General features: G+C 28.0%; 31 protein-coding genes, 1 other RNA gene, 1 pseudogene, 1 riboswitch and 1 other annotated feature (1 of these 35 cut by a window edge). Of the genes and pseudogenes, 4 read left to right on the top strand and 29 right to left on the bottom strand.

What is annotated here, in order from left to right; translation table 11 throughout:
* Positions 1–6850: hypothetical protein (locus M4I33_RS03890; RefSeq protein ID WP_257915569.1), on the bottom strand; the 6850-nt coding region annotated here is incomplete at its 3' end.
* Positions 6851–7015: 165 nt separating this feature from the next.
* Here M4I33_RS03890 and M4I33_RS03885 point away from each other — a divergent pair.
* Both M4I33_RS03885 and M4I33_RS03880 read left to right on the top strand, forming a co-directional pair.
* Positions 7016–7420 carry a hypothetical protein gene (locus tag M4I33_RS03885; protein ID WP_257915568.1) on the top strand — a complete coding sequence of 135 codons (405 nt, stop codon included), beginning with the start codon at positions 7016–7018 and terminating at the stop codon, positions 7418–7420.
* A 21-nt stretch (positions 7421–7441) separates the two neighbouring features.
* Positions 7442–10453, top strand: coding sequence for an isopeptide-forming domain-containing fimbrial protein (locus M4I33_RS03880; protein ID WP_257915567.1), 3012 nt, complete (start codon positions 7442–7444; stop codon positions 10451–10453).
* Between the two features lie 39 nt (positions 10454–10492).
* On the opposite strand, the gene M4I33_RS03875 is transcribed toward M4I33_RS03880, so the two are convergent.
* The 14 genes from M4I33_RS03875 to ade all read right to left on the bottom strand — a co-directional run bounded on the left by M4I33_RS03875 (position 10493) and on the right by ade (position 26124).
* On the bottom strand, positions 10493–11353 hold the full coding sequence (locus M4I33_RS03875; protein ID WP_257915566.1) for a DUF11 domain-containing protein: 861 nt from the start codon (positions 11351–11353) through the stop codon (positions 10493–10495).
* A 23-nt stretch (positions 11354–11376) separates the two neighbouring features.
* Positions 11377–11868 carry a hypothetical protein gene (locus M4I33_RS03870; RefSeq protein WP_257915565.1) on the bottom strand — a complete coding sequence of 164 codons (492 nt, stop codon included), beginning with the start codon at positions 11866–11868 and terminating at the stop codon, positions 11377–11379.
* 485 nt (positions 11869–12353) lie between these two features.
* Complete coding sequence (locus M4I33_RS03865; protein ID WP_257915564.1) at positions 12354–13835, bottom strand: helix-turn-helix domain-containing protein; 1482 nt, start codon at positions 13833–13835, stop codon at positions 12354–12356.
* Positions 13819–14658, bottom strand: coding sequence for an MBL fold metallo-hydrolase (locus tag M4I33_RS03860; RefSeq protein WP_257915562.1), 840 nt, complete (start codon positions 14656–14658; stop codon positions 13819–13821). The genes M4I33_RS03865 and M4I33_RS03860 overlap by 17 nt, the downstream gene beginning before the upstream one ends.
* Positions 14659–14780: 122 nt before the next feature.
* The gene (gene abc-f, locus M4I33_RS03855) at positions 14781–16373 is read right to left on the bottom strand and encodes a ribosomal protection-like ABC-F family protein (protein ID WP_257915561.1); all 1593 of its coding nucleotides are present in this window, start codon (positions 16371–16373) and stop codon (positions 14781–14783) included.
* A 290-nt stretch (positions 16374–16663) separates the two neighbouring features.
* Positions 16664–17005 (bottom strand): PqqD family peptide modification chaperone, encoded by a 342-nt coding sequence (locus tag M4I33_RS03850; protein ID WP_257915560.1) that lies wholly within the window; start codon positions 17003–17005, stop codon positions 16664–16666.
* The gene (locus M4I33_RS03845) at positions 16998–18920 is read right to left on the bottom strand and encodes an OPT family oligopeptide transporter (RefSeq protein ID WP_194191219.1); all 1923 of its coding nucleotides are present in this window, start codon (positions 18918–18920) and stop codon (positions 16998–17000) included. The genes M4I33_RS03850 and M4I33_RS03845 overlap by 8 nt, the downstream gene beginning before the upstream one ends.
* Before the next feature lie 556 nt (positions 18921–19476).
* A complete protein-coding gene (locus tag M4I33_RS03840) occupies positions 19477–19860 on the bottom strand; it encodes a VOC family protein (RefSeq protein ID WP_257915559.1) in 384 nt (127 codons plus the stop codon).
* Between the two features lie 40 nt (positions 19861–19900).
* Positions 19901–20230 (bottom strand): hypothetical protein, encoded by a 330-nt coding sequence (locus tag M4I33_RS03835; RefSeq protein ID WP_257915557.1) that lies wholly within the window; start codon positions 20228–20230, stop codon positions 19901–19903.
* Positions 20231–20250: 20 nt separating this feature from the next.
* Entirely contained in the window at positions 20251–20928 is a 678-nt protein-coding gene (locus M4I33_RS03830; RefSeq protein WP_257915556.1) for an ABC transporter ATP-binding protein, read from the bottom strand.
* A gap of 4 nt (positions 20929–20932) precedes the next feature.
* Positions 20933–22339 (bottom strand): ABC transporter permease, encoded by a 1407-nt coding sequence (locus M4I33_RS03825; protein WP_257915555.1) that lies wholly within the window; start codon positions 22337–22339, stop codon positions 20933–20935.
* A 69-nt stretch (positions 22340–22408) separates the two neighbouring features.
* Positions 22409–23548: a HAMP domain-containing sensor histidine kinase gene (locus tag M4I33_RS03820; RefSeq protein WP_257915554.1), complete on the bottom strand. Its 1140-nt coding sequence runs from the start codon at positions 23546–23548 to the stop codon at positions 22409–22411.
* Positions 23536–24207: a response regulator transcription factor gene (locus M4I33_RS03815; RefSeq protein ID WP_257915553.1), complete on the bottom strand. Its 672-nt coding sequence runs from the start codon at positions 24205–24207 to the stop codon at positions 23536–23538. The genes M4I33_RS03820 and M4I33_RS03815 overlap by 13 nt, the downstream gene beginning before the upstream one ends.
* A gap of 171 nt (positions 24208–24378) precedes the next feature.
* Positions 24379–26124 (bottom strand): adenine deaminase, encoded by a 1746-nt coding sequence (gene ade / locus M4I33_RS03810; protein ID WP_257915552.1) that lies wholly within the window; start codon positions 26122–26124, stop codon positions 24379–24381.
* A gap of 76 nt (positions 26125–26200) precedes the next feature.
* Positions 26201–26300: riboswitch (purine riboswitch) on the bottom strand.
* A 236-nt stretch (positions 26301–26536) separates the two neighbouring features.
* Between ade and M4I33_RS03805 the strand changes: the two genes are divergently transcribed.
* The gene (locus M4I33_RS03805) at positions 26537–26701 is read left to right on the top strand and encodes a hypothetical protein (RefSeq protein ID WP_257915551.1); all 165 of its coding nucleotides are present in this window, start codon (positions 26537–26539) and stop codon (positions 26699–26701) included.
* Positions 26702–26732: 31 nt separating this feature from the next.
* On the opposite strand, the gene M4I33_RS03800 is transcribed toward M4I33_RS03805, so the two are convergent.
* The 3 genes from M4I33_RS03800 to M4I33_RS03790 all read right to left on the bottom strand — a co-directional run bounded on the left by M4I33_RS03800 (position 26733) and on the right by M4I33_RS03790 (position 31339).
* Entirely contained in the window at positions 26733–28754 is a 2022-nt protein-coding gene (locus tag M4I33_RS03800) for a methyl-accepting chemotaxis protein (protein ID WP_257915550.1), read from the bottom strand.
* A 198-nt stretch (positions 28755–28952) separates the two neighbouring features.
* Entirely contained in the window at positions 28953–31052 is a 2100-nt protein-coding gene (locus M4I33_RS03795) for a peptidoglycan-binding protein (RefSeq protein ID WP_257915549.1), read from the bottom strand.
* 146 nt (positions 31053–31198) lie between these two features.
* The gene (locus M4I33_RS03790; RefSeq protein WP_257915548.1) at positions 31199–31339 is read right to left on the bottom strand and encodes a hypothetical protein; all 141 of its coding nucleotides are present in this window, start codon (positions 31337–31339) and stop codon (positions 31199–31201) included.
* 131 nt (positions 31340–31470) lie between these two features.
* Here M4I33_RS03790 and M4I33_RS03785 point away from each other — a divergent pair, with 131 nt between their 5' ends.
* On the top strand, positions 31471–31881 hold the full coding sequence (locus M4I33_RS03785) for an LAGLIDADG family homing endonuclease (protein WP_257915547.1): 411 nt from the start codon (positions 31471–31473) through the stop codon (positions 31879–31881).
* A gap of 553 nt (positions 31882–32434) precedes the next feature.
* Here M4I33_RS03785 and M4I33_RS03780 read toward each other — a convergent pair.
* The 11 genes and pseudogenes from M4I33_RS03780 to M4I33_RS03730 all read right to left on the bottom strand — a co-directional run.
* Positions 32435–33151 carry a hypothetical protein gene (locus tag M4I33_RS03780; protein WP_257915546.1) on the bottom strand — a complete coding sequence of 239 codons (717 nt, stop codon included), beginning with the start codon at positions 33149–33151 and terminating at the stop codon, positions 32435–32437.
* 281 nt (positions 33152–33432) lie between these two features.
* Positions 33433–35175 (bottom strand): hypothetical protein, encoded by a 1743-nt coding sequence (locus tag M4I33_RS03775; protein ID WP_257915545.1) that lies wholly within the window; start codon positions 35173–35175, stop codon positions 33433–33435.
* 355 nt (positions 35176–35530) lie between these two features.
* Positions 35531–37042, bottom strand: coding sequence for a hypothetical protein (locus M4I33_RS03770; protein WP_257915544.1), 1512 nt, complete (start codon positions 37040–37042; stop codon positions 35531–35533).
* A gap of 6 nt (positions 37043–37048) precedes the next feature.
* Positions 37049–38422 carry a hypothetical protein gene (locus M4I33_RS03765; protein WP_257915542.1) on the bottom strand — a complete coding sequence of 458 codons (1374 nt, stop codon included), beginning with the start codon at positions 38420–38422 and terminating at the stop codon, positions 37049–37051.
* A gap of 500 nt (positions 38423–38922) precedes the next feature.
* Positions 38923–39258: a transfer-messenger RNA gene (gene ssrA, locus M4I33_RS03760) on the bottom strand.
* A gap of 145 nt (positions 39259–39403) precedes the next feature.
* The gene (locus tag M4I33_RS03755; RefSeq protein ID WP_257915541.1) at positions 39404–40144 is read right to left on the bottom strand and encodes a hypothetical protein; all 741 of its coding nucleotides are present in this window, start codon (positions 40142–40144) and stop codon (positions 39404–39406) included.
* Positions 40137–40676 carry a sigma-70 family RNA polymerase sigma factor gene (locus tag M4I33_RS03750; RefSeq protein WP_257915540.1) on the bottom strand — a complete coding sequence of 180 codons (540 nt, stop codon included), beginning with the start codon at positions 40674–40676 and terminating at the stop codon, positions 40137–40139. The genes M4I33_RS03755 and M4I33_RS03750 overlap by 8 nt, the downstream gene beginning before the upstream one ends.
* Before the next feature lie 153 nt (positions 40677–40829).
* Positions 40830–41822 carry an FUSC family protein gene (locus M4I33_RS03745; RefSeq protein ID WP_257915539.1) on the bottom strand — a complete coding sequence of 331 codons (993 nt, stop codon included), beginning with the start codon at positions 41820–41822 and terminating at the stop codon, positions 40830–40832.
* 162 nt (positions 41823–41984) lie between these two features.
* The gene (locus M4I33_RS03740) at positions 41985–42533 is read right to left on the bottom strand and encodes a tryptophan transporter (RefSeq protein ID WP_257915538.1); all 549 of its coding nucleotides are present in this window, start codon (positions 42531–42533) and stop codon (positions 41985–41987) included.
* A gap of 124 nt (positions 42534–42657) precedes the next feature.
* Positions 42658–42906, bottom strand: a binding site (T-box leader).
* Between the two features lie 69 nt (positions 42907–42975).
* Positions 42976–44847: pseudogene (locus M4I33_RS03735) on the bottom strand (glycerophosphodiester phosphodiesterase family protein).
* 157 nt (positions 44848–45004) lie between these two features.
* Positions 45005–45264, bottom strand: the 3' portion of a protein-coding gene (locus M4I33_RS03730; protein WP_257915537.1) for a hypothetical protein. 133 nt of this gene lie beyond the right edge of the window; the window shows 260 of its 393 coding nt (coding positions 134–393); its start codon lies beyond the right edge, outside the window — the gene reads right to left on this strand; its stop codon occupies positions 45005–45007.

Here is a 45264-nt window from a genome sequence, read left to right as displayed (position 1 = left end):
AAGTATTTCCTGATAATAAAGGATTCGGCATATTAAATCCTGCTATAGGATCAAATGCTGGATAACTTATTCCATCAATTACTACAGTGCCTGTTTTAAATGTTCCTCCATTTGAAAGGAAATCTGCAAATTCCATCTCTGAAATAGTAGTATTTCCTGTATTTTTAATTAAAATACTATAATTTAAAATTTCCTGTATTGTAGCATATGCTTTATTTACTACCTTTGTTGCAGTTATACTCGGTATTATTATTATAGTTGAAACTGTGTTTGATTGAATAGATTTACTATAATCTTGTCCGTTTGGATCTACTTTATAGAAGAAACTTCCTAAAGCATAGTTAATAACTGAACTACGAGACGGAGATTGAATAACTGTTACTTTAAATACGACAGTTACTGAATCAAGCGGCGCTAAATTTCCTAGACTAAATCCTACATTTGGATCATAATCTGGATGGCTCACTCCATTTACAGTTACTGAACCTGGATTAAAAGTCACATCTGATTGAAGGGCATCTGTAAATAGTACATTACTAGCATCTACATTTCCATTATTCGTAACTGTTACAGTGTAGGTTATTATTGTTCCCATAGTTGAATAAGCTTTATCTACTGCCTTTGTTAAATATAATGAACCTAAATTAATTTGAGTTTGAACAGTGTTTGAATTAGTTTGGATAGTAATATCTTGTCCGTTTGGATCTATTTTGTAAGCAAAAGTAATATTTGCAGTATTACTAATTAAGCTTGGGGCTGGAAGTGATGTTACACTTGCATTAAACCTTACTACTACAGTGCTTCCAGCATTTAAATTAGATAAACTAAAACTAGTATAAGGATTATAACTTGGATAACTAGTTCCATCGATTGTAACTGACCCTTCTACAAATGTTAAACCTTGAGGTATAACATCTCTAAAGTTAATATTTTTAGCTAAAGTATTTCCTGTATTTATTATAGTTACAGTATAAGTTAATACATCATCTATAGTTGCATACGCCTTACTTACAGCCTTAGTTACACTTAATGAACCTACATTAATTATAGTCGTTACCGTATTACTTGTTCCTTGTGATATAACTTTTGGATTACTTGGATTTATATAATAGCTATAATCATAAGTTGCTTTATTGTAAATAGTATAGTCTTCTGGTAAAGTTTGGACTACTACTGCAAATTTAACTATTACACTTCCATAACCTACAATATCACTTAAATTAAATCCAGTGCTTGGATTTAAACTTGGATAAGTTGTTCCGTTAATTTTAACTGTTCCACTTACAAATGCTGCATTTGTATCTAATATATCTTTAAAGAAAATATCAGAGCAAGTTGCATTTCCTAAATTATTAATAGTTATAGTGTAATTTAAAGTATCTCCTATAGTTGCGTAAGCCTTATCTACTGTTTTAGTTGCCTGTAAATTACCAATTTTAATATACGTTATAACCGTATTTGAATTCGTAGTTGTTGTAACTGGTGTATCTGTAGGAGTTAGCTTATACGTGAATCTAATATTTGCAGTATTTTGAATTTCTCCACTTAAAGGTAATGAATCTACTTTAATAGTAAAAGTAACTGTATGATATTGATTTGGAATTAAATCAGTTAAACTAAATCCAACGTTTGGATCGTATCCGCTTTGACTTATACCATCAACTACGACTGATCCAGTGACAAATGACGCATCACTTTGAATTATATCTTTGAAATTAATATTTGTTGCATTTACTGAACCTGTATTTTGCACCTTTACTGTATATGCTATATTATCGGAAACAGTTGCATAGGATAGGTTTTCTGATTTTGTTACTGTAAGTTCCCCGTATGCTACATAAGTCTCCGTTGTATTAGTATTTATAGTTCCATCTATAACATCTATCCCTACAGTATATTTGTACGTTGTAGTTGCATAGTTATAAATAATATTTCCAGTAGGTCTACTTATAACAGTAGCTTGGAACCTAACAGTTGTAGTTCCTCCACCTGTTATATCATCTAAACTAAATCCAGTACTTGGATTATAACCTGTCTTTTGAACATTATTTACATAAACTGAATCTGTAACAAAGGATATATTAGAATCTAAAATATCTTTAAATAAAATATTTTGTGCTACCGTATTTCCTTCATTATTTAAAGTTACAGTAAAGTTTAAAGTATCTCCTATCTTAGCTAATGCTTTATCGACAGTCTTATCAGAAGATATAATAGTATCATAAACCATAACTGTAGTTTCGTTTGATGATTTAGTTTTAGTAGTAGGGCTACCATTTGGATCTACAAAATATGAATAAGTTATATCAGCTTTATTTAATAACTCATTGTTTATTGGAATAGAATTTGCAGTAACTGCAAAAGTTACAATAGTTTGTCCTCCTACAGGTATATCACTTAAACTAAATCCTATATTTGGATTAAATAATGGTTTATTTTCACCATTTACATATACCGAACCGATATTAAAAGAAGACTCACTTTGAATAATATCTTTAAAGTTTAAATTCTTAAGAATTGTATTTCCAGTATTACTTATAACTACAGTATAATTAATTATATTAGTTAATCTTACGACTGTTCTATCAGCTGATTTTAACGCTGTTAAATCCCCATAATTTATATAAGTTACTACACTATTACTTGATACGTTTGATGTGAAATATTGCCCGTTTGGATCAATTTTATATTGATATTCTATATTAGAAGTGTTACTTACAAATCCACTAGAAGGCATACTACTTACAGTTGTATCAAAGGTAATTGTTACACTGTTTCCTTGAAGTATAGTTCCTAACGTAAATCCTACGTGAGGATCATATGATGGATAGCTTGTTCCATTTATTTTAACAGTACCAGATACAAAGGATAAGCCGCTTGGAATATTATCTACAAACATAGTATTTTCTGCATTTACCGTACCGGTATTTACAATAACAGAAGTATAAGTTATAGTATCCCCTAAAGTTCCATAACTCTTACTTACACTTTTAGTATTTGTTAGTGACATAGTTTTTATATTAGTTGTAGTAGTATTACTTGTTAAACTTCCATTTATATAAAGTCCAGTTGGATTTAGTTTGTAGTTAAATGAAAGACTCGCCGTATTTTTAATTTGCGGTGGATTTGGAACACTTGTAACAGTAGCCTTAAACTGAATTACAGATGCTCCTCCTGGTAAAATATTTGTAATAGAGAATCCGGAATTTGGGTTAGAACTTGGACTACTTACTCCATTTATAATTACTGAACCTTGAAGGAATGTAGCTCCAACAGGAACTAAATCTGAAAAAACAACATTTTCTAAATTTACAGTTCCAGTATTTGTTGCAGTTACAGTGTAATTTAAAACATCTCCTACTGCAGCATAAGATTTATCAACTGCCTTTGTTAAAGTAGCTGAATAAGAATTTATTATAGTTGTTACAGTATTACTTGTAGCTGTTTTAGATATAGGTTGTCCGTTTGGATCCACATAATAATTATAAGTTGTAATTGCATTATTTTTTATAGTGTTTGGTGAAGGTAAGCTGTTTACGGCTACTTTAAACTCTACTGTAATTACCCTACCTCTAACTATATCTCCTAAAGTAAATCCAACTTCTGGATTAAATAACGGTTTGCTTATTCCATTTATTAAAACTGATCCTTGTACAAATGATGCTTCAGATTGAAGTGTATCTGAGAAGAAAGTGTTTAAAGCTGTTGATATTCCTGTATTTGATACCACAAAAGAATAAGTTAAGGTATCTGATACTCCAGCATAAGCTTTATCAACACTCTTAGTAATACTTAAATTTGCAAATGGATCATAAGTTTTTACAACATTTGAATAAACAGTTTTTGTAACTACAGGGCTATCTGGATTTTCTTTGTAAGTTAAAGTAACTTCTGACATGTTAGGAATATATCCAACATCAGGATTTGATATTATTGTAGCTGCAAAAACAATAGTTGCAGTATCTTGTGGGTGCAAATCATCTATAGGGAAAGAATCACTAGGGTTAAGATTTGGATAATTCACTCCATTAATATAAACTGTACCTTCGTAAAAATCTAAGAATGAATTTATAAAGTCAGCAAAAATGATATTAGTTAAAGGTACTGTTCCTGTATTAGTTATAGTTGTTGTATAAACTAATGGATCACCGACTTGAGCATAGGTTTTATTAACAGATTTAACTATAGAATACTGTGCCTTATTAATAATAGTTTGAACTTGATTACTAAAAATAGTATTATTTAAAACACTTCCGTTTGGATCTGGAAGATAGCCGTAAACTAAACTTGAAGTATTGTAAATAATATTAGGGTTTGGAAGAGACATAACTTTAGCACTAAAAGTTATTTCAAATTCATCCCCAGGGCAAATAGTTCCTAAAGTAAAGCCTATATTAGGATTATAGCTTGAGTAATATATTCCATTAATCGCTACTGTTCCTGCTATAAAGCTTGCTTCTGATTGGATACTATCTAAAAAAACTGTACTTATTGCATTTATATTTCCATTATTAGTTACGTTAACTTTGTAGTATAAAGTATCCCCTACTGATGCATATGCTTTATCTACAGCTTTAACTATATTCATGCAAACATAATTTGCTACAGTATCAACTATATTTGAATCAATCTCAGAACTTATAATGCTAGACCCTTGTGATATCTGGTATTTAAAAGGAACATTCGCAATATTTTCTATAAGATTTGAACTATCTAAACTATTGACTAAAACGCCGTATTGAATGTTAGTTGTAGTTCCAACTACTATAGGATTTGGTAGAGTAAAGCCTGTAAAAGGATTAAGATTTACATAACTAGTTCCATTTATTTTGACACTTCCGCTAACAAAAGAAGCCCCTATAACTTGTGGCTCTAAAACTTGTACGTTACTAGAATCTAAATTACCTATATTAGTTAAACTCAAATTATAAGTTACTGTATCTCCAATATTTGGGTAATTGTTATTATTACACCTTTCTCCTATAATCTCTGAAAATAGTATTTGAATAGACGTTGAATTACTGAATATAGTTTTCTTGTTTGAAAATACATATTGGTTTAAATAATATTTAAACGAAACGCAAGCTATATTTGTTATCTTAGTTGAAGGTGGTAATGAGTTTAGTTTTGCTCTAAACTTAATTTCAGTACTATCATTTTTAATTAAATCATTTAAATTAAATCCATCAACGGGATTTAAATCTCCAAAAGTTACTCCGTCTATAGTTACACTTCCACTTACAAAAGAACTATAAGAATCTAACTTATCTTGAAATAAAATACTTTGAGCTGTTTCTGTTCCTGTGTTTTGTATATCTATAGTATAAGTTACTATATCGTTTATATGGCCATTTGCTTCTGACACTGACTTTACTACAGATAAATTACCCTCTTGAACTATTACTTCTATTGTATTTGTTTTTCCTGAATTAGTTATAGTATCTATCCCTGAAAGGAATTGATAACTATAATTTGCATCTTGGTGAAGTAACCCACCCTCTGGAACGCTTTTTATAACTACTTCAAACATTAAAGTAACTATTCCTTTAGCTTCTACAGTTCCAAGGTTTACTCCATTTGCTATATTGTAGTTTGGATAAGATACGCCATTTATAGTAACAGAACCTGGTATAAAAGAAGTAGCTGCATTTATAACAGCCGATACTATAACGTTATTTGCATCGACATCCCCCTCATTTTTAACTTGAATCGAATAAGCTAAAGGTTCTCCTACCTCTGTGTTATATTCTGAATCACCATCTATATCGTAAGATAAAAGTGTAGCTGTTATATTTGGAGCTTTTGCTAAAACTTGTGCTCCGAGCGCTACTAATTGTATTCCGTCTGTTTCACTTCCAGCTGTGATTTGTCCTGCTAAAAGAGTTTGATTTGGAATTAAAGTATTTGATATATCAACGCTAGTTATATCCCATTTATTTCTGTTTCCTATAGTTTGACTTGGAATAAATCCGTCGTTATTTAGAGTTCCTCTAGTTCCATTAATATTTATAAGCCCATTACTAGAATCTAATTGGTTAGCTACATTAATAACCCCTGAAAAGAAATTATTTCCTGGGTTATTTGGAGCTGTACCTGGATTAGAACTTGGACTGTTTACTGCATTACCGATATTACTTAATGCTGCAAAGGATGGCCCTGCATAAACCATTTCTGTTCCGCTTAACGGTCCCCCATTTGCAGAAACTAAAGTTGCATACCCTTTTAAAAGATCAGTATCTGTTGATGTTGTAAATCCTGTGATAGTTGTTTGCAAGGGAGTACTAGAAGTTGCTACAGAAACACCTGAGCTATAGACAACCTTTTGAGGTTTTAATAAATTATTTCTATAAATTACATTTAAAGACCACCCTGCTCTACTGTTACTTAAGCCTGTAGATGGTACACTTGTCGGAACATTTGATACTGAATAAGTTCCTGACAATGAATCTTTAATATAACTTGTAACATCTGCAGCCCTATACCTATCTACTGTTCCTGATGTGCCGTTATAACTTTCCTTATATAAAGGTGTCACTTGGTAACTTCCCTTTGGCGTAGTAAAAGTTATAGGTTTATCTTGAATGCTTCTTAAATCTGTAGCACCAGGTACATTACTAAATACTGAAGAATACCAAACAAGTTCAGCATATAAAATTGTACTGTTTGATAAGATATTTAATAAAGCTGAGCTTCCAGATAAGGTATAATCTCTTGTTGTAGTACCATCAATTTTCATTAGATCAGATGTACTAATTATAGGTGCAGTATTGCTGCCACAAATAACAAGACTATTTCCAACCGTTACTAAAACTGCTTTATCTACTATTGAAATTCTTGGAATTAAAGACATCTTTTCCTCCTTAAAGTTTAATAACTTATTAGGACTTAAAGTCCCACTTATATTTTATTAATATATAGTTTCATAGGTTACTTTTTCTTATAAAAATCTATCAACGTAACCTTACTTTTTGAATAAAATATATAGATTAAACTTTAAAATAAAAAGGAGTACAAAATGCCTTCAAGTATTTTTAATATGACTATAAGTCAAACTCAAAACATTCCGATTTTAATAGGTGGCACATCACCTTTTAATGTAAACATTCAAAATACAAGTTCTACAAAGAGGTTATATAACTTAGGAATAGCTCTAACTCTTCCTGATGGTTTAACATTATCTTCATCTACTACACCTCAAACTTCTAGTACTACAAACGCTGATAATAGCACTACCTATTCTTTTGTAAATATAAAGGACTTAGCACCTCTTGAAACTCCGTATATATTTACTATAACTATAAAATGTAATGCTAAATTCAAAAACGGAAACGCTATCCCTTTTGGTTATAATTTTTCTGGAATAACTATATATAGCTATGTTGATACTATGCCAAGAGGAATTTATGATATAGGAAATTAAGTCCTAACTAGCACTATTTCTATGACTTATATAACAACTAGATTTAATAGCACTATAGTAACTTCTGGAAAGGTATTAAAGGGTGCTGGAACTTCTATTAATTTAAACGACTATTCTCAAGTTACAACTGCAACTTGTAAGTTTTTTAATAACTCTCTTTCTGCATCCTTTGTAAATATAACTATACTTTTAGATGATGGGATAAGATATATTGGAAATATATCTGTTTCTGGCACTGATTCTTCTCAGTTTAACTCTCCAACTATAAGCTATGTTAATAAAGACGGGAAACTTTATACCCAATTATATTTTGGAAATATAAATCTTTCTATAAATAGTAATACTACATTTATATTTAGCTATGCAGTTTGGAATAGATATAATAACAACACTTCAAATCTTATAAATCATGGAACTGTTTTAAATATGAATATATCTATGGTTTCAAATGACCCTCTCATAATTGCATCTTCAACTAGTTCAACTAACTTTTCAGCTATGGATTTAATAATAACGACATCTATAAATAAATCTACAGTTGACGTTCAAACAAATGTAACGTACACCTACGTATACAAAGTAGGAGGTTATTATAACATTCAAAATATTATAGTTCATTATTTCTTGCCAGATGGAATTTATTATTTATCCTCTTCTATTATTCCAAATAGCGTAGTAGATAATCCTACTTTAAAAGGTTTTTATTTAACTTACAATTTTCCTCTAGCTTCTATAAACTCAATTAAAACTGTAACAATTTCTGCAAGGGTTGATAGTTATTACAGGTATAAATTTGACTCTTTAACATTAAATTTACCTGTCGTGGCTTTTGATCTATTCTCAGCAAATACTGATATAACAGGAGTTTTAGATACACTTTTAGTAAATGTATCTGATAATTCAAGCGTAAATTCAAGTATTGCTATAGGAAATATAACTAAACAATTCATAAAAGGGTATTATAAAGACGGTTCCCCTAAAACAATAACAGCTTTAGCACCTGGAGATTTAGCTGAATACCTTTTAACTTATAATGCATCTACTTTAAAAGCTATCCAAAAGTCAGTTTTTATAGATGACTTTTTCCCACTTTCAGCTGATCCTATAGATAATTTGAACTACTCTTTTACAGGTGTAATGCCAGTAAACACTACTCCTAATTTAATTTCTCCTCACGGTGTTGATTTTAATTATGGTGATATTTTAGGGTTGTCTACAGGAACTATAAATGTCAAAGTCCCAATAGCTACTTTAGGTTCCTCTACTCAAAATGCTAATCTTTTAAAACTAAAAGGAATAAACACTTATGGAGTAGCTTATAGCAATAGATCTCAAGTTAATGTAAATATCGGAACTCCAAACCTTACTTTAACTAAAACAGTTTCAGGTCCAAACAAAAGTGCTATAAAAGCTAATGAAGTTTACACTTATACTGTAACTATAAGTAACTCTAATTCTTCAAGTGAAACTGATGCCTTTGATTTCACTTTAAATGACACTTTATCACCATCTTGGTTTACTTTAAATGTCGGAAGTATGTCTGTTACAGGTACTGGAACATTTACCCCTCCTATAGTTCAAGGAAACAATATAGTACTCTATATTAAGAAGCTTAGTCCAGGTAAATCATTGACTTTAACTTATACAGTAACTATAAGCAGCGTAATAGCACCAAACGTAAGTATACTAACTACAGCTACTACTACAAACCCTTACTCTCAAGTGTATAACGAGAGTACTACTAATTTTCAATATTCTAATTTAAATAAAAGTGCTTCTACTACAATTTCATCTGCAGCTATATCATTAACTAAAACTAATTATAGCGATACTTTTAAAGTAGGATCTAATATAACTTATACCTTAACTGTAGCGGTTCCCCTTGGAACAATAGCTTACAACCTGTATTTAAAAGACACTCTTCCAAGCGGAGGACAAAGTTATATTGGTCCTTCTTACAAAAACGGAATTTTAGTAAATCCAACCCTTAGTTCAAATAACGTTACTTTTCAAACTGAACCAATTATAGATTCAAGGACTTCTATACAAACTTTAACTTATATATTTACCTCAAAAATAACTAACGCAACTAAAGCTTTAAACTCTATTTCATCAACTCAAACAAACACTCTAACTTGTTATTACGGGCAGGTAGCTAGTGGCCCTTATTATTCTTTAAGCAAAAATTTAATAATAACAGTAAATCATCCAAATTTAGTTATGAGTTTAAGTGCTACAGATTTAACTACTCAAACCCAATATACTTCTACTGCAAATATTAATTTAAATTCAATTATGCAGTTTAAATTAATAATGAAAAACAATAGTTTAATAAACCTAGTAAACGGAACTATAGAAATCCCTATAAATGATAATTTTGTATTTTCTTCAATAGATAATTCAATTCTTTGTAGCGGAGTTTATAGTATCACCTTAAAAAAATTAATAGTTAATATAAGCTCCCTTCCGCCATCTTCTCTAGCTTATATAATATTTACTATTATTCCTAAACCAAACTCAAAATCTGGAACAAGCATGATAACTCAAGCTACTGCAACTTCTTACTATAATGATGTAACAGCTTCAAAAGTGTATGGAGGAGAAACTAGTAATCCTATAACTTGTACACTTGGACCTTCAGTTTCACTTCTTCCAGACCCAATCTATCAAATAAACCCTACAACATCATTTATAGTAACTCCTCCAGGAAACACTGCCCTAATATTAGATTACTTTAAGAATACTGGTGGGGGGTATGATGATTTCACTTTAATAATACAAAAGGTATCTATCCCTTATTCCCTTTATATAGATGATGTTAAAATTTCTGATGTTTTAGCAAATACCTTATACCAAGCAGACTTACAAGCTATGGCAAATTTAGCCCCTAATACTTCTAAAGTCATAAAAATAACTGCACTTATCCCTATAAATTCTTTAGGGGTAAGATATGATTTCACAGTTACAGCCAAGTCTAAAACTAGCCCTTACCCAGAAAGCACAGTATTAAATATAGACCCTAATCCATTTTAAAATATAAAAGAAGCTGCATTAATTAATTTTTTGCAGCTTCTAATAATATAAAACTAAATTATTACTTATAAATATTTTTTTATTTTCTTTTATATTTAAAACTAAATCTTTAGATTTTATCTTGATTTGAATCTTATCTAGATAACTAGCCTCTATAGGCAATAACATACTCTCAGAAAAACCTATAGTCTTTTCTAAGTATCTCATATTATTGTAGCTTTTATAAAATATTTTATATTTTATCTTACCTAAAACTAAGACCTTCACTTTATTTTTTATAAATGAATTTATAAATTTACTTTGTAGTACATCAATTTCAAATTTGACCTCTGAAATATTACTTATACTGCAAATAGTTTCTATTTTACTAAATAATAAGAAATCTTTTGATAAATTATTTTTATTATTAGTTAAAACTGAGTTACTATTTAAATCTATTCTTATAGGATACTTTTCTACATTATAAATATAATCATAAATAGCTGTTGAAATATTTTTTAGCTTTCCTTTGCACCTATCTATTATTAAAACTTTAAAACTTATTATAACCTTTTTATTTTTCTTAATATCATTTATAAAAAAACCTAAAATGGGATTCAAACATCTTTCTTTTTTATTATTTATCTTTACTGAGTTTTCAATAAACCTAGTTTCTTTTGGTATATTATCTATAAAAAAAATATTTTTTATATTCATGCTACTTATATTTTCTATCTCTGTAGTATAAGTCAATTCCTCTAAGGAATAAGAACATTTTTTATCTACAAATTTAGTTATTAGTAATCTATCTTGAATTACTAAGGTTTTTACAATATTACTGCTTGAAGTATTTGAAATTATAGGAGTTAAATCTGAATACCTATATTTATATTCTACCCTGCAGCTATTTATTATTTCCATTTAATCACCTTTAAAGTTTAATCTTAAATATATAAATCTCTGTATTTAATTAAAGAAGTAACACTAACTAAAGCTTTATTCTCACATAATTTAACTAAACTTAAATCTGTTATATCATATTCTAAATTAATAGTACTTAACTTACATGTATCTTTTGGTATATTTATTTTTTCAGTAAACGGCATAGATATTTTTTTAATTACAAATCTTTTATTATTTGAAAACTTATATTCAGCTACAACCATTAGCTTTATTTCGCCTATCAAAAGAAGTTCTTCTATTTCTTCTTTTAAACAATCTATTACTTTAAAACTATTTATAGAAAAATTTTCTACAATTCCTTCTAATTTATTTAAATTCATTTTAACCTTTTCTTTTACTCTACAACTATTATTAGAAATGTTTAAATATTTATCTTTAAACTTTATATTTTTATATATATTAAAATGAATACAGTATTTTTCATCTTCAAAATCTTCTTTATTAAAGATAAATTTTCTAAGCTTAACTTTCATCTTTTTACCTTTGATATTTTTATTCATTTATATAATATGCAAAGTCTTTTATCTATGTACAAAAAAAAACTAAACCGCACAAAATCTGTGCGGTTTAGTTCTAACTTAATCGGAGTTAACTTAAACGTAAATATATTTTATTTAACTAGCCCTTTAAAAACTAAATCCCTAACTTTTCTTTAATAGCATTTGTTTTTCGATAAAACACTATATTAAAACATACCACTATCCAAAACATGTTTTAATTAATTCTAGGATTTTATATTATGATAACTAAAGCCCTAAATAGTTATCTATAAAATAATGAAATTATAAATACTAAGATGGATTTATTTTTATAGTTAAAAACATATTTACATATGTACCGTTCTTTATTTCTTTTATCATATGCGAATTATTATATTTAACATACCTTTTGTAAGAACGTTCCTTACATTAATATTTTACAAAAGAATTAGAGTTATGTGGGCTCAATTAATAACTCTTTAAAGGTTAAAAATTGATTTTTTATATTTGATTTTTTGAATTTTTCTTTGAAGAGATTCCATATCTCTTTCGTTTAAAAAGGATCTTATATATAATATTTTATCTATATCTATATCTTCTTTTATTATATTTGTTACTAATATATCGTAATCTTTACTGTCGTCTACAAACTCTAAAAGGTACTTTTCTTTAAGATGATCGTTTATTTTATTTTCTATTATTTTGTTATACATTATGCTACTATCCATAACTACTGATATTTTGATAGTTTCTTCGTATTTTCTAACATCTAAGTATCTGTTGCACAAAAGTGCATATCTTCTAGTTAAAAAATCTTTACTATCAAAGATATAATTAAATTCTCCCTCACTTAGTTCCTTTAAAAACTCTAAAAACACCTTATTGAATCTTGGAAATCTTTCTTTTAATTCATCTTTATAAGAATAAAATTCTAATAGTTTAAAGTTATCTTTATAAAACAAAGCACTAGAATGATATATTATTAAATACTTATATAATTCCTTTAGGTCATCTCTAGTAAAGGTGTAATTAAACTTATCTTGAAAAGTTTCTATCCAAAACTCTGTTGCTTTAAAGATTCTAGTTTTATTTTCCTTGTGGAACTTTTCTATGTTTTCCCACTCTTTAAAATCTTCTTTTATCCCCGGAATAAGTAAAAGATTTATAGATAACATTATAATTTCATCTTCGTTAAAATCGTCGTTATTTTTCTTGCAAACTTCTTTTATATCATCAGTATAGACTTCAAAATTTTCATAGTTTTTAAGAGTATTTTTTAAATCATCTTCTAATTTTAAGGTATGACCTTTACTTATTCTAGTAGATGCAATGACATAAAGATAGATAAACTGCTCCTTTGTTATATGAGTAAAATTTATATCTAATCTTTCTTTTAGTAATTCTACTGACTCTAAAAGTTTTTCTTTATTGAAGTTTTTAAAAGGCCAAAAGCTACCTCTAAATATACTCCAATAAAAGCTAAAGAAAAAATATCTTACGTTTATTTCTTCCCCTACTAAAATTCTACTATGAGGTTTGTATTTTATTTTGCATTTCCCATATATTTTTTTAAGCTTAGTTATCTTTCTTTTAGTAGATGAAACACTTATAAAATTATCTTCTGAAAATTTTTCTATCCTAGGCAAATCTTCAAAAAACAAACCATCTATCATTTTAAATGCTGAAGACTCAGTAATTATTTGTTTGTAGATAATTTGAAGATTAAAAGAGTCACTTTTAAAATATTCTATCTTTTTCTTATTGATTTTTATATAAATATCTTCTTTAGAATAATTACTTTCTAGTCTATTAATTAAACTAAATAAATATTTTTTTATAGTATTTTTTGATTTTCCAGTTTTCAAACAAATATCAGACAAAGATAATAGTTCTAATGTATTATCTAATATTTCTAATATCTCTATTTCTGTATTTTCCCCATTATCAAACCAAATCGTCATTTATATCTCCTGTTTTATTATATTTAAATATATCTTTAAATTCTCTTTTAAGTTCACTACAGGCTTTATCTCCCGTGCAGTGAGATAATCTTAATACTTTTATATTTTGCTTTTTTAAGTATTTTATAGTTTCTAAAATTCTAATTTTAGAAGCCTTTACTAAATGGCTTCCTCCAAAGACTGCAAAAATCTCTTTATTAGTTATTCTTTTTACAGATTCAATTATGTTTGTAATTCCAATATGCGCGCAACCTAAAACTAAGATAATCCCCTTATCTGTATCTATTCCAAGTGCTACTTCATCTTTAAAATCATCTTTTATAAAATCATTATCTTTTTTTAAATAAAAGCAATCTTCAATCTTCTCAAAGTCATTAAAGACTTTAAAGTTTTTAAACAAATAAATTTTATCACTTATCTTTTTAAAATCTTCTTTTATAAATTCTATATTTATATTATTCTCAAAAACAAAATCTCTATCAAAAGAATTACCATTAAACTTAAAGCCGTCATCTAACTTTTTATATTTTTTTAAAAAGAATTCTTCTGAAACTAATAACTTAGTTTTAGAGTTTAAGCTTTTAACTAATCTTTTAAAGCCTCCGCTATGGTCGTAATGCCCGTGGCTTAATATAACATAATCCAAATTTTTAAGGTCTATATTTAAATCTTTAGAGTTATCTAAGAAGTCTCCTGACTTTCCTGTATCAAATAATATTTTTTCTCCGTAAGCCTCAATAAGAATTGATAATCCATGCTCATTTTTTAATTTGTTATAATTATCTTCTTTGTTTTCTATTAAAGTAGTTATTTTTATCTTCAAAAACAAACACTTCCTTAATCTTTATTATTTTTTAATTATAACATCAAAATATTATATTTTCTAAAAACTAAGCCTTAAAAATAGTTAAAAGGACTTAAGTTAAATTCTTAAGTCCTTTCTTATTACATTTTTAATTTTTTAAGTTCTTTTAAGAGCGCTTCGTATTCTCTTTCGTATTGAATCTTTTTATTTATATCTTTTTCTACTGATATAAAAGATATAGTTTTTGAAATATTATTTTCTAAAAGCATTATTTTTTCTTTTAATTTTATATCTTCTTTAGGTTTCTTATTTTTACTTTCTAAAAATTCTTCTAAGTTTCCATTAAAAGATATAATCTTTTTATCTTTAATCTCTAAAAAATAATCACATAAATTATTTATAAAAGTTCTATCGTGAGAAACTATAAGCATAGTTTTATTTGAACTTTTTAAAGCTTTTTCAAGAGCGCTAAGTGTTTTTATATCTAAGTAGTTTGTAGGTTCATCTAAAACTAAAAAGTTATTATCTTCTAGTATTATTTTTAAAAGTGCTACCTTTACCTTTTCTCCTCCACTTAAAACTTTAATAGGCTTTATTATATCATCTCTTCTAAAGCCAAAAAGACTTAAGTTTATCCTTATAAAGGTTTCGTCAAAAGAAGATGTTTCTTTTATATTTTCTAAAATAGTTTTATCTTCTTTTAAGATTTTTCTATCTTGATCAAAGTAACCTATTTTAACTTTAGGATTGACTTTAATATTTTGATTTCTTCCTTTTAATATTTCTTTTATTAAAGTTGTCTTACCCTCTCCGTTTTCTCCAAGTAATGCTATCTTTTTAGATTTTTTTATTTTAAAGGAAGCATCTTTTAAAATCACCTTATCTTTAAATTCTATATTTAAATTATTTATATCTATTAAGTTTTTACTAATTATCTCTAAGCCTTCTCTTATATTAATTTTAATTTCTTTATCCTCTTTTGGCTTTTCTACTTTTTCTAGCTTTTCTATTCTACTTTGGATAGCTTTAGCATTTTGATCTAAGTTCTTTTTACCTCTTTGGCCTCCCATCTTATGAAGCCTTGCTTCTGAGTTTCCCATTCTTTTAGGAGTTTTTCTTATTCTATCACTTTTTTCTGCCTTTTTAATCTTAACTTTTTCTAATCTGTTTTTTTCTTTTATAAAAGAATCGTATTTTCTTTCTTTATTTTTATTTTCCTCATCTTTTAATCTTAAATAAGTGTTGTAGTTTCCATCATACACTTTAAGTTTTGAAGAATTAATTTCTATTATTTTAGTGCAAACTGAATTTAAAAACTCCCTATCGTGGGAAACTAAAAGTATAGCACCTTTAAATTCTTTAAATCGCCTTTCTAAAGATTCAATACTTTTTCTATCAAGGTTTGCTGTAGGTTCGTCTGCAATTATTAATTTCTTTTTATCTCTTAAAGCTTCTCTTGTTCTTAGTTTAACCTTTTCTCCTCCTGATAGATTTTTATTTAAATCATTAAAGTTTTCATCTTGAGTTATATATGAATAGCTATCAGTTAAAAAGACTTTACCAAAGTCTTTTTCTACTTCACCTATTAAAATTTTTAAAAGAGTAGTCTTTCCTGCACCGTTTTCTCCCACTAACCCGATTTTTTCCTCTTCAAACATAGAAAACTTTTCTATATCTAAAACTAATCTGTCTTTATAATATTTTTTTAATTTATCTATATTAATTAATTCCATAAAAAATAGTCCCTCCTTAGATGCACTTAGACAAATGGAGAGACTTATTTTAGGCAAGCTAAATAAAAGTAAAGAAATAATTTACTCTCCGAAGTCTAAGCATTACAAATAAACCTATAAATATAGGCTTTAAAAAATTTATAATACTAAAATCTAAAAAGTAAATTATATTCTCATCGCTTTCTCTTCTAAACCTGCCCTTTCTTTCTTACTCTTATATATTCTCATTATAGCAGAAGAAATAAAAAAAGTGTAAAAGAACAAATTTTGTCCTTTTACACTTTAGTTTCTTAACTTAATTTTTCGATATAGTTAAGATTTAGATATATGTGATTTATGAAAACTAATAACCTTTCGTATAGAGGATGAACCTTTTCTCCAAATTTAAGTTCTAAAGCTTCTCCGACTTCTCTTACAGTTTTGTTTTTGTTAAGTTCTAAAAACACTGTACTTCCAAAGTCATCTAGCTTTGTTTTTTTGTATTTAGGAATCTTAAATTTTAATTTCCTAAAGAATTTTTGGATCTTGTGGTCTTGAATCTCTAAAATAGTTACTATCCCGCTTTCATCAACTTCAAATTCTATTTTAGGTGAAATTTTAAATCGCATATCTAAAAGTTCATCATTATCCATTATTCTTCACCTTAGATTTAATAATAGGTACTATTGTTGCTACAAATAATACTACTAATAGTATCGCAGCCATACCGTTACTTGCTAAGAATCCTGTAGGATTTCCTGGAGTGATTATTCCTGTAACTTGTAGAACTATTCCGATAAGTCCTATGATAGAACCTCCAGCAACAAGTCCTGATGATAAACTGATTCCGTTTGAAACTTTAACTTCTTTTTCTTTTTCATCTTTGCACATTTTTTCAACGATAACACGGATTAATGCACCAACTAAGATTATAGAAGTTGTTGATATTGGTAAGTAGAAACCTATAGCTATTGTCATTATTGGTAAGTTTAATAAGAATAAAACTAAAGCCATAACAACACCTACGATAATCATAGGCCAAGGTAAGTTTCCTTCCATAATACCAGAAGTTAAAGTAGCCATTAAGTTAGCTTGAGGTAATGCAAATTGTGCATCAGCACCAGTAACTGCAAGTTGGCTTGAAAGAACCATTATAGTTCCTGTAACTACAACTACACCTACGATACTAGCTAACATAAATGAGTTTTGCATATCTCTTTTACTTCCACCTATGATGTAAGTAACTTTTTGAGATTGGCTGTAACCTCCAGCTACAGAGATTGCAACTACCATAAATGCTGCAAATAAAAGTAAAGATTTATTATCAGCTTTTCCAGTCCATCCCATAACAACGAATACTAAAGTTAAAATAACTAGTGAAGCTATAGTCATACCTGAAACAGGAAGATTTGAAGTACCGATAGTACCTGTTAAACGTCCTGCAACTATAACAAATAGTAATGATAATATTAGTGTAACTACTGTACCTGTGATTGCCATAGCTATGCTATTTGAAATCATAAATCCAGCTACGAATGCTATAACAGCACCTAATAAAAGTATTATCATTGAACCGCTATTTTTTTCAGCGCCTTCTTCAGTTATGTTTTTAGCATTTAAAGTTTCTCTAATTGAAACGATGATAGTTGGTATAAGTTTTATAGCTCCGATTATACCTCCGCAAAGCATCATTCCAGCACCTATGTATTTAACATAACTTCCTGAAATAGTGTTTACATCCATTTGGTTTATGAATACTGATGCATCATTCCAAGAGTGAGCAGTTTTTTCTGCCATATCAGTAAAATATCCGATTAATGGTGCTATACCAAAGTTTGATAATAAAGAACCTGCAAACATTGTAAGAGATACTTCAAGTCCTACTATAAATCCAATTCCTAGTAAAAGTGGGTTAACTTCTGTTGAAAACTTCCACTTATAAAACTTGCTTCCTACGAAGTTTATAGTGTTATTTATTACGTTTAAGAATGATCCTGTTAAAACGTTAATTATTCCACTTATAGCAAATCCGATTCCCATAAATTTAATAGAATCTTCGCTTCCCTCTGATGCTACTAATGTTTCTGAAATCGCCATTGATTCTGGATACATTAAAACACCGTGCTCTTCTACTATTAAGTAGTTATAAACTAGTGATAAACATCCTATACCAAATAAAACTCCTCCGACACCTACAACTAATCCTTCTACGAAAGTTATGTCACTTCCAATAAGGATAATAGCTGGTAGTACGAAAATCATTCCACTTGCTATTGATTCTCCTCCACTTGCCATACCTTGTGTAATATTTTTTCCAAGGATACCCTTGCTCTTTGCAAAAATCCCAACAAATACCGAACCTATTATTGCCCCTGGTATACCAGCTGCAACAGTTAACCCTGATTTCATTCCAGAATACGCTGTTGATGCTGCAAATACAGCAGCTAAAATTATACCGATAATTAATACAGGTGCATTTACCCCTTTCTTTGACTTACCAGTAAAGTAAGGAACGTACTCTTTTCCGTGTACTCCACCGTAAGCTTCCTTAGATAACTTCTTTTTCATACACCTACCCTCTCCTTTCGTTCTAAAGTGATGAATAATATTCACACCACTAAACATTTAATGTATTATTATAAAACACCAAAAAATCACACAAAACATTTACTTAAGAGAATTTTTTAGTATTTAATAAACTGTTCAAAATAACGATTTATTAATATTTTTATCGAATTTTGTCGATTAATTAGTAGCAGTCCGCCACAGGTTAACGAATTATTTATTATGTGTTTATTTTTTGCTAAACTCTTTTTTCTAATAACTAATATATTACCATTTAAATTACAAAAAATCTATAATAATTTTTTATAATAATCTGTATAAATATAATTTAATGTTATCTTATCGAAGTTTTAACATCTACTTAATAATTTTTATGCTTAATATTATACCAAAAGTTTGTTATAGGATAAACAATCTTACTTTTTATAAATTAACCCTCTAGATACTATAATTCCACATAAAATTAGCTATATTCATATTTTTTAATATATTTTTAGATAAAATAATAAAAAAATAATAGGACTTTTACCGTCCTATTATCAATTTGATATATTTATTATTATTTGATTCTTATAACCTCTACCTTATAACCATCAGGGTCTGTAACAAAATAATAATCCTTTGGTTTTCCAGGTAAGCCTTTTAATTCTGTAACTTCGTAGCCTAAGTTTTTATGTCTTTCATGCGTAAGTTCTACGTCTTCAACACCTATAGCTATGTGACTAAATCCATTACCTAATTCGTAAGGCTTTTCTACGTCGTAATTGTAAGTTAATTCGATTTCGTAGCCTCCCTCTTCGTTTGAAAGATAAACTAAAGAAAATTTATAATCTTCGTAATCCACTCTCTTAGTTTCGACTAATCCTAAAGCATCCTTATAAAACTTAAGTGAATCTTCTAAATCCTTAACTCTAATACAAGTGTGTAACATTTTAATGCTCATACATTCAGCTCCCTTTTAAATAAAATTTTTGTTTCTTTAATTATAATTCATTTAGTAGTTCATCGACTACATTTGAATTATTAATTTCTTCTTTTACTTCAAGTGCTTTATTAATAATTAAAGGTTTAGGTGCACTTATTCCTTTAATTATAACGCCTAGTGCAAATAAGCTTATAGTAAAGAAAATAAAAGGTCCTACAGCTGTTATAAAGTAATTTATAACGTCTATTATATTTTTACTTACGTCATAACCTTGAAGAGTTAGACCTTTTATATATTTATAGGAAGAATATAAATTAAATACTGTAAAGACACCCATTAAAAACGAAGAAAGGTTCATAAAAATCACTATTTTTTTATTATTTTTCATATTATTAAATCCTCCAAAACTTAAGCTTTTTTATTTTTAATAAATAATAGTTTTCCTGATTTTAAGCCCCAAATCTCGTCTATATAAGTGCATACTCTCTTTGAGTGGGTTACTATTATTACGCATTTATTTTTTTCGTGTGCTAAAGAAACTAAGATATCCATAATCTTTTCTTCAGTTTCGCTATCTAAGTTTCCTGTAGGTTCGTCTGCAATTATTATATCGGGGTTATGAGATAGCGCTCTTGCTATACCGACTCTTTGCTGCTCTCCACCTGAAAGATTTAAAATTTTTCTGTTTGCTTTAACTATATCTATTCCTACATCATCTAATAACTTATAAGCTAAATCTTCTTTATTTTTCTCTTTTACAGAACTTATATTCATAGATAAAAGAATATTTTCTTTTGCAGTTAAATTTAATAAAAGATTAAACCCTTGAAATATAACTCCTATATCTTTTGCTCTATATAAATCTCTATCTCTATCTTTTAAATTTATTCCTTTATATAAAACCTCTCCACTTTTACAAACATCTAATCCAGAAATTAGAGATAGAAGTGTACTCTTCCCAGCCCCTGAACTTCCGATTATTCCATAAACTTTTCCTTTTTCAAAATTAACATTCACATTATTAAATACGTCTTTATTCGATCCTTCATATCTATAACTTACATCTTTTAAACTCAATAAACTCATAATCTTAATTCCTTTCTGTTAATATCTTTCTTGGTTCGTATCTATTAATATATAAAATCCCTATAATAACTGATATAAGCCCTAGAAGAATTGCAATCCCTCCTATAGCTAATATAGAATTTAAGCTTAAGCTTGCATTTATTGATTCTATAGGTTTTACAGGATCTACAGAACCTACACTTACCATCATTCCAGATAAGCTATCATTTTGTGCTTCTAGCTGACCTTTTAAAAGCATATTTGAAACTGGTCCTGATGCAAAGCTTCCTATGCTTACTCCTATAACTAAAGATATTAGTATTAAAGATATCGTTTCAAAAACTAACCCTAAAGCTACTTTATTTTTCTTCATTCCCATAGCTCTTAACACTCCGATTTCGTACTTTCTTTCACGTATGCTAAGAATTGAAATTAAAATAAGTATGCTTCCTCCGAAAGCTAAAACTAAAATCATAAATATATTAGATATTTTTTTAAGTCCTTCTATAGGTTTTACTATATTGTTGTAACTTTGAACATCTGTAGATACATCATATAAGTTACTTAATCCTTTTTCGTGAGCTTCCTTATTAAAAGCTTCTAAATCGTCTGGATTATTTAAAAAGTATTTAGCTTCTATATTTACAGGTTCCATTTTAGATTTTGATTCTTTGTTATAATTTTTAAGTGTATCGAAAGTTGTTATAATCTCATTTTTTCTATTTAACATAGGGTGTTTAAAACCTAAGTTTTGCGGAGTATTTGAATCAAAATAAATCCCTGATATAGTTAATTCAAGAGGCTTATATTTATTTGGGTCTTCAGGGTTTTGAATCTTTATTTTATCCCCAACTTTTAATTTGTTTAGTTTTGCAAAATCTTCACTAACTATAGCTTCTCCTGACTTTTCTGGCATTTTACCTTCTGTTAATTTTCTTTTTCCGTTATTAAACTCTTCAGCCCCTTCTTTACTTAAACCACCTAAAACGTTAAGGTTTGGAGTCTTTGCATTTTTTAACTCTTCTCCACCAGCTATCATACTTGCAGCTGTCATACCGTTACTTTGTTTTTTGCTTTCCTCTTCATCTAAAGCTTTAAATTTACTGCTATAACCTCCAAAGTTTGAAGTAAATATAGTCTCTTTAAGATATTTTGATTTAGAAATATCTGTTTTTATATCAGTTTTAATTCCTTTGTAAAGTTCTTCCATATCACCTTTTTCAGATAATTCTTTTACCTTTTCTTGGTTTGGCTGAATAAATACTTCAGAGCCATAACTGTTTTTATATCCTTTTATTATTTCGTTTGAGGTAGTATTTATAATAATAGATACAGCTGTACAAGATAATGTAGCTATCATTATTATTAAAAGAAGTACATTCCTTCCTTTATTTCTTATTAAATTTTTAAGCGAATTTTTTAAGATATACATTTAGACACTCTCCTTTTCCTCTTAGTATAGGGTCATTATATTAAATAAACTGTTTACTGAGTGTTAACCCTAACCTTGAAATTCAGAAAAAGATAAGTAAAAACAAGAACCCTTATCTATTTCGCTATCAACAACTACTATTCCGTTACACAAATCACAGACGTGAGAAACTAAACTAAGCCCTATCCCGTACCCGTCTTTATTTAAACTATTTATCCTATATTTATCATTAAAAATTTTTTCAATAGATTTTTTATCCATCCCAATACCTTTATCTTTTACTTCGATTATTACGCTTTTATTTATATTTTTAACTGAAACATTTATTAAGCTTCCTCTTCCGTATTTAATAGAATTAGTTACAAGATTCGTAACTGCGCGATATATCCACCTTTCTTTTCCGAGGATTGTTGTGCTTTTTTCAAAATCAAAATCAAATTCTATATTTTTATAAGTTTTTCTATAGGTGTCACAAACATTTGCGCAAACTAAAGAAACATCAACTTCTGTCATTTTTTCGTCCTCTTTTGAATCGCTTAAAGTTAAAATATCATCTATACTGTCTGTAATATCATCTAAAAGTTTAATATATTCGTCGCTTCCATCAATCTCTAAATTAGTCCTAAGAACAGAAATCGCGTTTTTTTGTTCGTGAGACAAATAAGAATTTAACCTCTTATAATCTTCTAAGTTCTCTTTAAATTGTTCCTTTATGTTTTCGTAGGCTAAGCCAAAGGATTTACTAACTGAATAAGGGTCAAACCCCTCCTCTAAAGTATTTAAATTTTCTACGATTTCTTTTATTTCACTGTTATGTAATCTAATTAAAAATACCCAAAGTAAAAAAGATGATAAAATAAGTATTAAAAAAAATATTGAAACTACCAAAAGGATATCTTTAAACCCACTTGATAAATAAGCCTTCCCTATATCTTTAAGTTCAACCATATTACTACTATAGATAGTTCCGCTTGGAATAGTTTGAATCTTTGCAGTAATAACAGATTCTTTACTAAAAGTAACAGCAGGTTCAGTTTCACTTCCTACTACATTATTTACAATAAAAGCTTTTCTGTTGTTTCCTAAATAATTATCAGAAGCATTTTTAAAAGAACCTTTAACAAAGAATACTCCCATTCCGAGGATTAGCGCTAAAACTAAAGAATATATAATTATGATAATTCCACTTTTTAAATTTATTCTAGGCATAGATAATACCCCTTTCCTCTAATATTTATTAAAATATCTTTTCCGTGTGCTTTTTTAAGTTTATTTTTAAGCCTTGATAAGTGAACTCTAAGAACAGATGAAAAAGGGTCAAAACTTTCATCATAAACGTGTTCTACTATTTCTTCACTTGAAACTACAGCAGGGTGTTTAAGGCAAATATACTCTAAAATATCAAATTCCTTTATCGCTAAATTAACTTCCCTTTCCCCTATAGTTACAGTTCTATTTATAGGATTAACTTTTAAATCACCTATTTTTATAATAGGGTTTGTTCTTCCGTGAAATCTTCTAATAACTGCGTGAATCCTAGCTCTAACTTCTAATAATTCAAAAGGTTTAGTTATATAATCGTCTGCACCGTTATCAAGTCCTATAGCTAAATCTGCTATTTTATCTCTAGCTGTAATTATTATTATTGGAATATTTAATGATTTTTCGCGAAGTCTTCTTAAAACTTCAATCCCGTCTATATCAGGAAGATTCAAATCTAAAAGTATAGCATCATATTCGTTTATTGTTGCCTTTTCTTCTCCATCGATTCCAAGGTTTGAAACATCTACTTTAAAGTTTTCTGATTCTAATCCTTTTTTCATAGACTCTGCAAGGCTTATATTATCTTCTATAATTAATAATCTCATATAAAATTCTCCTTAAAATCCTTAAATAATTTTTTTAGTATACCATATTTAATGTTTATCTAAAGTTAACTACTTCCATATTAATATAATTCCCATAATCTTTTATTAGTAAAATATTAATTAAAAATAAAAATGCCCTACTACTTTAAAGGTAGTAAGACATTTATAATCTTAAGCTTCTATAGAAATATGAGAGAATGTTTTAAAATCAAACAGCCCTGTATCTGTTAATTTTATTTCTGGAATAACAGGAAGAGTTAAAAATGATAAAGTTAAAAACGGGTCAAACTCCTCCTTAAAACCTATATCTTTTAAAGCTTCGTTTAAAGAATCTAACTCTTTTAAAACTTCTTTGTATTCTTTATTTGAAAGAAGCCCTCCTATAGGAAGTGGCAGTTTAGAGATTACTTTTCCGCGATTTACTATAGCTATCCCGCCATTCATCTTTTCTAGTTCTAAGGCTGCAAGAATCATATCTTTATCGTTAGTTCCAACTGTTACTATATTATGAGAATCGTGAGCTACAGAAGTTGCTATAGCACCTTTACTAAACTTAAAGCCTTTAACTATTCCAAGCCCTATATTACCAGTTTTATGATGCCTTTCTATTACTGCCATCTTTAGTTGATCTTTTAAAACAGAAGTAATAAATTCTAAATCCTTTAAATCTACTTTTTCTTTTCTCTTATAAGTTATTAGACTGTTTGGCTCAATCTCTATAATATTACAGATATCTGATTTTAGGTTTATCTTTAAAGAATCATCATTTAATTTTTCCATATTGATTTTAGGAAGATTTTCTTCTAAAACTTTTATATTATCTCTTTCTTTTAAAGATTCTTCTTTGAATTTTCCATCAGATACAAAGCACTTTCCGTCTTTAATTACTGTATCTATTTTAACCTTTTCTAAATCATCTAAAATAACAAGATTTGCTTTATATCCTGGCGCTATCGCTCCATACCCTTTAAGATTAAAAAACTCAGCTGCATTTAAAGTTACCATTTGAATTGCAGTTATTGGATTTAATCCACATTCTATTGCAAGTTTTACGTTATAATCCACACTTCCTTCACGGATTAGATCATCTGGAAGTTTATCGTCAGTAACTAAAACGCATCTTCTAGAATTAAACTCATCTACAACCCCTATAAGTTTTTTAAGTTCCTTAGCTGCAGTCCCTTCTCTTATCATAAGATACATCCCAAGGTCTAATCTTTCTTTTGCTTCTTTTTCGTTTGCACACTCGTGGTCTGCATAAATTCCAGCTGTAATATAAACATTTAATTCTTCTTTAGTTAGTCCTGTTGCGTGTCCGTCTATTATTTTGTTATTGCTTTTAGCGTCTAATATTTTTTGAAGCATGTCTTCTTTTAAGCCATATATAGCTGAAAAGTCCATAAATTCAGCAAGTCCAAGAACTTTATCATTTTTATAAAACTCTCTTAAATCTTCTGAGTAAAGCTTAAATCCGCTATTTTCAAACTCAGTTGAAGGAACACAAGAAGGTAACATAACAAAAACATCTACAGTTAAATCTTTAGACGCTTCAAGGATGTATTCAATCCCTTTTTTCCCTGAAACATTAGAAATTTCGTGAGGGTCTGCCATAACTGTAGTTACCCCGTGAGAAATTAAAACTTTAGATAACTCTTTTGGAGTAAGCATAGTACTTTCAATATGCATATGTGCATCTATAAACCCAGGGGCTATAACCTTCCCCTTTGCATCTATTACATTTTCACCATCATACTCTCCAATCCCAGCTATAATTCCATCAGAAATCGCTATATCTCCTTTTTTTATCTCCCCTGTAAATACGTTTAAAACCTTACCATTTTTAATTACAGTGTCTGCCTTTCTAGCCTTTTTAGCTACCTCTATTCTTTTTTTTAATAAACTCATATCATTTTTCATAAAGCAAAGCTCCTTTTATAATTATTCTAATAATTTATAAAAAAATATAACAAAAAATCCTGATTACAAAGAAAAGAGACGCACCAATTTTCTTTGTAATCAGGATTTTACGGTTCCTGGTAGAAACCCTCAAACCATATTCTTGAGGTTATACAAATAATTTTTTTATTAAATTTTTACTAATTATAACTTACTATTTGATATATTGTCAATAAATCTTCTTAATAGATACCCTCTTTTTTTATTATATGAATAAAAAAATATAAATTTCCATCTTTAAATATAATTTAATTATTACCTCGGAAATGCTCCGTTATTTATATAAATCCACCTTCCATTTTAATTCTAATGGATAAATATCAGCTATTTGTACATACTAATCTTGTACAAATTTTAATAAGGAGGGATATTTATGGCAAAAGATAGTCAAGTAGATAAAAAAGATTCTAGAATGGCAAAATGTAATTTTCAAACTCCTTTAACAGAAGAAGGACATAACCATAACCCTAACAGAAAACATAAATCAATAAAATCTGAAGGGGTTTCAAGCGAACATTTTAATAGATTCGGAAACTAAAAAAATGTTGCACATTTCTGTGCAACATTTTTTAAATTTCAAAATCTTTTAGATTATCATCCATCTCACGAGTTAAAGTATTAAGCACTTCTGAAGAAGTAAATACTTGTTCGCTTGCAGAACTTAACTCTTCTGCTGAAGCTGATATTTCTTCTGTAGTTGCTGATATCTCTTCTGATATTGCAGAAATACTATCAACATCTTCAACTATTTCATTCTTACTCTCGTTTATAAGTCTAAACTCGTTTGTTATACTTTCTATTAAAGGCATAATATTATCAACTGAATTTAATATATCCTCAAATGACTTAATAGCTTCATCTACCACTTTGCTTTGATTTTCTAAATCAGAAGTCATAGAGTCTGATTCATTTACTAAATTATCAGTATTAGAAATTATCATCGCTACAGTTCCAAAAATTTCTTCTGTTGAGTTTTTACTCATTTCTGCAAGTTTTCTTATCTCTTCTGCTACAACTGCAAATCCTTTTCCAGCTTCCCCAGCTCTTGCAGCCTCTATAGCTGCGTTTAGTGCTAAAAGGTTCGTTTGTTCTGAAATGCTTGTAATTAAATTTGTCATATCATTAACTTTTTTAATCATCATAGTAGTATTATTTAAAGAATCACTAAAGACTTCAAAATTATTATTAAATGCTTTTATGTTTACAGTTAATTTTTCTATTTCTGAATTACCAATTTGTGCTTTAGATTTTATCTCTACGCTCTTTTGATTTACATTTTTAAAATCAACTGAAATCTTATCTATATCAGTACCAAAATCAGATACCTTAGATGCTATATTAGTAAGAGTTTCGGCTTGACTACTAGTTCCTTCTGCAACATCTGAAATAGCTTGCGCTATCCCTCCTGTTATATCGGATAAATCTCCTGAAACTTTTTCAAGGTCTCTTGACCTGTTTCCTATAACGTTAGAATTATCTTGTATTGTCATTATCATATTTGATATATCTTCTGAAGTTTTTGAAAGGGCGTTTGCCATTTCTCCGATTTCTGAATTATCTTTTATGATTTTATCGCTTAAATCTACTTTAAATATTCCTTTTGAGAATTTTAATAAATTATCATTAACTTCTCTTATAGATGTAGAAATTTTAGATGCGATATAAATTATTAAAATGATTAATGCAACTAAAATAACTAAACTTATAGAAATAACACTTATTTTTAAGCCGTTTAACTCCCCAAGTACTCTATCACTACTAACAAATACGCAGCTAACCCAATCAGTTCCTTCTATAGGTTTATAAGCAACACTTCTATTTGTTCCTTCATATTCATAGTTTAGTAACCCTTCTTTTTTAGAGACTATTTCTTTATGTGCATTTATAGTAGAAGTTTCGTCACCTTTTATATTTTCCCCTGTAACAAAATTAGCTTTATTTTTTACTAAATTTTCATCAGGGTGTGCAATTATAGTTCCATTTCCATTTAGAATAAACATTCCGCCATCTTCTAATACTTTAATCTTAGTTACAATATTTGAAAAATGACTAACTTCATAAGAGCCTATAAGAACTCCAGTTACTTTTTTATTTCCATCATATATCGGAACTGATACATAAATTACTTCTGCACCATCAGTTCTACTAACTAAAGGATCTGTTATAGAATTTTTCCCGCTAAGTGATTCTTTATAGTAGTCTCTATCCTTTACTGATACTTTTACATTATCCATAGTAAGAGCATCACCTTTAGTATCTGCTATAGTTACTCTTTTTAAGCCGTTTACTTTTGCATAATTCCTTAAAGTTTCTAATATAAGTTTTGTATCTTTTCCTCTTAAAACTGGATTCGATGCTAAAGATTCTAATGATCTTTGACTATCACTTATAACACTTTCTATTTCACCAGTTGCTAAAATTGATATCTCTTTTAGTAGTGAATCTGTAGTATTTACTAATCCATTTTTAGCAAATAAGAAATTTAATATACCTCCAACAATTAATGAAACTATTAAAACAGGTATAACTATAATTAACATATGTTTTTTTATACTCGATTTTCTCTTTGCATTAGTTTTTCTCAAATTCATATTTTTCTCCTCATTTTAAAATTTATTTGTTAATTATCGAGTACATTTTTGATTTTATTAATAAAATATTAGAATTACCGGCTTCTTTTTATTGGATTTTGTATTTTTTTGTATATTTATAATTTATTTAATTTTTAAATAAAATCCTCACTTCTTTTTTAAAGTGAGGATAATAAATATATATTTTTTAAATAAATTTTATATATTTCTTCCAGTAAAGAATCCTTCGTAAGTTTCAGCGATTTTCTCCCAAGTTTTCTTATCAACTACTCCAGTTTGAGGTAGTGCAAAATTCTTTTGAAGGATTAAAACATTTTCCTTAGTAGCTTTATCAAATAAATTATCTGTATCTAAAATCCTTATCTTAAATCCATTTTTAGAAAGTACGTTCATATACTCTTTCAAAACTGAAACAAATGCGTTATCGTCTCCAAGCTTTAAATCTTCTCCCGGGAAAGGCAGAAGTATACTTGATGTATTTATATTTCTACCTGAATCTAAGTTTAAATAAACTAAAACTATATTTCTCCAAGTATTTATATCTACCCTTCCAGTTTTATTTAAACCGAAAACTTCTTGAAATTTTAAAACTACGTTTTGAGTTCTTCCTTCGTAGATTCCATCAACATTTATCTCTGGAATCTCTTTATACTTTTCTGATATTTTTAAAAGCATAGTTTGAAGCCTTCTAACGTCTCTATTAGAAATTCCTTTTCTTAAAACATATCCTGGATAATTAGTTAAATCCTCTACTGAATAAACTCTATCTAAATTAAAATAAACATCATAAACACTTTTAAAAAGTTTAGAGTCTATTTTTTCATCTTTAGGTAATTTAAATTCTTTTATAAATTCTAAAATAGTTTCTTTTGTGTCTTTATCATAAATTCCGTTTATAGGGTTAATCTTTAGTCCGTACGCGTCAGAAACTTCTCTTAAATAATACTGAAATTCTTTAACTTTACTACTAGCTTCTCCAAACTCTATAGGAGTTTTTGGAGGTACTCCGTTAAAGTCAGCATATTTTAAATCGTCGATATATATAGAACTTACTGGCTCTTGATCTAATTCTCCTAATTTAGTAACTGCTGTATAGATTGCAGATAATTTATACCAAGTAGCCCTTCCTACTATCCCATCAACAACTAAATTAAAAACTCTTTGGAAAGTCTTAACGGAATTCTCAGTTTGCCTTCCAAAAATCCCATCTACAGGATTAACCTTTGGAATTGCAGGGTAGTTTCTAGAAACTCTGTTTAATTGCTGCTGAATAATAGTTACGTTAGAATTTCTGCTTCCAACTCTTAAAGCTGACCCAGGGTAAGATTCTACAAGCCCCGCTATAACAGGAGTTCTTTTTAAAATCTTATCAGTTCCATAATAATACTGTAAAATCTCTAAAGCTTTTTTTCCTTGTTTAGCTAAATCAACAGTTCCCCACTGAGATAACCCCTTGCACTTAGAAGTAGTTCCGTTGCAGTACTGAGTAAAATAAGGAGCTACACTATTAACTAAAGAAAAATATTCATTAAAGATACCATCTACTATTTTACTTATGTTTTCAAAAACATTACCACCTCTTACGTAATATTGATCGTAAGCTGTAGAATTAGTTATTTGAAAAGAATATCCTTTATTTCTATACCATTCTGTATATACTCTATTTAAAGCAAAAGTGATTTGAGCGTAGATATTAGCCCTTAAAGATTCTTCAGGCCAAGTTGCATAAATCTCGTGAGAAGCAACGTTTTTAATATAATCAATAAACCTAACAGTAACGTTTTGCGCTGAAGAAGTCGGAGTTCCTAGATGAACTGTTATATATTCTGGGATGTATACCTCCCTTAAAACAAAGGGTTGAAATAAAGTCCCTGTCTTTTGGTCCCTATTTATATTTAATAAAAGCTGGTTTGGAGGGATAACTATCCTGTTTTCAGAAGGGTTAAAAAAGGGCTGAGCTTCCCCCTCTTCTTTTTCGTTTAAAGAAAGATACTGAATAGAAGTAGGTCCGTCAAAAACGCTAACTCCCTCTACAGTTACCCTTTCATACCCTGAAGCCTCAACTGAAATATCATATCTAGCGTAGGGGATTATATCTTTTGGAAGAGGTTCTAAAGACTCTGATTCATCAGGGGTAGAAACAGGGATAACTCCGCTTTTTCCGCTTTGGTCTACGCTTTGCTCGCTCTCATAAACTACTTCTTTAGTAGTAGAATCTGAGATTTTAACTTTCGCACTAGTAACAGGCAATGCATCTTGCGCTGTAGATAACTGTATTAATATATTTCCTTTTCCCATTCTTTACTCCAATTTTATTGTTCCTTTAACAATATATTAATTTAGGAAATCATTTGATACTAAATAAAACTCACGAAAATTACTTCGTGAGTTTTTTATAAATTAATTATTAAAATAATCAGATATGACTTTTGCTGAATTTGATATTACGATATAGTATAACTAACCTCTTCTTTTTGTTTTTCTGAAACTTCTTCCTTTTTATCAGAACAACTAATAACTGAAAATATAATAACAAATAATAACGCTATTAAACTTAATGTTTTTAGACTTTTTAACTTACTCATAACCCTTAATATCTCCTATAATTTCTTTCAAATATATCTAAAAATTAAATTTCAGAAAATCATTATATCACTTTTCTAATCAATAATTCTAGTACTTTTAGGACATACTATAAATAAAGAGGTGATTATTTATGAAAGATACTGATAAAGCCTATATAGCGGGACTTATTGACGGTGAAGGAAGCATAATGCTTCAAAGAATTCATAGGTCAACATACCCTTCTCCTGTAGTTTCAGTTACTTCAACTACAATAGAAATATTACACTATTTAAAAGGTATAATAGGACACGGAACTATAACTAAAAAAACTAATTATAACCCTGAAAAACATAAGGATTGTTATACATATATTTTAACTTACGATAAAGCAATCGATTTACTTAAAGATATTTATCCTTATTTGATTATAAAAATAAAGAAAGAAAGGGCTAAACTTATTATTGATGAATATAAGTCTGTTACCCTTAGAAATGGTCGCTATTCAAAAGAACAATTAGCTCTTAAATTAGATTTTTATAATAGATTTATGAGTATTAAATAATACATATTTCTATCTAAACTCTTTTATATATTAATCAAACATTTATTAAAAATGCTCTAGCTTTAGTTAAATATTCCCTATTTAATACTGTAAGTTTTGTAAATTATATTTTCTCACTATAAGTATTACTATTGTTAATAGCATATACATTCATATATCTCGAATTTGAATATCTAAAAGTCTATTATCATTATTAATTAATAATATCACTATTTAATCCAAACTCAAGATCATTCCGAACTATATTTTCTATATCTATATTAATATACTTATTATCGCCACTTTTGCTTCTAATACTAGCATCACACAGGTAATATATTCTTCCCCAAAACAATGCTTTTTCCCTACTAATTGAGTTCATTTTTTTATTATAACATTCTAGTTTACTCAAATAATAACTATACACTTTCTTATAATTATTACACTCATTCTCATCAAACATTAAGTTATATACATTTTCACTGATTAAATCATTACTTGATTCTTTTCCCTGCAACATAAAAAATTCATTTTCTATATCATATATATCCTTACCTGTTCCACGAATATAATCTTAAAAAAACCAGTCTTCTCGTGTAGAATCTTTTTTTATGTCAATTTTATATTCTTTGCTTTTATTTTTTTTGTCATTAATAAAAAGTTCTACTTTCATGTTAATACTATCTAAACTTTTATACTGATTAGTTTCATAATTTTCATCCATTCCAACAATATTAAATGGAAAATACGGTAAATTAATTTCACATCCTGGATCAATATCTGTGAAAGTTCGCTCTAAAGTTCCATATCCTCCATGACCATATAAATGATCTATCATATTATATTCATATTCTTGATCTATAAAAAAAATATCTGAAAGTTTAACTTTAACTGTTATTTTATCAATAGTTTTGTCCCCATAATTCACTAATGTGATATGCCACTGCCCAGGTTGCGTTATCTCATAGTCTATATGTCCATCATTATCCTGGACTAAGTATAAAGGATCATTTCCATTTTCTTCTTCCCAGAGAGCATAATGTGGAGTTTTAAAATTTATCTCTAATTTTGGTTCTTTTATTGTATATATTATACCAACTGAGCTTACTATTAATGTAATTATAGTAAAAAATACTCCTATAAACGTAATACTATTCATAGAATCAACTAATTTTGATTCTATAGTGGTAACAATACTATTCTTCTTCTTATTATTAAGAACTATGCTACCTACTATAAATATAATAGCAAGTATCCCTAAAACCATTATAATATTTAATGTAAATTTCATGTCTTTCCCCCTATAATGTATATCTTCATCTCCTTAACGTTATTTATTTATGTTTAATTTATTCCTTCTTCTGCCATCATAATTACTTTATCATTAAATACCCTTGCTTTAAATCCTGATAAAACATATTATTCAATATATTTTTATTTCCTTATTACTTTATAAATTGCCATTTGTTTCATCTCTCCAACACCTATCAGCTATAGTAACCTGTCTCTTATTCTTCTCTATAGCAGCAAAATAAATGATTAATCTTTTAATTTATTGTTTTAATACGAACTTTATTTAATACATATATCACTTATACCAAATTTATCTAATCTATATTTTTTATACACAGTTTCATACATGGTAACTATTCCACCATCAACTTTTGAATTTTTTAAAATTCCATAGGTGTAACTAATAACTGTATCAACTGCTTTATCTAATTTTTTATTGTCAACTTGATACAATGTAACAGCAAGTGCTTTTAAGGCTTCTTCTGCACCGTAAACTTCCTCCATTTTTTCTGTAGCCTCATACATCTTCGTTGAATTCTCAAGTTCTGGTATGTAACTAACCAAAAATTGCATACATCTTGACATTCCAGAAGCTCTTATATCACTACTAATTGTTCCATCTATAACTATTTCATTTACTGTTAATAATTCAAAACAATCTTCACATAATGCTATCACTTCATTTAAGTCTAATGTCTTTTTATTTGATGTTAAATAAGCTATTTTTAATCTCTTACCTACTTCACCACATATACTACAAGCAAAATTTTGCCTACTCATTGCTAAAAACCTTAATTGTGGATCAATATTTTGTTGTTTATTAATCCCCCTAATTTCATCTAACTTTAACACAACAACTTTTGGTATTAAGATCATATTATCCTCTTCGTTAGCAGATAATAAATCCTGGTGCATTAATCTCCTTAAAATACTTCTAACATCAATTATTCCTGTAAATTCCATTATTTCTGCTACCATTGGAGAATCAAAATATATAACAAAATATTCACACCCTAATTTACGTATCTCTCCTTTTTCATTTGCTAATTCAATTAGTTTGATTAGCATATTATTCTCTAATCTACAGCATCCTCTTATTACTTGTTTTAACACATCAAATTCTTTAACTATATCCTTATTCCATTTATTTTCCTTTTCCCAATTATTAATCTGTACAAAACTTTCTTGCTTATTAATTATCTCAACATTTTTAAATTTAGTATCTTCTATTCGTTTTTCTTTTAATACTTCTTTTATAATTTTATCTTCACTGGCTTTTATATCAATCATCATAGCAGCTCTTTTTTGCCATTGTTTGTATTCCTTGATAACCAATTCATACTTTTTATTTTGATAATCACATTGTGAACATTTAATTTTATATTGAAATTTTTCTAAAGCATATAAAATTTTTAATTCATTTTGGCATTTAGGGCACTTCGTATCTTCTAACTCATTTTTTATTCCTTCAATCTCACTTATAAATTGTTCTTCTTTTTTTCTTTTTTCTTCTATTAAATTTAACTTTTCTGTTTCTGTTAATAAATCAGACATTCTTAAATTAGCTTTACAATGAATACAAATATATTCAACTTTCTCATTTAACAAACTTATCTGGAATTTAGTTTCTAAACATTCTGGGCAAGCCTTTTCTACTTCATTTATTATTGGATTAATCAACAAATCCCTTATTCTATTGATTTGGATATTATATTTCTTTGAAATTTTCTCCATATCTATTTTATCTAAATAAATTTCATTTAAGAAACAAATATACTTTTCACAAGGATAAGCTTTTATAATATTCGAGAAACTAATATTATTAGGTATATCTAACTCATCTTTAATATTTTTTATTCCATATAAAGGTTCCTCCCAGAACATTTCTGAAAATAGTCTTAAATTATCATCACCATTTTTTATTATGTAATTACTAAAATTCTCATTTTGCAGTATTTCTTTTCTATATTCATTAAAGTATTCATTAATATCTAATTCCTTAAAGTATTCATAACTATTCATATTTGAAATTACCTCCTATAAATTTACCATACATATATTTTACCATTTATGTAATAATACAACAATTAATCTATTTATTTAAAACTAGTGCTTTATTTTTAAATATTATTTATAAAAAAACCCACGATATCTCTATCGTGGATTATATGGTGGAGAAGAGGCGTGACTGTTATTACCATCTACATTATTCAAAGAAAAAAATATGGATTTCTTGAAATATCACTGTTAAACATTTTCTGTAATGCTAACTCGTCTGATATTTAATTATTTTTTTGCAACTAAAAATTTGTTATAATCTAATATTTTATTCAACATCCTTGATATTATATTTCTCTCATTTACTTATATCAATATCTTAAAAACCATATTTATTTTCTCTCTGTTTGAAAGCTTCCTTTCCACCTTCTAATATTTCGCAGACATGTTCTTTTATCCCTATATTGTAAAGAATACCTTCTTCAACTTTTTTTCTAAAACTAAATTCTAATGGACCCGATACATATTCAAACCTATATTTTTTATTTCCTTTGCCGTCTTTTCCTGATTGATTAGCAACAATAATTTCATCTGAATCAGCCAATACTGTTAAATTTGGATTATGTGTTACCATAATTATCTGTCTATCCTTCTTCTTATTTAAAATAAAATTCTTTAATTCATCAGAAATAGTTCTATTATCCAAATTATCCTCAGGTTGATCTATTAATATGGGATACTTTTCAGAACTTAAATGTATTAACAATTTAAGTACTATTAAACCTTGCTTCCCTGGTGACATAACATCAAACTCATCATCATTTTCTAAAATATCGATGGTTAAATCTAAATAATCTTTCACTAAAATATTGATTAAATCTAGATACCCCTTCCCATTTTTATATTTATAATTACCTTCACAAGTGATAGCATTCATCATTGTTTTAGTAACAAATTCCTTATAATTTTCTATATTTAGATTAGTGTCTAGTAATCCTTTTACCTCTACTGAAGTTTTATTTAATACACTTCCTAAATCTTCTTTTAAAATTTCATCTTTTAATTGTAATTCAAATTTAAGAATTAAATTAGACTCCTGTGAAATATATTTGAATTTATCTTGTGTAAGTATACCTATTAATTTTTTATATTCATTTTTTCTAGTAGAAATAAGAGCTTTTACTTCTTCTATTGTTTTTAGTAAATTACTAGCTTTAGATGTTAATAATCTTTCTATTTCTTTTATTTTTTCTTTCTTATTTTTTTCTGTCTCTAAGCTTTTACTAAGCCTTTCTATTTCACTCTTATTTTTAATTTTAATTTCATATTTACTAATATCCTTTTTTAATTTATTGTTACCTTCTACTAATTTAGACAACTCATCCCTCAATAGGGATTCTTTTAAGCTTAACTTAGCTATCTTTTCATAAACAAATATTTTCAGATTACTTATATCACAAAATGCTTCTGTAAATATATTTTCGAAATCATTTCCTAAAATATTTTTTGATGAATTTAATCTATTTTTAAACTCATCTCTTATATTTCTTTCAATAGTTTCTAAATAATTCTTATACTTATGTAACTCTGGTATTATAGTATTTATTCTTGAAATATTAATACTAATTTGACTAGTTATTCTATTATATTCACGTATCTCTTCTATAGACATTTTAGAATCATTAACTAGAGCACCTATAGCTTTGTCAAGTTTAAAGATTTCTTTTTTTATCCCTTCACTATCTCCTATATTAATTTTCTCATTACTTTTACTCTTATACTCTTCTAATACTTTTTCTATTTGATAAACCTTATTGTTTATATCCAAGTTTATTTCATTTAAAGATAACTTTAATTGATCATAAGCTTCCTTTACTTCAACATTTTCCATTAATACTTAGACAACAATATCTTTCAAACTATTATCTTTTTTTTCTGCAAGTTTATTGACAAACATTTGACTAATATATTTTACTTTTCTATTTGGACTTTTGTTAATATTACTTAATTTTGATACTTCGCCATCCTTCCAATAAACCTCAAAATCATAGTTATATTTTACTTGTAAAGTTTGATAGTGCCCAAAATTTTCATCTACCCCATTAATGGTCCTTGCAATATGACTCAGCAATAGTGATTTACCTGATGACTTCCCACCTATTATAGTGTTTAAATCTTCATTAAAAACTATATCTTCATTCATAAATACATTATTGCTATCAATAAACTTAACTTTATCTATTACTTGATAATCAGCTTTTATATTAGGTGTATCTTCTTGTATTGCAACTCTATTTTCTGGTTCAAAAATTATCTGTTTTAAACCCTCAAAATTATTCATTCCTTTAATCCAAGTATATCTGTTTGTATTACCCCTAGATGGATGTAATAATGATTCTATTTCATGTGAATCAGAACCCCATACACAAGGTTTTAATCTTTTAAACAATTTCCTTATCTCGTCTTCACTTGTACTTGAATCCTTACCTAATAAGAAATTAATGTCTTTTTCCCTAGATGAAAAACAAATATCAGCTGAATATAACAATTGTCTTTTTACATTTCCAGATCTTGCCTCATCCCACGATAATTCAGACAATGCACCATATCCATTAAAAGCTACTACAGTTAACATACTATTTTCTCTTAAATCCTCATTTTCTTTATACCTAGCCTTAAAAGTTTCTATTGTTTTTATTAAACTATCTTTAGTAGCTGTTACTATAGAAATAGCTTTGTTAATATATTGGGTATCATTCACTAAATCTAATGTATCTAAATTATCATCATATGGTTGTCTATTGATTATTGAATACCCGATTTTAATCAATGTTTGTCTATCAGCTTTTAAATTATCATAACCACCATAACTAATTTTAAGTTGATTTAAAAAACCATTTTCTATATTTTCTGCACTTAATCTTTGATTAAAAAATATATGTACATTTATAGATTTTTCCCTTTGCGTAAAATTATCAATTCTTAACTCTAATCCTGGTAAAACAGCTAGACTTCTTTTCTCATTAACATATAATTTGTATGCCTCACTATCATTTTCCCTACTACAGTAACTTATTACTTTTTTATATCCATCTAAAGTAAAATAATCATTTATTATAATAACATCAGTTTTATGTTCTATTGCTTTAGCTTTCAATGACTTAATATATTCATCAAAATCTGGAAAATTATTTTCATAAGATATAGGTGTATGCACATGGCAATCCCATTTCATCCATCTTGAACCTCTATTAATTTCTTTATTATACATATAACATCACCATCCCCTTTATAGTGACTATATTTTACCATAATATATGTTATCTGTGATATATTTAATATTCACTGATTATAAATTTGTACGATCATATTCTAAACCTAGTACTCTTATATTTAATTAAACAATTATCCTTTATGTAAAAAAAAATCCACGATATATCTATCGTGGATTATATGGTGGAGGCGAGGGGTCGTGTGCACCCTTAATTTCTTATACAGTATAGATTTACTATACTTAGGAACTGACTATATCTTAATCCAAAAGTTCTTTTGGATCCTTGGCGTGTTATAGAAGCTTAATATAGTTTACATCTTCTATCCTAGTATTCCGTAGATTAAAATCTTTAGGAACCTATAAGTCGATACGAGGCTGTTAGATTTCTCTACATACCTCTCGGTATTGCCATCAGCATAAGTTAAACTTATCTGTTAAGGTTTCACCGATAAAGCCAAGTTTTCATTCAAGTGTTACCACTTGACGCGACTCTGTCTTACGAATCGAACCCCTGTCCGAAAGTAGATCCGTCTAGCTTTCTACGAGCGTAGTCTGTAAATTTAAGGTTCGCTTTTGGTGACACTTACAGACAAGCGTACCAATCACTAGCTTCATAGATACCCCTCTAGCTCAAAGCTTTGCTAGACTTCGTTTCCCACTTCAATGACACCAGCTACCCTAAACGTGGGGATCCAGGACTGATGAGTAGCTTAAATTAAGCTGCTAATGCAAAATTGTCTTCTGCGTTTATATTTATTGCATACTTTATTATCGAGGCACCATGCTTCCCTCGGCTCGCTTACCAAACCTCACTTACCCCCGTCGAAGCCAAAACGCCCCCATGTTTGTAAATTTGATTTGCAAACGCAATATTCAATTTTATGTTTTAATTATATAGCAGTACTTATCTACTGTCAAATCAATAAAATTTCCAAAAAAGCCTTATTTTTTAAAAGAATAAGGCTTTTAGATTTAAATTTATCTTAGAAAGAATTTTTCAGGCCACAAAAACCAATCTGGCAAGTCATAAAATCCGCCTTCGTAAAAAACACAAATAATTCCATAAATAATAAATACTATAGAGAAAGTCCAAAACGCAATCCATAAATACTTCATATACTTGCATTCTTTATACTTTTCTTTAAATATCTTATAAACTTGCTCCTTATTTTTAGAAGTTAGATTTATAGAAACCCTTCCTTGATAGAAGAAATAAGTCATAAAATCCGTAACTGTTCTAATCATATTATACTTATCTTTTTTAACGTAAAATTCAATATTATCTTTGTTAGGTTTTAAAGTTACCCTATTTATATCTTTATCTTCTACTATATATTCTCTCATTATCTTATTATAATATACTACTTCGTAGATAAGCATCTTTCTATCTGTAACAAAACAATGGTATCTAGAACCTACATCCATAAAAGCCATAGGAACAAACATATACTCAGCTGAATCAAAGGCCCTTAAATAATTTCTTCCGTCAATATTCCCTGTAAATTCAGATAAAATCACTTCCCCTAAATCTAATTCTTCGTAAACTCTCTCCTTAACTTTATTTATGTTTTCACCTTTAATTATATCAATTAACTTTCTCTTTTTAGATTTAATTCCTTCAAAAAAGCTATACCCTATATCTTCAAAGTTTTCTATTTCTTCATCATCATATTCTTCATACACTAAATCATCTATATTTAAATCAAAACAATTACTCATAATATCCCTCCATCATTTCCTTAAGTCTAATTTTCCCTCTAGATATTCTGGTATAAACAGTTCCCTTTGAAATATTTAAAACACTCGCTATATAATCTATATCCCTATCTTCTAAATATCTCATCTTAAAAATTTCTGAGTCTGGATAAGATAAGCTTTCTATAGCTTTTTTAAGCTCTCTCTTTTCCTCTTCTTTCATAACAGCCTCTTCAACATTTTCTTTATCTTTAGTTACTTCGCTGTTTATATCTGATTCATTATTCTTTTTTCTAAGATAATCTAATGCCCTATATTTACATATAGAGATAAGCCAATTTCTAAGTTTCCCCTTCCTTGATTCAAACATTTCTATCTTAAACCAAAATGTAACTAGCACGTCATTAAAGCACTCATCAACATATTCATTCATCCCATTTGGCAAGAGAACTGAAGCTATCACCCCGTAGCAAAGCTTTCCATACTCATTTACTAGAATATCTAAACCTTTGCTATCTCCCTCCTTAATAAGATTGATAAGTTCACTATCTATCATAGTCTTTCCCCCTATTGTCTTTTTCCTTATATACGTATTATCTAATATGTTTCTTACACTAATTTTAAAATTTATAATTTTTTTCTAAAAATAAAAAGAAACTCTTCTATATTAAAGAAAAGTTTCTTTTTATTATTTATTCTTAAATTATGATTAATTTAATTTTATATGTTCAGGATTTCTTTTTCTAAAGATATCATATATAGGTTTGTTTACAAGAACTGCTATAACAATTCCTACAAGTACAAAGAATATTCTCATAGGTATAGATACAGATGCATCAAATAATATCATAGCTGCCGCAAGACCATTTATAGTTACAAAAATCATTTGGAATTTGTATGGTTTTATAAATGTATAAATATATCCTATAACTAATAGCGCTAAAGAATCTAAAGACTTTGGTATAATAAAGTTAAATAATATTAAAAATATTATAGCACCTACAACAGTTCCAAATATTCTTTCCCCTATTCTCTTTTTAGTTTCATGATATTCTGGCTGAGTTAAAGAAAATACAGTAGAAGTTATCCACATTCCTTTTGTAAAATCAAATATTGTTCCAACAAACATTGCAATAGTTATTCCTAATGCCATTCTAAAAGCAAAATTTACTTGAAGTGTATCCTTGTCAACATTTTTAAACATATCCTTTATTTTTCTATGATCTTTCTTTTCATCAGATTTATGTGTGAAATAATAAATTAAAGCAATTAAAATACCGCCTATAAATAAGCTAGCTATTCTAATTGGTAATTCAGCTTCTGTTACAGGACTTCCTTGCATTAATATGTAACATAATAAAAATGGTAAGTACAATTTCTTTTCCATATGTATTGAAAAGACGTATGTTATAAAAAATACCAATACAAAATTAATAGGTAATCCTAAAATCGGGTGGTATTTAATAAAGAATGATATTATTCCCATTGATGCAAATGTACCTACTATTCCTAAAATAGCATCCTTAAATGCTAAATTTGTACTCATAGAGCTAAACATAAGTATTCCTGTTATCACCATTACTCCTATCAAAGTATTACTTTCTCCGAAATAATGAGAAAAAATTTGAACGAATATAATTATTCCAACAAGAAGTATTATTTTTCCAATTATATCTTTTAAAGTTATTTTATCTTCTGACATTTTTAATCTCCTTCTTAACTTGTTTCATATAATTATACTACTAAAAAACTAATATCCTAAAATTTTAACAAAAACTTCTTGATTGAAATAAATTATACAAATAAAAGAAACCTTTCTAATTTAAAGAAAAGTTTCTTTTTAAAATCTATATAATTTTATTTATTAATTTATAGCTACTCTTTTCATAGACGTAGTTATTATTTTAAATAATACAATTCCACCGACTAAATTAATTACAGTTGCAGGAATTACTACTGCAAAAAATAATGCACTAAAACTAGCTGGAAGTCCTGAAATTACGCTAGCTGAACCTAAGAAAGTTATTCCGCTAACTAAAGTTCCTATAGGAAAAAGAATAAATGCTTCTATAGTTCTTCTCTTTTCTTCTGCCATATTCTTTAAAACTTTAAACTTATTTATACACATCATTATAAAAAACATAACATTAACTGTTACTAACTTGTCGATAACGTTTGGAACTTGTCCTCCCGGAAACTTCGTAGTCATAGCTGTAAAGATTCCTGTTATAATAGCTGAAACTAAGCAAGTTTTGTAATTATCTCTATTTAAAATCATTATTATAAATAACATTGCAAGTGCAAAATCAGGTTGCATAGGTAGTCCTAGTGCTGGCGTTAACTGATGAAGTATTGCACCTATCCCTAATAATAAAGCTGTAATTATCATATTTTTTGTATTTTTATCTCTCATTTTTATTTCTCCTCTTTCTTTTTTATTATTTTGGTTTTTCCAGTCTGTAATATCTTCATTTCACTCCATCACTATCACCACCTTTCCTTTTTTAAGTAAATAAAAAACTCCGTCCTATTATAATAAATAGGACGGAGATACTATCCGCGTTGCCACCTAAATTGTGTTCATATGTAGAAATAAACACCACTCAATTTCAAGTACTAACATACTCTATCTGCTATAAGGTGCAGCCCACCATAAATACTACTTTAAAAATTTCGCTTTATTCCTCAAAGGCCCATTCACTAATTCCCTTCTCCTTTGGATCTCACCACCCCAAAGTCTCTTTGCTGAAGCTAAAAAAGTTACTCTTCCTAATCAACGGATTATCTATAATTCAATTCTTATAGTATTATAATATCATATTTCTAAAAATATGCTACTATTTTTTTAAAATTATTTATATATTAGAAAATCTAGTTATACTTAAAACAGCCTCGTAATACATAGTTACATAATCTAAATCCTTATCTTCTCTCATAGAATTTTCTATATCTTTAACTAAAGGAACATTATCAGTAATTATATTATCAACCCCTAAGAATATCATCTTTTCTGTAGATTCTTCGCTGTTTATAGTAAATACGTGCACCCCTTTATTTAAAGCATGAAGAGCATAAATAGTTTGAGGCGTAGCTAGAGTACTCTCTATACTAAAGAAGTCTACGTTAAGTTTTTCAAAATCTCCAATCGCAGCTAAAACTATATATCCTGTTTGAAGAGCTGGCTCTAAACTCTCTACTTTCATAAGAGAATCAAAGTCTATAGATGTTATTACAACATCATTTTTCATATCGTATTTATTAATTAAATTTAATACTAAAGGAACTAGATTATCATCTTTTCCCATAGGCTTAAGTTCAATATTTAATTTGATTTTTCCTTTTGAATACTTTAAAACATCTTCAAGTTTTGGAATTCTTTCATTTTTGTATTCCTTACTAAAATAAGAACCTGCATCTATTTTAGATATTTCTTCGTAAGTTAAATCTTTTATCTTTTTACTACTTACAGCTATTCTTTTTAAGTTGTTATCATGAAATAAAACGACTTAGTTATCTTTAGTTGTTTGAACGTCTATCTCAGCATAATCAGCGCCCTGCTCTACTGCCTTTTTTATAGAAGACATAGAGTTTTCAGGTGCAGCTTTACTTGCTCCTCTGTGCGCTGTGATCATTATATCTTTATTAAATACCCTTTTAGAAATTACATTGTACCCATTTATAGAAACCATAACTATAAACAAGACTATAGTTAATAATATAGCGAGCTTTCTAAACTTATTTAATCCCTTATAAATCTTATTATCTTTATAATCATATTCATCTTTTAAATCTCTTTCTCTAGTGTCTTCACTTCTTAAAGCATAGTAGAGTTCTACTAAATAAGAAACAAAGAGAGGTGTAGATATAAGTGAGAAAAATATAAACATCAAATAAAAAATAACAGTCATTACACTTAAGAAAATCATACTATAAACGCTTCTATTTCCAAGGAACTCTCCAACAGTAGCCCCAGTAAAGATTACTCCTCCTGTAGCTATAGTACCAATTAAAAATATAACTATTATCCAAATTATAAATCCTCTAAAAAGCTTCCACTTATTTTTTTTATAGATTAAATAACTCTTTTTAATAGCGGCTCTTCCTTTTATTTTTTCAACTAAAAGGATCGGTATCGCTAAGCACCACCTAAAAAGTAAAATAACTAAAATAGCTATCCCTATAAAAAGTAATGCCTTCCCGCCTAAAGTCTTTTTAAGTTCTATAGTTATAAAAGGCGGAATTGTAAAGTTTCTAATTAAAGAACTGCAAAGCCCAATCCCAGTTAAAGGCCCTATAACTCCAGTTATTAAAACTAAAGGAATCATCCCTCTATCCATAGTATCTTTTAGCATAGAAAAGCTATTAAAAGCCCCATCTAAAAGTCTAACCTTTTCTCCATTATGAGATTTCACTCCAATATAGGTAAGAGCTCCAATTTCAAAAAATATCATACAAAAGGAAATAACAACTACAACCCCGATACAAATAATACCTCTAATGCTTAATGCAAAATCAATAAATTGACTATTTGAAATTGAAGTAAATCCAGAACTCTTCATAAAATATTTTATAATAACGTAATTTATAGGCCAGAGAATAAATAAAGCTAAAAGCCTATAAAACATTTCAAAAACTAAAGTTTCTTTTAGATTGAACTTAAAGTTTAAGAAAGTTTTTTTGATTAAATTTATAACTTCTAATTTTTCTTTTTCAACCTTGTTATTCAAAGAGTTTTACCTCCTTTCATCATTAAATATGTCTATATTAATATTATCATATTTAAGTTAGATAAATATTACAAAAATAAAGGAATTCCCCTTACTACTTAATTAATCTTAAGTAAAATCAAAAAAGGCACCTTCTTTTAAGAAGATGCCATAATTATTAAGCTTTTTTTGAATTTTTAAATTCTAAGAAACATCCAACTCCAATTACGATAGTTGCAACTATCATAATGTATAGTCCAGCTCCTGATGGGTTTATGCTTTGCCCAAATATAGTAACATTTTTGCTCATCATAAATCCAATACTAAAGATTATGTTTAATATTCCTAGTATTATGTTTATAATATTATTTCTTTTCTTATTGCTAAATAATGTTATTATAGGATATAACATCGGTATTAATAATAAATACCCATCTT

Source organism: Clostridium sp. LY3-2 (genome assembly GCF_024705715.1).
GTDB lineage: Bacteria > Bacillota > Clostridia > Clostridiales > Clostridiaceae > Clostridium.
The sequence above is the reverse complement of the archived record's forward strand: the minus strand, read 5'-3'. Positions and strand labels throughout refer to the sequence as shown.

Excerpts from the sequence above, each read along its gene's own strand:
- M4I33_RS03830 (WP_257915556.1), bottom strand. The coding sequence starts at position 20,928 with ATGAGTTTATTGAGTTTAAAAGATGTAAGTTATAGATATGAAGGATCG.
- abc-f (WP_257915561.1), bottom strand. The coding sequence starts at position 16,373 with ATGGAATTAATTAATATAGATAAATTAAAAAAATATTATAAAGACAGA.
- M4I33_RS03750 (WP_257915540.1), bottom strand. The coding sequence starts at position 40,676 with ATGATAGATAGTGAACTTATCAATCTTATTAAGGAGGGAGATAGCAAA.
- M4I33_RS03795 (WP_257915549.1), bottom strand. The coding sequence starts at position 31,052 with ATGGGAAAAGGAAATATATTAATACAGTTATCTACAGCGCAAGATGCA.
- M4I33_RS03880 (WP_257915567.1), top strand. The coding sequence starts at position 7,442 with ATGACTTATATAACAACTAGATTTAATAGCACTATAGTAACTTCTGGA.
- M4I33_RS03825 (WP_257915555.1), bottom strand. The coding sequence starts at position 22,339 with ATGTATATCTTAAAAAATTCGCTTAAAAATTTAATAAGAAATAAAGGA.
- M4I33_RS03865 (WP_257915564.1), bottom strand. The coding sequence starts at position 13,835 with ATGACGATTTGGTTTGATAATGGGGAAAATACAGAAATAGAGATATTA.
- M4I33_RS03780 (WP_257915546.1), bottom strand. The coding sequence starts at position 33,151 with ATGAAATTTACATTAAATATTATAATGGTTTTAGGGATACTTGCTATT.
- M4I33_RS03745 (WP_257915539.1), bottom strand. The coding sequence starts at position 41,822 with ATGTCAGAAGATAAAATAACTTTAAAAGATATAATTGGAAAAATAATA.
- M4I33_RS03875 (WP_257915566.1), bottom strand. The coding sequence starts at position 11,353 with ATGGAAATAATAAATAGCTGCAGGGTAGAATATAAATATAGGTATTCA.
- M4I33_RS03740 (WP_257915538.1), bottom strand. The coding sequence starts at position 42,533 with ATGAGAGATAAAAATACAAAAAATATGATAATTACAGCTTTATTATTA.
- M4I33_RS03775 (WP_257915545.1), bottom strand. The coding sequence starts at position 35,175 with ATGAATAGTTATGAATACTTTAAGGAATTAGATATTAATGAATACTTT.
- M4I33_RS03815 (WP_257915553.1), bottom strand. The coding sequence starts at position 24,207 with ATGAGATTATTAATTATAGAAGATAATATAAGCCTTGCAGAGTCTATG.
- M4I33_RS03820 (WP_257915554.1), bottom strand. The coding sequence starts at position 23,548 with ATGCCTAGAATAAATTTAAAAAGTGGAATTATCATAATTATATATTCT.
- M4I33_RS03770 (WP_257915544.1), bottom strand. The coding sequence starts at position 37,042 with ATGGAAAATGTTGAAGTAAAGGAAGCTTATGATCAATTAAAGTTATCT.
- M4I33_RS03785 (WP_257915547.1), top strand. The coding sequence starts at position 31,471 with ATGAAAGATACTGATAAAGCCTATATAGCGGGACTTATTGACGGTGAA.
- M4I33_RS03835 (WP_257915557.1), bottom strand. The coding sequence starts at position 20,230 with ATGAAAAATAATAAAAAAATAGTGATTTTTATGAACCTTTCTTCGTTT.
- M4I33_RS03755 (WP_257915541.1), bottom strand. The coding sequence starts at position 40,144 with ATGAGTAATTGTTTTGATTTAAATATAGATGATTTAGTGTATGAAGAA.
- ade (WP_257915552.1), bottom strand. The coding sequence starts at position 26,124 with ATGAAAAATGATATGAGTTTATTAAAAAAAAGAATAGAGGTAGCTAAA.
- M4I33_RS03800 (WP_257915550.1), bottom strand. The coding sequence starts at position 28,754 with ATGAATTTGAGAAAAACTAATGCAAAGAGAAAATCGAGTATAAAAAAA.
- M4I33_RS03790 (WP_257915548.1), bottom strand. The coding sequence starts at position 31,339 with ATGAGTAAGTTAAAAAGTCTAAAAACATTAAGTTTAATAGCGTTATTA.
- M4I33_RS03845 (WP_194191219.1), bottom strand. The coding sequence starts at position 18,920 with ATGAAAAAGAAGTTATCTAAGGAAGCTTACGGTGGAGTACACGGAAAA.
- M4I33_RS03870 (WP_257915565.1), bottom strand. The coding sequence starts at position 11,868 with ATGAAAGTTAAGCTTAGAAAATTTATCTTTAATAAAGAAGATTTTGAA.
- M4I33_RS03850 (WP_257915560.1), bottom strand. The coding sequence starts at position 17,005 with ATGGATAATGATGAACTTTTAGATATGCGATTTAAAATTTCACCTAAA.
- M4I33_RS03840 (WP_257915559.1), bottom strand. The coding sequence starts at position 19,860 with ATGAGCATTAAAATGTTACACACTTGTATTAGAGTTAAGGATTTAGAA.
- M4I33_RS03765 (WP_257915542.1), bottom strand. The coding sequence starts at position 38,422 with ATGTATAATAAAGAAATTAATAGAGGTTCAAGATGGATGAAATGGGAT.
- M4I33_RS03805 (WP_257915551.1), top strand. The coding sequence starts at position 26,537 with ATGGCAAAAGATAGTCAAGTAGATAAAAAAGATTCTAGAATGGCAAAA.
- M4I33_RS03885 (WP_257915568.1), top strand. The coding sequence starts at position 7,016 with ATGCCTTCAAGTATTTTTAATATGACTATAAGTCAAACTCAAAACATT.